Here is a 50,193-nt window from a genome sequence, read left to right as displayed (position 1 = left end):
ACGCCGCCGAACAATTTTTCCGGGAAAGCCCCGTGCCTTGTGGCACGGGGCTTTTCTGCGTTCTGAACGTCTAGGGTCGGACCATGCGCTACGAACTGGTCATCTTCGACAACGATGGTGTGCTCGTCGACAGTGAGCCGATCGCCAACACCATCCTCTCCGGCTACCTGACCGAACTGGGTCACCCCACCTCCTACGAGGAGTCGCTACGCGACTACATGGGGGCCGCCGTGCACCGGGTGCACGACCTGGTCGAGGAGAGGGGCGGGGAGAAGCTTCCCGCGGACTTCGAGGACGTCCTCCACGCCCGTACCTTCGCCGCCTTCCAGCAGGAGCTGGTGGCGCTGGCCGGGGTCGAGGAACTGCTCGGGCAGCTCGTCGCCGAGGGCGTGGACTACTGCGTCGCGTCGTCCGGAAGCCACGAGAAGATCAGGGTCGGGCACCGCAGGACCGGGCTCGACCAGTGGTTCGAGGAGGAGTGGATCTTCAGCTCGGAGGACGTCGGGCGGGGGAAGCCGGCGCCGGACCTGTTCCTGCACGCCGCCGAACGGATGGGCGTCGCGCCGGAGCGGTGCGTCGTCATCGAGGACAGCCCGCTCGGCGTCGAAGCGGCACGGGCGGCCGGGATGGATGTGTACGGCTTCACCTCGATGATGCCCGCGGACCGACTGACCGGAGTGAACGGGCACTTCTCGGACATGGCCCAACTTCCGGAACTCCTGGCCTGAACCGAAGCCTGAGCCGAAGCCCGTGCCCGAGCCCGCCCCCGGAGCCCGAAACGGCCTGAACCCCCAAACCGCCGCGCCGGTCGGCAGCCAGCTGTGCGCGGTGGTCCCGCCCGGGCTGCTGCCGTCGTCTCCCGGGGGAGCGGCCCGTGCCTTCCGGACGTGCTGGGCGGTACGTGGCGCTCTGCGCGGTGCGGGGAGCCCTCGGGGTGCCGAGGCCCGTCCGGTGGCCGTGGCGCCGGCGTCGCTCGCGTGTGCCCGCTCGTTCGGGCCGCAGCCCGCCCGATACGGTGGCGGGCATGAGCGGCCGCACACAGTTGATGTGGGATGACGCAGTTACGGGATACGACTTCGGGGCGAGCCACCCCATGGACCCGGTCCGGCTGGCCCTGACGATGGGGCTGGTACGGGCGTTCGGGGTCGACGGGGCGGTGGACCTGCGGTCGGCGAAGCCCGCCGGGGACTCGACGCTGCGGCTCGTGCACCGCGAGGACTACGTGGCGGCGGTACGTGCCGCCTCCGCGAATCCGCGGGCGGCCGACCAGGACTACGGGCTCGGGACCGTCGACGATCCGGCGTTCGCCGGGATGCACGAGGCGTCGGCGCTGATCGCCGGACTCTCGGTGGGGGCCGCCGAGGCGGTGTGGCGCGGGGAGAGCGAACACGCGGTCAACTTCACCGGAGGGCTGCACCATGCCATGCCCGGATCGGCCGCGGGATTCTGCGTCTACAACGACCCGGCCCTCGCCATCGCCCGGCTGCTGGAGCTGGGCGCCGAGCGGGTCGCGTACGTCGATGTGGACGTCCACCACGGGGACGGGGTGCAGGCCGCGTTCTGGGAGGACCCGCGGGTCCTGACGGTGTCGCTGCACGAGCACCCGAGGACCCTCTTCCCGCAGACCGGGTGGCCGGAGGAGACCGGGGCCGGGGCGGGCGAGGGCTCCGCGGTCAACGTGCCGCTGCCCGCGGGGACCGGGGACGCGGGGTGGCTCCGGGCCTTCCACGCGGTGGTGCCCGAGCTGCTGGCCGATTTCCGGCCGCAGGTGCTGGTGACCCAGCACGGGGCCGACACCCACTTCGAGGACCCGCTCGCCCACCTCGCGGTCTCGCTGGACGCGCAGCGGGCGGTCATGGAGTCCTGCCACGACCTGGCCCACCACTACGCGGAGGGCGGGCGCTGGGTGGCGTTGGGCGGCGGCGGGTACGCGGTGGTCGACGTGGTGCCGCGGTCGTGGACGCACCTGGTCGCGATCGCCGCGCACGCCCCGGTCGACCCGGAGTCGGTGGTGCCGGCGTCCTGGCGGGACCTCGTCTACGCCCGTACGCGGCAGCTGGGGCCGGGCCGGATGACGGACGGCCGCGCGCCCGCCTGGAAGTCGTGGGAGGACGGCTACGACCCGGCGGACCGGCTGGACCAGGCCGTGCTGGCCACCCGGAAGGCGGCGTTCCCCCTGCGGGGGCTGCTGGCCTGAACCCGCGGCGCGGCGGGCCGGGGCCCGGCGGGGCGACAGCGCGCCGGGGCATGATGCCGTGCGGTTACGCCAACGGTGGGTTGAAGACGGAATCGGGCCCGCGGAGGTCCGGCGGTGCGGGAGCATCCCAGGGTGTTGAGCACCGGGGCGCTGCGCGCCCATCTGCTGGCGGCCCGTCTGGCCGGGCCCGTCGCCACCCCGCGCGAGACCAGTCTGCGCAGCTACCGGCTGTTCGCGGCCGGGGACCCCCGGGTGATGCTGGGCCTGTCGCCCGAGCGGGCCTGGGGCGAGGGGGATCTGTTGCGGCTGATGGCGGACCGGTGCGGGGTCTCGTGTGATCCCGCTCACGTCACGGGGCCGGACGTGATCGATCCGGAGCGGACGGTGGCCGCGCTGGACGCGTTCGCCGAGCGCCTCGCGCGGGTGGCAGAGCGGCGGGCGCCGGTGCTGCTGGGGACCGGTCATCCGCACCGGCTGCTCGATTTCTACGCCGGCCTGGCAGACGCCCTGTCGGCGGCCGGCTGTCCTGTCCTCACCCCGGCGCAGGGGAGATGTGTCGACATGACGACCGGGTTTGGCGTACGCCCGTACATCCTCGACTACGTACGGGGTGTGGCTCTGGTACGTGAACCAGGGGGGCGGCCGACCGGTGGTGCGATCGGCGCGCACACCCATTCGCCGCTGCCGGTGCGGCTCGCGCTCCAGGACGCGGCGGAGCGTCTCGGCGTGCTGCCGGAGCTGGTGATCGGGGACCACGGCTGGGTCTGCGGCGCAGGTCAGCTGGGTATCGAGGCGATCGGACCGGCGGACACGGACGACCCCGCGCTGTTCGTGGGGGAGGCCGAGGGGCAGGTGTCCGTCGTCGTGCCGCTCGACGACGGGGTGCGAGCCTCGTTCTACCGTCCGTTGACCCGCTATGTGCTCCACCGCGCCTGCCTGTCACCGTAGTTGGCCCTCCGTCCCTCCTCTTCCCCACTCGCACCACCCGCCCCTAATCTGGGGAGTGAGCGCACAGCGACGAAGAGTCACCGGAGGGGAAGCCGGTGCGCGTCCGGTGCGGAAGGTTCAGGTGGGTCATGGATGCTGGCAGCGAGAGGCCTCTCAACGAGGTCAGGTTTCTGACGGTGGCGGAAGTCGCCTCGGTCATGCGAGTGTCGAAGATGACCGTGTACCGCTTGGTGCACAGCGGTCATCTGCCGGCGGTCCGGGTGGGCAGGTCCTTCCGGGTGCCGGAACAAGCGGTTCACGCGTATCTCCGTGACTCCTTCGTGGGGGTGGAATCAGCCTGAGTCCGCCGGCGGATTACGCCCCTCACGCGGTGGCGGGTAGGCTAGGCCGACGTAGGTCGTGTGGGCCCAGACGCCCCGCACCAGTGAAAATGAAGTGAGCGAGGGTAGTCGTGGGCTCTGTTATCAAGAAGCGGCGCAAGCGGATGGCCAAGAAGAAGCACCGCAAGCTGCTCAAGCGCACGCGCGTTCAGCGTCGCAACAAGAAGTAAGCGAACGCAGTTCGTGAGATCCGCAGCCCTCCCGCCGTCCTGGCGGGAGGGCTGCGGTGCTTTGTCCAGGGGCGCCGCGCGGGGTCGGGCCGAGGGCTTTTCCGGGCGGGCCAAGGCCTTGGCGCGTCAGGGGTCCCCCTTCCTTGGCGCCCACCCGCTACGGTGACGGCCTAGGAAGTCACCGCGGGAAGCAGGGCGAGCGCGGGAAGCGCGTCCGGCTTCCGGGAACGACGGAAGGCGCTGGTCGTGGGAAAGGTCGTCCTTGTCACGGGAGCGGCCCGGCAGCTGGGGGGCCGCTTCGTGCGGCGCGTCCAGCGTGAGCCGGGAGTGGACCGGGTGATCGCCGTCGACGCCGTCGCGCCCGCCCATGAGCTGGGCGACGCACGGTTCGTCCGCGTGGACATCCGGCAGTCCGCCATAGCGCGGGTCCTGGCCGAGCACTCCGTCGACACGGTCGTGCACCTGGACGTCTCCGGCAAGGCGCTCGGCGCGGGCGGCCGGACGGCGCTCAAGGAGACCAACGTCATCGGCACCATGCAGCTGCTCGGCGCCTGCCAGAAGTCCCCGACGGTCCAGCGGCTCGTGGTGAAGTCCAGTACGAGCGTCTACGGGTCGGACTCCCGCGACCCCGCGGTGTTCACCGAGACCACCCCGCCCAAGTCGCTGCCGAGCGGCGGTTTCGCGAAGGACGCGGTGGAGGTCGAGGGCTACGTACGGGGCTTCGCCCGCCGCCGGCCCGACGTGGCGGTGTGCGTGCTGCGGTTCGCCAACATCCTGGGGCCGCGCCCGGACTCGCCGCTCGCGGACTATCTGTCGCTGCCGGTGCTGCCGACCGTCTTCGGCTACGACCCGCGGCTCCAGTTCGTCCACGAGGACGATGTGATCGACGTCCTGGTGATCGCGGCGAGCGAGCCCCGGCGCGCCACCCTGAACAGCGGGACCTTCAACATCGCGGGTGACGGGGTGCTGCTGCTGTCGCAGTGCGCCCGGCGGCTGGGGCGGCCGACCGTGCCGGTGCTGCTGCCCGCGGTCACCTGGGTCGGCTCTGCGCTCCGGACGATCGGCATGACCGACTTCTCGCCGGAGCAGATCCGGCTGCTCACCCATGGCAGGGTGGTGTCGACCGTGCAGATGCGTGAGACCCTCGCTTTCCGGCCGAAGTTCACCACGGCTGAGACCTTCGCGGAGTTCGCGGCGAGCCGGGGGCCGGGGCTGCTGCCGCCCGAGAAGCTGGGCCGGGCGGTGGACCGGCTGGCCTCGCTGCCGGTCGCGGGAGGAGCCGGCCCGCCGGACCGCGGGGCCGGCGCGGTACAGACGACGCACGGCGCCAGGTAGAGGAGCGCACCGACGATGGCGGACGCCAAGGTCATTCCGTTCGACGACGACCGTTCGCGGTCCGGGGGCGCGTCGCGTCCGGCGCGGCGCCGGACCGGGGCCGGCGGCAGCGGCCGGGACGACGGCTCCCCGGCCCCGGTGAGCGCGCTGCCGGGGGCTGAGGCCGCAGAGCCCGCTGCCGGGGCCGACACGGCCGCGCAGGGCCGGGAGGGCGCGGCCGACGGCAGCTGGGAGCGCCGGATCGCGGGCGGCCTCGCCTTCCTGCGGCGGCGAATCACCGGTGACTACGAGGTCGACGCGTTCGGCTACGACCAGGAGCTCACCGACCAGGTCCTGATGTCGCTGCTGCGGCCGCTGGCCGACTCGTACTTCCGGGTCGAGGTCAAGGGCATCGAGAACATCCCGTCGGAGGGCGGGGCGCTCGTCGTGGCGAACCACTCCGGGACGCTGCCGTTGGACGGGCTGATGCTCCAGGTCGCGGTGCACGACCGCCATCCGGCCGAGCGGCGGCTGCGGCTGCTCGCCGCCGATCTGGTCTTCCACCTCCCCGTCGTCAACCAGCTGGCGCGCAAGGCCGGGCACACCCTGGCCTGTGCGGAGGACGCGCAGCGGCTGCTGGAGGCGGGGGAGATCGTCGGGGTGATGCCGGAGGGGTTCAAGGGCATCGGGAAGCCGTTCGGCGAGCGGTACAAGCTTCAGCGGTTCGGCCGGGGCGGCTTCGTGTCGACGGCGTTGCGGGCGGGGACGCCGATCGTTCCGTGCTCGATCGTGGGCGCGGAGGAGATCTACCCGATGATCGGCAACGCGAGGACGCTGGCCCGGCTGCTGGGCTTTCCGTATTTCCCGATCACGCCGACCTTTCCGTGGCTGGGGCCGCTGGGCGCGGTGCCGCTGCCGACGAAGTGGACGATCCAGTTCGGTGAGCCGATCCCGACGGACGGGTATCCGCCGGAGGCGGCGGAGGACCCGATGCTGATGTTCAACCTGACGGACCAGGTGCGTGAGCAGATCCAGCACACGCTGTACAAGCTGCTGGTGCAGCGGCGGTCGGTCTTCTTCTGACGGCGTTGCGTGCGGCCGACGGGCGAGGTGCGGGAGGGGGCCGGTACGCGGGTCGCGTACCGGCCCTCTCCCATGTCACGGCTTGAGGTTCTCGCCGTCGATGCCGAGCCCGGGGAGGAGCCCGGGGAGGAGCGGGGGCAGGGTGACGTCCGGTGCGGGCGGTGCGCTGGGCCGGCCCTCCGGGGTGGGCGGGGCGAGCCTGTCCGTGGGGAGTTCGTCGAGCAGGCCGTCCGCTCCGCCGTCGAGCAGGCCGCCTTCAGGGGTGGCGTCGTCGGAGCCGGAAGAGCCGGAGGGCTGGGGAGCGGCGCCGTCGTCGGTGGGGCTCTCGGACTGTTGGGGGGCCGCGGGGGTGGGGGCGCCGGGCCGGGGGGAGCGGGCGTCCGGCGGGGTGGCGTCGGAACGTCCGGCGTCCTCAGTCCCGCCCCCCGGGCGGGGCAGGAGCGCCTGGAGCGGGGCGACGTCGTCCTCCATGGCCTCGAAGACCGAGCTGACCTCGTTCCCGACGTCGGCGAGCTGGACGGGCAGCCGGTCGCGGAGACTGCTCCAGGTTTCCCGGTGCGAGCGGTTGAAGGAGTCCAGGGTCTGGATCGGGCCGATCGATCCGTCGCGCTGGTAGACGGTGTGGAGCAGCCGGTGGCCCTCGGAGGCGTCGTGGGACATGCCGTTGAGCGCGCGGCGGACCTCCCCGAGCGATTCGTGGTCCATGTCGCCGGCGCGGGCCCGCTCCATGAGCCGACGCGCCTCGTTGAGCCGGGTCGAGGCCTGGTCGAGGTAGGCCTCGCCGCGGTCGGCGTCGCCCTTGGTCATGCCGAGGCTGATGTCTTCCATCCCGCGCTTCAGCCCGTACAGCGAATCACCGGGCAGGGCGTCGGAGCTGGCGGCGGCGACGCCGCCGAACGCCCCCGCGGCCACGCCGACGGTGAGCCCGCCGGCGGTGAGCCCCTTCGCCCAGCGGGAGCGGGGGCGCAGTTTCCGCAGTGGTGAGGCCCGGTGGGCCCCCTTGCCCCGCTGTTCGGGCACCGATGGGCCGGTGGACGCGCCGCCCTCGGCGAACATGGTCTCCATGGCCGCGACGAGCTGGGCTCGCTGCACCACTTTGACCTCGGGGTCCAACTGCGGCTTCGGTAGCTCACCGAGGCCGTTCGCCAGGGCCAACAGCGGTCCGCGGTCGGCCTGGTCGGCCGGGTCCTCGGGCTGTACGGCCGCCGCACCCTGGGGGGTCTGCTCCTCCAGGGCCTGGGCGAAGGCGTTCGCCCGCCGGTGTGCCGAAACGTTTGCGATCACTGGCGGCACCTCCTCTCGTCATGACGGTCGACTCCCCTGGCGGTCCGGAAGGTTGCACCCCTTGAGCGTTTCCACTCGATGGAGTGAGTGGAAACGGACAGGGGGTGACGGCAGGGGGCCTGCAACCGGCACAACGAGCCGCGCGGCACTTGGGTTACGCGCGAAGGATGATCGGACCAGCGCGTGAGGGGACGGGCACTCGGAGGTCCGGCCATCGGCCGTCGTTCTTCTGTCAGCCGTTGTTTCGGTCGTCGGGTTCCGGCCGCCGGATTCCGCGGCGAAGCGGCGGGGGACCGCCGTTCCGTGCGGGCCGGCGCCCGTTCCGGTCAGCGGGCGTCGTCCGGCAGGAGCCGGGCGAGCGTCCGTACGGCGCGGTACTGGAGGGTCTTGATCGCTCCCTCGTTCTTGCCCATCACCCGGGCGGTCTCCGCGACCGTGAGGCCTTGGAGGAACCGCAGGGTGACGCACTCCTGCTGTTGGGGGTTGAGCCGCCGCACGGCCTGGAGCAGCGCGGCGTTGGAGAGGGACTCCAGGACGGAGTCCTCGGGGCTGCGCGCCACCTCGTTGGCGTCGAGCATCTCGCCGGTGGTCACTTCCAGTCGGAATCGACTGGATTTGAAGTGGTCGGCGACCAGGTTGCGCGCGATGGTGACCAGCCAGGCCCCGAAGTCGCGGCCCTGCCAGGTGAACGTGGAGATGCGGCGCAGCGCGCGGAGGAAGGTCTCACTGGTGAGGTCCTCCGCGGTCGCCTTGCCGCCCACGCGGTAGTAGATGTAGCGGTACACGGTGTCGCTGTACTGGTCGTACAGGCGGCCGAAGGCGTCCGCCTCTCCGGCCTGTGCGCGCTCGACGAGATCCATCATGCGGGCGCTGTCGCTGTCGGCGGTGGGACGGCGGACGGTCGACGTGGTCGAGGTGGTGCGGGTACTGCGTCTTCCGACCGCCGCACTGCGTTCGGCCAGGGCATAGCAGGGGCCGGCAGGTGCAGGGGTGGCGAAGGCGGGGACGGCGTACGCGGTGGGGACGAAGCCGCGCAAGCGGTCAATGACCGATGCACGCAGCGTAGCCAGGCCCGAGGCGTCAACCCCGACGTGTGGGTACACGGGACTCCCAGAGGCAGAGCTTCCATCACGAGCAGTTCGAAAAACGTCACTCGTCGTGGCGAGTGGCGGTCTCCGTGATGCGTCTGAGGAGAATAACGCTTCGTGCAGGCCGCGCTACACCCAGTTGTCTAAATCACCGGTTCCGTCGCTTCTGGTATCGCTAAGTGACATATCGAGTAGCACTTGGTGACCGTTTATTGATCGAATTGCTTCGTGTTCTGTCTGTGGCCGCGACGGGTTGTGGTCGGGCGGCGGGGGTCCGGCCGGTCGGGGCGGGCTGGGCCGGGAGGGGCGGCGGTTCGCGGCCGGCCGTACGTCTCCGGGCGTGGCCGGGTCCCGTGACCGGATGTGACCGGGCCCGGCGGCCGGTCAGCGGCGGCGGCGGTGCAGGGCGACGGCGGCGGCCGTGCCGCCCGCGAGCGCGCCGACCCCGGCGGCGGCCGGGATGCCGACCTTGGCGGCCTTGCGGCCGGTGCGGTAGTCGCGCAGCCGCCAGTCGCGGTCGCGCGCGTGCTTGCGGAGCTTGGTGTCCGGGTTGATCGCGTAGGGGTGGCCGACCAGCGAGAGCATCGGGATGTCGTTGTGCGAGTCGCTGTAGGCGGCGCAGCGCTCCAGCTCCAGGCCCTCGGCCGCGGCCAGCGCGCGGACCGCCTCGGCCTTCGCGGGGCCGTGCAGGGGTTCGCCGACGAGCCGGCCGGTGTAGACGCCGTCGACCGATTCGGCGACGGTGCCGAGCGCGCCGGTCAGGCCGAGGCGGCGGGCGATGATGGTGGCGGTCTCCACGGGGGCGGCGGTGACCAGCCAGACCTTCTGCCCGGCGTCCAGGTGGGCCTGGGCCAGGGCGCGGGTGCCGGGCCAGATGCGGTCGGCCATGTACTCGTCGTAGATCTCCTCGCCGATCGACATCAGCTCGGAGACGCGGTGTCCCTTGACGATGGACAGCGCGCTGTCGCGGGCGTCCTGCATGTGCTCAGGGTCCTCGACGCCGGCCAGCCGGAACCACGCCTGCTGCCAGGCGAAGCGGGTGAGCTCGCGGCGCTCGAAGAACTTCCGTTTGTACAGGCCCCGGCCGAAGTGGAAGATCGCGGCGCCCTGCATCACGGTGTTGTCGAGGTCGAAGAAGGCGGCGGCGCGGTCGTCCCCCGCGACCGGGAACACGGGCTCGTCGTCGGGGGGCGCGGTCAGGAGGGCGGACTCGTCTTCGGCGGCCGAGGTCCTGCGTGCGGCCTCCGCTGCCGCCTCGCCTGCCAGGACGCTCCGCGCGGTGGCGGAACGCCTACGGGGGGTGAGCCATCCGAGAGCGGCCATGCCGTGAGCATAGCCAGTCCGGCCGCGCCGGTCCGACCTGCCGTGATGCGGGGGTGTGAACGCTCGGGGTCCGTCCGGTGAATCGGGTGATTCCGGGCGGTCGGCCGGAGTGGCGCGGGGGCGCAGAATGAAGGCATGAGTGCTCTGCTGCGACGTACGAGGAAGAACCCGGCGGACCGGGTCGTCACTCTGGTGGGGAAGGCCGGGTGCCATCTGTGCGAGGACGCGCGGGCGGTGGTGAGCGCGGTGTGCGCGGAGACCGGGGCGGCCTGGGTGGAGAAGGACATCGCTGAGGACGAGGAGCTGTACAAGGAGTACTGGGAGCAGATTCCGGTGGTGCTGATCGATGAAGAACAGCACACGTTCTGGCGCGTGGACCCGGTGAGGCTGCGCAAGGCGCTGGGTGCCTGAGCGAAAGGCGGTTACCATCATGGGCGTTTTGAGTGGTCTCGGGGGCGTAGACATGAGGAGTGTGTTCCGCTTTGCCCTCTTCGAGGCTGCAACGGGCTGATGCGGTCCTTGGTTCCGGGATCGCGCGGGGAATGCGCGTGACCCCGGTCACTTTGACCGGACAAAACGGACACTATCTTTGTGCACGCGTTCACAAAGACATAGCCTTCATCCGACGGGGCGGTCTTGGGACATACGGCCGCCTGCAGCCCCGCTCATCCCGCAGGAGCACCGTGGCAACTGGCCGAACGCACCGACCGGCGACCCGCAGCCGAGGAATTCCCGAGGCCACCGTCGCCCGACTTCCGCTGTACCTGCGCGCCCTGACCGCGCTCTCCGAGCGATCGGTCCCCACGGTCTCCTCCGAGGAGCTGGCCACGGCGGCCGGCGTCAACTCGGCGAAGCTGCGCAAGGACTTCAGCTACCTGGGGTCCTACGGCACCCGCGGTGTCGGGTATGACGTCGAGTATCTCGTCTACCAGATCTCGCGCGAACTCGGGCTCACCCAGGACTGGCCGGTCGCCATCGTCGGCATCGGCAACCTCGGCGCGGCCCTCGCCAACTACGGCGGCTTCGCCTCCCGCGGCTTCCGGGTCGCCGCGCTGATCGACGCCGACCCCGCGATGGCCGGTACGCCGGTGGCCGGGATCGCCGTCCAGCACACCGACGACCTGGACCGGATCATCAGCGACAACGGGGTCTCCATCGGCGTGATCACCACTCCGCCCGGGGCCGCCCAGCAGGTCTGCGACCGGCTCGTCGCCGCGGGCGTGACCTCCATCCTGAACTTCGCGCCGACCGTGCTCTCGGTGCCCGAAGGCGTCGACGTGCGCAAGGTCGACCTCTCCATCGAGCTCCAGATCCTCGCGTTCCACGAGCAGCGCAAGGCCGGCGAGGACGCCGCCGCCGAGGACGAGGGCGCGCCCCCGATCCGCGCCACCCCCGCCAGCCGGAAGGGACCCGACGGGGACATGCCCGCCGTGATGCCGGCATGAGCCTCCTCGTCGTCGGGCTCAGCCACCGCAGCGCCCCCGTCTCCGTACTGGAACGGGCGTCGCTCGCCGCCGAGGCCCAGGCCAAGCTTCTCCAGGACACCCTCGCCGCGGAGCCCGCGACCGAGGCCGCCGTGCTGGCCACGTGCAACCGCATCGAGCTGTACGCGGACGTGGACAAGTTCCACGCGGGCGTCGCCGAGCTGTCCACGCTGCTCGCCCAGCACAGCGGCGTCACGCTGGAGGAGCTGACTCCGCACCTCTATGTGCACTACGAGGACCGGGCCGTCCACCACCTCTTCTCTGTGGCCTGCGGACTGGACTCGATGGTCGTCGGCGAGGGCCAGATCCTCGGCCAGATCAAGGACGCGCTCGCCCGCGGCCAGGAGTTGCACACCGCCGGGCGGCTGCTGAACGACCTCTTCCAGCAGGCCCTGCGGGTCGGCAAGCGCGCCCACAGCGAGACCGGCATCGACCGGGCCGGGCAGTCGCTCGTCACCTTCGGGCTCCAGCAGCTCGCCGCGGGCGCCGATCCCGCGCTCTGGGCCCGCGGCAAGCGCGCCCTGGTCATCGGCGCGGGCTCGATGTCCTCGCTGGCCGCCGCCACCCTCGCCCGGACCGGGGTCGCCGAGATCGTCGTCGCCAACCGGACCCGCTCCCGCGCGGAGCGCCTGGTGGAGATCCTCCAGCAGGGCGACGACACCGCGGTGCGCGCCCACGCGATCGAGATGTCGGCGGTCGGCGACGAACTGACACGTGCCGACGTGGTCGTCTCCTGCACCGGCGCCACCGGTCTCGTCCTCACCGCCGACGCCCTCGCGGACGCCCTGGGCACGACCGTGAGACCCGCGCCCAGGGCGCCCGCGGCGTCCGGCGCCGCCCCGGCCCCGGCCGACGTCGACCAGCACGCCGCCTGGGTGGAGAACGGTTCCGCCGCCTCCCCGGCGACCGCGGTGCGCCGGGCCACCGTGCCCGCCCAGCCCACCGGCCCGGTCCGGCTCGCCGTGCTCGACCTCGCCATGCCGCGCGACGTCGACGGAGCCGCCCACCGCGTCGAGGGGGTGCGTCTCGTCGACATCGAGTCGCTCGCCGAGGCGTCCGCCGACGCCCCGATGGCCGCCGACGTGGACCGGGTCCGCACGATCGTCTCCGACGAGGTGGCCGCCTTCGGCGCCGCCCAGCGCGCCGCGCACGTCGCCCCGACCGTGGTCGCCCTGCGCACCATGGCCGCCGACGTGGTCGCCGGCGAGATCGCCCGGCTGGACGGCCGCCTCCCCGACCTGGACGAGAAGCAGCGCGCCGAGATCACCCAGACCGTGCGCCGCGTCGTCGACAAGCTCCTGCACGCGCCCACCGTGCGGGTCAAGCAACTCGCCAGCGAGCCCGGCGGCGCCGGGTACGCGGACGCGCTGCGAGAACTCTTCGACCTCGACCCGCAGACGGTGGCCGCCGTCTCCCGGGCAGACCTGAACGACCCGAATAGAGGGCGGTCATGACCGACAACTCATCCCCGGGCGCGCGGAACTCCGCGCCGCTCCGGCTGGGCACCCGGCGCAGCAAGCTCGCCATGGCCCAGTCCGGCCTCGTCGCCGAGGCGGTCGGCGAGGTGACCGGGCGCGCCGTCGAGCTCGTCGAGATCACCACGTACGGGGACACCTCCCGCGAGCACCTGACGCAGATCGGCGGCACCGGTGTGTTCGTCGCCGCGCTGCGCGAGGCCCTGGTGCGGGGCGAGGTGGACTTCGCCGTCCACTCGCTCAAGGACCTGCCGACGAGCCAGCCCGACGAGCTGGTGCTGGCGGCCGTGCCGCAGCGCGAGGACCCGCGCGACGCGCTGGTCGCCCGGGACGGGCTGACGTTCGAGCAGCTGCCGTCCGGCTCGCGCATCGGCACCGGTTCGCCGCGCCGCATGGCGCAGCTCAACGCGTACGCCCGCTCCCACGGACTGCGGATCGAGACCGTCCCCATCCGGGGCAACGTCGACACGCGGATCGGCTTCGTACGCGACGGGGAGCTCGACGCGGTGGTCCTGGCCGCCGCGGGGCTCAGCCGTCTCGGCCGGTCCGGTGAGGTGACCGACTTCCTGTCGGTCGACACCGTCCTGCCCGCTCCCGGCCAGGGAGCACTGGCGATCGAGTGCGCCGCGTCCAGCGCCGACCTCGCCGCCGCACTCGCCGAGCTCGACGACCCGTACACCCGGGCCGCCGTGACCGCCGAGCGTGCCCTGCTCGCCGCCCTGGAGGCCGGCTGCTCCGCACCTGTGGGTGCGCTGGCCGACCTCCTGGTCGACGGACAGGTTGTCAACGAACTGCGCCTGCGCGGAGTCGTCGGTTCCATCGACGGTTCCTCGCTCGTGCAGCTGTCCACCACCGGTTCCGCCCCCACGTCGTACGACGACGCGGCGGCCCTCGGTCGCGAACTCGCCGCCGAGATGCTCGCCAAGGGTGCGGCCGGTCTTATGGGGGAGCGAGCACTTTGAGCCCCAACGGCCCCGCCGCATCCGATTTCCCGGCCCTGTCCGCCCAAGGGCAGGTCACCTTCCTCGGCGCCGGTCCCGGCGACCCGGGACTGCTGACACTGCGCGCCGTCGAGGCGCTGGCGAGCGCGGACGTCCTTGTCGCAGAGCCGGACGTGCTCGACGTCGTCCGCGGGCACGCGCGGGCAGGCGTGAGCACGCCTGAGCTGGCAGTGGTTGACGTCCCGTCAACCACCGCCGGGGTGCCCGTTCTCAGGGACGCGGCCAATCTTGTCATGGAGGCCGCGAAGGGCGGCAGGCGGGTGGTCCGTGCGGTCGCGGGCGACCCCGGCCTGGACGGGGACGCGGGCGCGGAGATGCTCGCCTGCGCCGCCGCGGGACTGCCCTTCGAGGTGGTCCCCGGGGTCGCGAACGCCGTCGGCGTGCCCGCGTACGCCGGCGTGCCGCTGCGCGACGCCCAGGGCGCGGACGTCCGCTTCGTCGACGCCCGTACCGCCTCCGACCGGTGCTGGAGCGAGGTCGGCGCGAGCGACGCGACCGCCGTCGTCTCCACCACCCTGGACGCGGTCGCCTCCGCCGCCGGGCAGCTGGTCTCCGCGGGCCGCAAGCCGGACACCCCGCTCACCGTGACGATCGGGGGCACCACCACGCGCCAGCGCACCTGGACGGCGACCCTCGGGACGGTCGCCCAGGTCCTCAAGCAGGCGAAGGTCCTTCCGTCGCCGGAGGGGCACCGGCCGGTCATAGCCGTGGTCGGAGAGCGCAGCTCCGCCGCCCAGCGCGACCAGCTCGCGTGGTTCGAGTCCAAGCCGATGTTCGGCTGGAAGGTGCTCGTCCCGCGCACGAAGGAGCAGGCCGCGTCGCTCTCCGACCAGCTGCGTTCCTACGGTGCTGTGCCGCACGAGGTCCCGACGATCGCCGTCGAGCCGCCGCGTACGCCCCAGCAGATGGAGCGCGCGGTCAAGGGCCTGGTCACCGGCCGCTACGAGTGGATCGCCTTCACCAGCGTCAACGCGGTCAAGGCGGTCCGGGAGAAGTTCGAGGAGTACGGGCTGGACGCCCGCGCCTTCGCCGGGATCAAGGTCGCGGCCGTCGGCGAGCAGACCGCCGCCGCTCTGATCGACTTCGGTGTGAAGCCCGACCTGGTGCCGTCCGGGGAGCAGTCCGCCGCCGGCCTGCTGGAGGACTGGCCGCCCTACGACCCGGTCTTCGACCCGATCGACCGGGTGTTCCTGCCGCGCGCCGACATCGCCACGGAGACCCTGGTGGCCGGGCTCATCGAGCTGGGCTGGGAGGTCGACGACGTGACCGCCTACCGCACGGTCCGCGCCTCGCCGCCGCCGGCCGAGACCCGCGAGGCGATCAAGGGCGGGGGTTTCGACGCGGTCCTGTTCACCTCGTCCTCGACGGTCCGCAACCTGGTGGGCATCGCCGGCAAGCCGCACAACGTGACGGTCATCGCGTGCATCGGCCCGGCCACGGCGAAGACCGCGGAGGAGCACGGCCTGCGGGTCGACGTGCTGTCCCCGGAGCCGTCGGTGCACAAGCTCGCCCAGGCGCTGGCGGACTTCGGCGCGCGGCGCCGGGACGCGGCGAAGGAGGCCGGCGACCCGGTGACCCGGCCGAGCGAGCGGCGTCCGGGAGCGCGCAGGCGTCGCACGACGACCTGAGCGGCACACGGACGAGGGGCCCGGTCGCTTCGGCGGCCGGGCCCCTGCCTTTACCGGTGCGGGTGTCGGTAAGACCGCGGCGCGCGCGGGTCTATCGTCGGAGGATGACTGCGTACGGAAACTTCCCCGGCTCCCGCCCCCGGCGGCTGCGGACGACCCCGGCGATGCGGCGGATGGTCGCCGAGACACGGCTCGACCCCGCGAACCTGATCCTCCCCGCCTTCGTACGGGAGGGCATCGACGCCCCGGTCGCCGTCTCGGCCATGCCCGGCGTGCACCAGCACACCCTGGACACCCTGAGGAAGGCGGCCGTCGAGGCGGTCGCGGCCGGGGTCTCGGGGATCATGCTCTTCGGGGTGCCGGAGGAGGCGAAGAAGGACGCCCGGGGCACGGCGGGCACCGACCCGGACGGCATCCTCCAGGCGGGTCTGCGCGCGGTGCGCGAGGAGGTCGGCGACGACCTCGTCGTCATGTCGGACCTGTGCCTGGACGAGTACACCGACCACGGGCACTGCGGCGTCCTCGACGGCGACGGGCGCGTGGACAACGACGCCACCCTGGAGCGGTACGCCGAGATGGCCCAGGTCCAGGCCGACGCCGGGGCCCATGTGGTGGGCCCCAGCGGCATGATGGACGGCCAGGTCGGGGTGGTCAGGGACGCGCTGGACCAGACGGGGCACGAGGACGTGTCGATCCTCGCCTACACCGCGAAGTACTCCTCCGCCTTCTACGGCCCCTTCCGCGAGGCCGTCGGCTCCTCGCTCACGGGCGACCGCAAGACCTACCAGCAGGACCCGGCCAACGCCCGCGAGTCGCTGCGGGAGCTGGCGCTGGACCTGGCGGAGGGCGCGGACATGGTCATGGTCAAGCCCGCCGGGCCGTATCTGGACATCCTCGCGAAGGTCGCGGACTCGGTGGACGTGCCCGTCGCGGCGTACCAGATCAGCGGGGAGTACGCGATGATCGAGGCCGCCGCCGAGAAGGGCTGGATCGACCGGGACAGGGCGATCCTGGAGAGTCTGACGGGCATCCGCCGGGCGGGGGCGCGGATGATCCTCACCTACTGGGCGACCGAGGCCGCGCAGTGGCTGGGGCGCGACGGGCGACGCTGAGCCGCCTCCCGGGGCCCCGGGCCGCTCAGCGGCCGCCGGCTCCGGTCAGGTGGAGCCGGGCGGCCTCCTCGATGGAGAAGCGGGCGCTGTCCCGTACGAGCGGGTCCTCGTCGGCCCGGGCGATGGCGTCCAGAGCCGCCGTGACGGCCGGGTCGGCGGTGTAGGGCGCGAGGGACATCGCGGCGTACTGGCGGACCAGGTCCTCGGCCGGGTCCCGCAGCGCGGTGAGCAGCGCGCGCCCGGCACGGTGGCGCAGGGCCGGGTCGGCCGGGGGCCACAGGCGCAGGACGGTGGCGCCCTCGACCCGGGCCAGGTCGTACTCCCGCGGGTCCGCGACGACCGAGACGAGGAACGGCAGCGCCTGGGCGTTGGCGTCCAGCTCGGTGATGATCTCGCGCTTGCGGTCGCTGTCCGGGGGCAGCGCGCGGTACTCGGCTATCAGGCGCTCGGCGGCTTCGGCCGCTGCCGCAGCCGCCGTGGTCGGGGGGTGTGTGTCGTTCATGGGGGTGGACACTTTCTGTCAGGGCCGGTCGACCAGTGCCATGAATGCTACGAAAGTGACCCACACGGTGGCAGGCGCGGTGAGCGCCGGCGCCCCCCGCCGTACGGCGTAGCGGGCCTGCCGCGGGGCCGGCGCCCGTATGAAGCACGGGTCTCGTCCGGCGTGCCGGCCCCGGCCCCGCCGCCGCTCCCCCCGAGGGGCGGTGGGGGTCAGTCCCACCAGAACGACCAGACCTCCTGGTCGAGCAGGTGCTTCTCCGCGTAGACGCCGAGGTCGTACGGCGGGGTCTGGTCGATGTTGTCCGGGCAGAACGCGTAGTGCTCGGCGGCCAGGGCGCGGGCCTCCTCCAGGGTGGTGGGCGGGCGGCCCACGGAGACGATCATCGTGTCGAGGCCGAGCACCACCACCCGCAGGTCGTAGCGGTCCTCCCAGGAACGGAGCACCGCACAGAGCCGGGCCACGTCGCCCTCGTGGTTCACCGGGCCCGACCAGCCGATCGCCGCCGGTATGTCCGCGCTGCGGCGGGCCGGGACGAGGGCCATCCGGGCCCCGGTGAGCCAGCTGTCCGGGTCGGCGGTGATGATGTCGGCGACCTCGGAGGCCACCGCGTCCGGGTCGTCCGGCGCCTCCCGCGCCGGGGCCGGGGCGAGGCCGGGCCAGGGGCCCCGTGCGCCGCCCGCTTCTTCCCGGCCTCCTTGGCCGCGGCCCCCTTCGCCGTCGTCCGCGTCGTCCTGGCCGGCCGCTCCGTCCGCGGTCCCCGTCCAGTACTCCGCGAGGACCTCTTCGGCATCGTGGTCGCCGGGATACGACGTCTCGTCCGGGCACAGGTCCCACTCCTCGGGCCAGTGGTCGCGCGGCCCGCCGCTGATCAGCACCGGCAGCAGCCCGAGCCGCCGCCCGGCCGAGCGCAGCGCCGACCAGTCCCGCGGGGCCGCCGGGGCGTTCGCGTACCAGAGCAACGGCTCGGGCCAGGAGCCGTCGAGCGTCGTGTCCACCAGGGAGCCGGGCGGGAGGTCCAGGCCGGAGGCGGACAGGGAGGGCAGAGGGTTCGGGAGAGTCGCCATGGTGGTGACCCTAAGCGGGGCCACTGACAACGGACGGTGGCGGACCCGGAGCGCCCACCGGTGCCGCAGGACCGCCGGAAAGCGTCCCGGGCAGGGTGACCCGACTCTCCCTCCGCCCCGGTCGGGACCGCCGGGACGGTCCGCCGCCGGGAGGCGAAGCCTCCGGCCGGGCGGGCCGCGGGCCCTGGGGGAGGCCTGGCATACGGGCGTCCGGGTGGCGCCGCCCGACGCGGAGACGTCGGCGTCCTGGGCGACCGGTTACGCGCACGTATGCTCGCGGCGCCTGATTCCGCTGACCTCGATGGGCGGCTCCATGAACAAGATCGTCTCGACCGTGTCGGTGTCCCTCGACGGGTTCTTCGAAGGCCCGGACCGGGACATCGACTGGCACACCGTCGACGAGGAGGTGCACCAGCACTTCAACGACTGCCTCCGGACGATGGGCGGCTTCGTCGAAGGGCGCGTCACCTACCAGCTGATGGAGGAGTTCTGGCCCACCGCCGATCAGGACCCCGCCGTCGAAGGGCCGATGGCCGAGTTCGCGGGCATCTGGCGGGACATGCCGAAGTTCGTCTTCTCACGGACGCTGGAGAGCGTGGGGCCGGGGGCGACCCTGCTGCACGAGGTCGACCCGGAGCAGGTGCGCGGTCTGCGGGACGCGGCGTCGGGGGACCTGGTGGTCGGCGGGGCGGACCTGCTGGAGTCGTTCCGGCGGTTCGACCTGATCGACGCGTACCGGATCTACGTCCATCCCGTCATCCTCGGCCGGGGCCGCCCGTTCTTCCGGGACACGGAGGAGCGGCAGGGGCTGCGGCTGCTGGAGACCCGGACCTTCGGCAACGGGGTCGTGCTGCTCCGTTACGAGACGGTCCGGGCGTGATCCGGGTGCGATGCCGTGGGGGCGAGGCGGGCTGTACGGCGCTGCGGTCAGGCGGTGGCGGCGTAGGCGGCGAACGCCGACCAGGCAGTGGGCGCGACGGTGAACGTCGGGCCCTCGATGTCCTTGGAGTCACGGACGTGGACGGCGGCGGGGTGGGCGGCGATCTCGACGCACTGCCCGCCTTCGTCGCCGCTGTAGCTCGACTTCCGCCAGTCGTAGGCGACTTCGAGGCATTGGCCGCCATCGCTGCCGCTGTAGCTCGACTTGAACCAGTTCAGTGCGGTGCTCATGTTTTCTCCCAGTAAACGGGCCAGCAGGCGCAGGGTCTCTTCTGGGGTGAGCGCCTGGGCTCGCAGCATCGCATATCTCTGGGCCAGGATGCTGACCTCATTCCGGTCGGTGATCAATTGGCTGCCACGTTGGGTCTCGGTGTAGGCGGCGTGCTGGTGGTCCGGGGTTTCCAAGAGGGTGAAGGAGCCATCGAGGCCCGCGTGGGCTGTGCTGCTCAGCGGGAGCACCTGGAGGCAGACGCCCGGCAGCCGGGCCATCTCGTACAGGTGGCGGAGCTGCTCCCGATGCTCCTCCTCCGATGTCAGCCTCATCATCAACACCGGTTCCCAGATCACGATGCTCGTGGTCGGCGGCTTGCTCCGGTACAACATCTGCTGACGCTGGAGTCGCGTCGCCGTCTGCGTCTCGATCTCTTCCGGGCTGTAGACCGGAATCCTGTTGCGGAACATCGCCTCCGCGTACGCCTTGGTCTGGAGCAGGCCCGGGATGACCTGGTTGTCGTACCAGGACAGCGTCAACGCGTCCTGTTCCATGTCGATGTAGTCCTCGGCCCACAGCGGGATCAGGTCGACTTCCGGCATGTTGTCGACCGCCGTCGACAGCGCGCCCTTGGTGCCCAGCAGGTCGTCCATTGTGTCCGCCAGGTCCGGGACGAGGGAGCGCCTGCCCTGCTCGATGGAGGCGATCGTGTCCTCCTGTACGCCTGCGGCTTGGGCGAGTTCGATTTGTGTCATGCCCGCTTCGAGCCGGAAGCGGGCCACGAGCTTGCCCACGAGCTTCATGGACGAGGCGTTCTTGCGCTGTCGCTTTCTGGGGTGCATACGCTTCCCCCTCCCACCCGGTGACCCACTTCACGCACGCGCGGCCCGTACAACAAATGTGTACGGGCCGCGCACAGTTACCGCATGTCAGGCGCTGGCCCGGACTGCCTCGTCCGCTCAGTACATCAGGGCGGTCTCGACGTCCGACTGCCAGTAGGTGACGAAGCCCAGGCCGTCCGTGTAGGTCTCCGCCGGGAGCTTCAGCGTGGACTCGTTCTTCGGCGCGTTGTTCCTGTCGACCATGGTGACGCCGAGGTTCTCGCTCTGGACCGGCTCGTTCTGACCGGGCTCTCCGAGGAGCGCGATGCCCGCGTACGCCTTCTCGCCGGGGGAGAGCACGACGACCGACTGCGGCCGGCTGTCGTCGTAGACCGGGTACACGGCCTGGGCGTCGTCGAAGCGGAGGAACGGCGCGTGGTACGCGGCGCAGTCGGCGGAACCGGTGTTCGTCACCGTGAGCAGCAGGTGGTTGATCGGGCGGCTCACCGGGGAGACGCCGACCGTGGAGTTCGTGGTCGTGCAGGCCGCGACCGACGCCGCGGCCTTCGCGTTCGGCGCGGTCTGCGGCTTCTTGCCGTCGGTGACGCCGTCGTCGCCCGCCTGCTTCCCCCCGGCGGGGACGGTCTGCGTGTCGGGCGTGCCGGCCTCCGGTGCGTCGGGCTGTGCCGTGCTGTCGTTGCTCGTTGCCGCGGGGGCCGCCGTCCCGGTCGTGGGGGCCGCCTTGGTCCCCATGGCCTTGTCCTCGCCGCCGCAGGCGGTGAGCGAGAGAGCGGCGGCGAGGGCGGTGGCTGCGAGGGCGGTGGTGCGGATGCGGTCGGTGCGCATGGCGGTGGTACTCCCCGTACTCGTTGGTGTGTGGGTCCGGTCGAACGGCCGGCCCGTGGTCCTGCTGTGGTCTGGTCCGAGCTTGTGGCACGGCGGATTCCGGCCGCAACGCCTGCTGAACCATTCGGGAAACCGGAACGTCTACGCGTACGGTGACCTGCGGGAATTCCGCGTCCCTGGAACGCCGTCACGGGACGCACGAGGGGGGAGACGCCGTCGTGGCGACGCCGGAGGCCGTGGAGTTCGCGGCTCTGCTGAAGGAACTGAAGGACCGTTCGGGGCGCAGCTACGGGTACCTCGCGGGCAGACTGCACGTCAGCACCTCGACCCTCCACCGGTACTGCAACGGGGACGCGGTGCCGGGCGAGTTCGCCCCTGCCGAGCGGCTCGCGCGGTTGTGCGGGGCGACGGGCGACGAACTGGTGGAAGTGCACCGCCGGTGGATCGTGGCCGACGCGGCCCGTCGGCGGCCGCCCACGGCGACGGACGCGCCGCGCGCCCCTGGACGGCCGGCGGCTCCCGTTGACGCCGATGCCGATGCCGATGCCGATGCGAGTGCCGGTGCCGGTGGGGGCGCCGGTGCCGACGCGAGTGCCGGCGCCGACGTGCGGGCCGTCGCAGCGGGGGCCCGGCCGGGCTCGCGGTGGTCCCGGCTTCCTTCGCGTACGCGGGCGCTGCTGGCCTCGGCCGGGGTCGTCGCGCTCCTCGTGCCGACCACGATCGTCGCCGCCGGCCTCACCGACGCGGGCGGTGACAGGGGCGCGGGCGGCCGGGTGGTCAGCGACGGCGGCGCGGGCGCTCCGGGGCGAACCGGGTCCGAGGGCGAGGCCCCCGTCGTGGCGCCGGGCGGCTCCCCCACCGGCACGCCCCGGTCCTCCGCGAGCCCCGCCGGCCCCTCCCCGAGCGCCCCGCCGCCCTCGGCCGCCTCTTCCGCCGCCTCGCGTACGGACCCGCCCCGGGGCGGGGGCGCCGTGGGCGGCGCTCCGCCGGCCGTCAGCATCTCCTCGTACAACTGGGACGAGCCCTGCGGGCAGCACTACCTCGTGGACCGGGCCCCCAACGAGGTGGACGCGCCGCCCCCGCCGCAGGACCGGCGGGGCTGGGCTGCCGCGTACGGCGGGATCGACGCGGGGAACATGCTGCTCCAGCTGACCGTGCAGGGGACCTCCCGCCAAGCGGTCGTCCTCAACGGCCTGCACGTGCGTGTGCTGTCCCGCGACGCTCCGCCGCCCTGGTCGGCCTACCTGATGGGGAACGGCTGCGGCAGCGGGATCACGCCCCAGTCCTTCGCCGCCGACCTCGATGCCGGGCACCCCTCCCTCGCCCCGGTCCCGGGCAGGCAGGGGGACAGCGTGGTCGCGGCCGCGGACTTCCCGTTCAAGGTCTCGTCCGAGGACGTGGAGGTCTTCAACCTCGATCTGAAGGCCGTGGACCACGACGTCACCTGGTATCTGGAGCTGGAGTGGAGCAGTGGCGGGAGCACGGGGACGCTGCGGATCGACGACCACGGGAAGCCGTTCCGTACGAGCGGCATGGAGGGGCGGCCGGAGTACGTGTACGGCAACCCCGAGGTCGGATGGGAGCCCGCCTGGCAGGACTGAGCCGGACCACGCGGTTCCCTCGCCGGGCGTGGAGGCCGACCCCATCCGCGTTCGCACAGGAGTACAGTCGCCGGGTCCGTCGCAGCTCCGCCGTCCTCGGCCGGACTGCCGCTCCGCCCCGTCCCCGCCAGGTGAAAGATGTCCGTTACCTCCGCAGCCTCCGAAGCCGCCGAAGCCTCTGATCCCACGGCCCTGGACGCCCGCACCTGCGAGGAGCGCTCCCTGCGGCTCAGACGCAGGCTGGAGCGGCTGATCGGCATCGCCGCGACCGAGGGGAACGCCCTCGTCCCGCTCCGCAACGGGGACGAGATCTTCGGCGCGATGCTGGAGGCCATCCGGGACGCGGAGCACACCGTGGACCTGATGACGTTCGTCTACTGGCGTGGTGACATCGCTCACCGGTTCGCCGAGGCGCTGGCCGAGCGCGCCCGTGCCGGTGTCCGGGTGCGGCTGATGCTCGACGGCTTCGGCTGCCGGCTCATAGAGAAGGACCAGCTGGCCCTGATGGCCGAGGCCGGGGTGACCGTGTCCTGGTTCCGCGAGCCGCTCTACCTCTCGCCGTTGAAGCAGAACCACCGCTGCCACCGCAAGGTCCTCGTCGTCGACGAGCGCACCGGTTTCACCGGCGGCGTCGGGATAGCCGAGGAGTGGTGCGGCGACGCCCGCGACGAGAGCGAGTGGCGCGACACCCACGTCAAGGTCACCGGCCCCGCGGTCGACGGCCTGGCCGCCGCCTTCGCCCAGAACTGGGCCGAGTGCCACGACGATCTGTTCGACGAGCGCGACCGGTTCGTCGTGGGCGACCACCAGGGCGACGCCGTCGTGCAGGTCGTCCGCGGCTCCGCCTCCTTCGGCTGGCAGGACATGCAGACCCTGCTCCGGGTCGTCCTGGAGTCCGCGGAGGAACGCGTCCGCCTCACCACCGCGTACTTCGCCCCCGACGCCTACTTCACCGGGCTGCTGTGCGACGCCGCCCGGCGCGGTGTGGAGGTCGAGATCCTGCTGCCGGGTCCGCACACCGACAAGCGGGTCTGCCGGCTGGCGGGCCAGCGCCACTACGAGGAGCTGACCGCCTGCGGCGTGAAGATCCACCAGTACCAGCCGACCATGCTGCACACCAAGGCCATCACCGTGGACCGGGTCGCGGCCCTCATCGGCTCCACCAACTTCAACCGGCGCTCGCTCGACCACGACGAGGAAGTCATGCTGGTCGTCCTCGACCAGGACTTCACGGCTGCCCTCGACGGCCACTTCGACGAGGACCTGGAGCGCAGCGAGCTGATCGACCGGGACCGGTGGAAGCGCCGGGGCCTCCTCCAGCGCGCCCGGGAGGCAGCGGTCCTGCCCATCCGCCGCTTCCTCTGAGGCCGGCCCGGGGGCGTGGCCCCGGTTTCGCCGGGCAGATGAGGGGGAGAGCCGTCGTCCGCCATGTGAAGGGAAGGGCCCATGAGCGCCACCGCCGCCGCCTCACCGGCACCGTCCGCCGCGATGATCACCGAGCCTCTGCCCGACCTCCAGCTCCAGCTGCTCATCCAGCTCCTCGACGAGGACCCACGCTCCAGCCTGCCCCTCACCCTCACGCACCCCGGCGGCCTGCTCCACGGGGACGCCATCGGGCACGAGCAGTGGAAGGCCGAGTGGGCCAGGAGCCTGCGCCAGGTCGAGGGCGAGGGGGCCGACCTGATCGCCGAGTTCCCCGAGACGGTCGACCAGGGCGTGCGGGAACTGCACGCTCACGAGGACGCGCGGACGGCCCGGCTGCCCCGCTGGATTCACCTGCGGGACGTGACACTCGTCGTCGGGTCCATGGCCGCTGTCTCCCTGCCGTTGTGGCGCGGACGCCTCTCCGACGTGTCGGGGTGGGCACTGGGCCGCCCGCAGTGACCTGACGGCGGCGACGCGGACGGGCCCCGGCGCCCTTGGGGCAGGGGTCCTCGCGACTCCCGCAGACCGAGGGTGTTGCGAGGGCCGTGAGAACCCGAGGGCTGCCGGGGCCCGTCCGCGTCCGTCCGCGCGGGGTCAGAGCCGCTCGGGCGTCCGGATGCCGAGCAGGGCCATCCCCCGGTGCAGGGTGCGGGCGGTCAGCTCGACCAGGAAGAGCCGGTTCTCGACGACCTCCGGGGCGTTGTCCGCGCTGAGCACCTGGCACTGGTCGTAGAACGTGGTCAGGTGGGACGCCAGCTGGTACAGATACGCGGCCAGCTTGTGCGGCTCGTAGCCCGCCGCGACCTCGAAGAGCACCTCTCCGAACTGGTCCAGGTGCAGGGCGAGCGCCCGCTCCGCCGGGGCCAGCTCCAGCTCCGGGTGGGCCGCGGGCACGGTGTCCCCGGCCTTGCGCAGGATCGACTGGATGCGGGCGTAGGCGTACTGGAGGTAGACCGACGTGTCGCCGTGCAGCGCCACCATCTGGTCCAGGTCGAACTTGTAGTCCCGCACGGCGGAGGTCGACAGGTCCGCGTACTTCACGGCGCCGATGCCGACGTACCGGCCGTTCTCGACGATCTCGTCCTCCGTCAGGCCCACCTTCTCGGCCTTCTCCCGGACGACGGCCGTGGCCCGCGTGACCGCCTCGTCGAGGAGGTCCTCCAGCCGGACGGTGGCGCCCTCACGGGTCTTGAACGGCTTGCCGTCCTTGCCGAGGACGGTGCCGAATGCGAGCTGGACGGCCTGCACGCCGTCGTTCAGCCAGCCCGCCCGGCGGGCCGTCTCGAAGACCATCCGGAAGTGCAGCGACTGCCGGGCGTCCACCACGTACAGCAGGGTGTCGGCCTTGAGGTCCCGCACCCGGTTCCGGATCGCGGAGAGGTCGGTGGCCGCGTAGCCGTAGCCGCCGTTCGTCTTCTTCACGATGAGCGGGACCTTGTTGCCGTCCGGGCCCAGCACGTCGTCGAAGAACACGCACAGCGCGCCCTCGGAGCGGACGGCGACGCCCGTCTCCTCCAGGATGCGGCAGGTCTCCTCCAGCATGTCGTTGTAGCCGGACTCACCGACGATGTCCGGGTCGCGGATCTCCATGTCGAGCTTGTCGAACACCGACTGGAAGTAGATCTTCGACTCGTCGACGAGGCCCTGCCACAGCTCCAGCGTCCGGGGGTCCCCGGCCTGGAGGGCCACCACCCGGTCCCGGGAGCGGGCCTTGAACTCCTCGTCCGCGTCGAACAGAGCCCGCGACTCCTTGTAGACCCGGTTCAGCGTCGACATCGCCGCCTCGCCGTCCGCCGCGTCGCCCTCGTGCTCCAGTGCGCCCGGGTGCTCGATCAGATACTGGATGAGCATGCCGAACTGGGTGCCCCAGTCGCCGATGTGGTGCCGCCGGACCACGTCCTCGCCGGTGAACTCCAGGATCTTGACCATCGCGTCGCCGATGACCGCCGACCGCAGGTGGCCGACGTGCATCTCCTTGGCCACGTTGGGCTGGGCGTAGTCGATGACGGTGGTCCCGGCCTCGGCCCGCACCGGCACGCCGAGCCGGCCGTCGGCGTCCGCCGACCGGGCGGCCAGCGTCTCGACGATCGCCCGGTCCGTGAGCGTGACGTTGAGGAAGCCGGGGCCGGAGACCTCGATGTCCTTGATCAGCCCGCCCGCCGGGAGGGCGGCGGTGACCTGGGCGGCCAGCTCGCGCGGGTTGCCCTTGAGCTTCTTGGCGAGCGCCAGGATGCCGTTGGCCTGGAAGTCGGCCCGGTCGCTTCGGCGCAGCAGCGGGTCCGCGGCGCCGGCGTCCGGCAGAGCTGCCGTCAGGGCGTCCGCCAGCTGCTGCTGGAGCGTGGAAGCGAGGGAGGGGACCGAGCCGTGCTCAGGCATGGGACGGGCTGCCGTTTCCGTAGGGGGGCAAGGGATCTTCCCAGTATCCCACGGGGTGCAAAGCCGTTTTCGCGCTGTGGGGGGTACCTGGGAGAATGGTTCCCGCCCCACTGGGACCTCATACGAGAGAAGGACGTGCCGACCGTGGCCGATAGTCAGACCAGCACCGAGACCGACTGGGTCTCCCGCTTCGCGGACGACGTCATCGCCGAGTCGGAGCGTCGTGCGCCTGGCAAACCGGTCGTCGTCGCCTCCGGTCTGTCCCCGTCGGGCCCGATCCACCTCGGCAACCTCCGCGAGGTCATGACCCCGCACCTGGTCGCCGACGAGATCCGCCGCCGCGGGCACACCGTGCGCCACCTGATCTCCTGGGACGACTACGACCGCTACCGGAAGGTCCCCAACGGGGTCCCGGGCGTGGACGCGTCCTGGGCCGACCACATCGGCAAGCCGCTGACCTCGGTGCCCGCCCCGGCCGGCTCCCCTCACCCGAACTGGGCCGAGCACTTCAAGGCCGCCATGACCCAGGCCCTGGAGGAGCTGGGCGTCGAGTACGACGGGATCAGCCAGACGGAGCAGTACACCGCCGGGGCCTACCGCGAGCAGATCCTGCACGCGATGAGGCACCGCGCCGACATCGACGCCGTCCTGGACCGCTACCGGACGAAGAAGGACCCGGCGGGCGGAGCCCCGGCCAAGGGCAGGAAGCCGCAGCAGCAGAAGAAGGCCGACGAGGCGGAGCTGGAGGCGGCGGAGGGCTCCGGCGCCGCCGACGAGGACGACGGCAGCGGCAACAGCGCCGGCTACTTCCCGTACAAGCCGTACTGCGGCAACTGCGAGAAGGACCTCACCGTCGTCACCTCCTACGACGACGACTCGACCGAGCTGAACTACACCTGCTCGGCCTGCGGCTTCGCCGAGACGGTCCGGCTCAGCGAGTTCAACCGCGGCAAGCTCGTCTGGAAGGTCGACTGGCCGATGCGCTGGGCGTACGAGGGCGTGATCTTCGAGCCCAGCGGCGTCGACCACTCCTCACCCGGCTCCTCCTTCGTCGTCGGCGGCCAGATCGTCCGCGAGATCTTCGACGGCGTCCAGCCCATCGGACCCATGTACGCCTTCGTCGGCATCTCCGGCATGGCCAAGATGTCCTCCAGCAAGGGCGGGGTGCCCACCCCGGCCGACGCGCTGAAGATCATGGAAGCGCCGCTGCTGCGCTGGCTCTACGCCCGCCGCAAGCCCAACCAGTCGTTCAAGATCGCCTTCGACCAGGAGATCCAGCGGCTCTACGACGAGTGGGACTCGCTGGGCCGCAAGGTCGCCGACGGCACGGTGCTGCCCGCCGACGCCGCCGCGCACTCCCGCGCCGTCCGCACGGCCGCGGGCGAGCTGCCCGCGACCCCGCGCCCGCTGCCGTACCGGACGCTCGCCTCGGTCGTCGACATCACCGCCGGCGCCGAGGACCAGACGCTGCGCATCCTCAGCGAACTGGACCCGGACAACCCGCTGACCTCGCTGGACGACGCCCGCCCGCGCCTCGACCGCGCCGAGAACTGGATCACCACCCAGATCCCGGCCGAGGCCCGCACCATCGTCCGCGACGAGCCCGACAAGGAGCTGCTGGGCTCGCTCGACGAGCAGGGCCGCGCCTCTCTGAGCCTCCTGCTGGAGGGCCTGGACACGCACTGGTCGCTGGACGGGCTCACCACGCTCGTCTACGGGGTGCCGAAGGTGCTGGCCGGGCTGGAGCCGGACGCCAAGCCGACGCCCGAGCTGAAGGCCGCCCAGCGGTCCTTCTTCGCGCTGCTCTACCGGCTGCTCGTCAGCCGCGACACCGGCCCGCGCCTGCCGACCCTGCTGCTCGCCGTGGGCGAGGACCGGGTGCGCAGGCTGCTCGGCTCGTGACACCGTAGGTGAAGCGAGGGCCGCCGCCCGCGACGTCCGGGCGGCGGCCCTTCGTCGTGCGCGCCGGGTTCCGGGCCGGCCGCGGGTCAGGCGCTCCGGTCGGCCATCGCCGACTCCTGGGCGTAGGCCTGCTCGAACTTCGGCATCAGGCTCAGGAGCAGCTCCGTGGAGCGGGGGTGGCGGGCATCGCGCGTCTCGACGAGACGGGCGTCCAGTTCCATCACGCTCGGATGGCGGCTCCGCCCCTCCGTGTAGGCGCTGAACTCCTCGAAAGCCGCCTGCGCGTAGTCCTGGTCCTCCTGGGACCACTCCTCCTGTTGCGGTGCGTCCTCGGGGAAGATCTCCGCGGGCTCCTTTGCCGCCGTCGCCCCGGTGGCCGGGGGCGGGCCCGCCTGCTCGGCACGGGGGCGCCCGGGGCCCGTGGGGATCGGGACCGGGGTGGGTTCGAAGCCCTCGACGTACTGCGGGTCGTACGCGCTCTCGTGGGCGTTGTCCGGCAGGTGCTGGGCGGCGAACCACGGGCTGTCGTGGGTGGGCGCGTAGGGCTGCTCGGCCGGTCCGGGCCGTTGGGGCTGTGCCTGGGGCTGGGGCTGGGGGAGCGGCTGGGCCTGGGCATGTGCCGCTGTTCGGGGCTGCTGCTGTTCCGGGGCCGGGGCCGGGGCCGCAGACTGGGGGAGCGGCTGTGCCTGCGGCAGGGGCTGGGGCTGTGCCTGGGACTGGGGGCGGGGCCGCTGGTCGTGCGGGGCGGCGGTGTGGGGGCCCTGCTCGGGGTGGGTCTGCTCGGGGCCGGCGTCCTGCTCGGGTCCGGGGCCGTGCGGGCGGCCGGAGTCGCTCTCGTGCGGCCGTTCCCGCTCGTGCTCCCGCTGCGGCGCGTAGTCCAGCTCCGGCTTCGGGCGGGCCGCCTCGACCGGAGGCAGCAGGACCGGCTCGATGCCCGCGGCGGCGAGCCCGGCCGGGGCGGTCTCGGCGAGCGGCACCCCGTACTTCGCCAGCCGCAGCGGCATCATGGACTCGACCGGGGCCTTGCGCCGCCAGTTGCGGCCGAAACGGGCCTGGAGCCGGGCCTGGTAGACCAGCCGGTCCTGTTCGAGCTTGATGACCTGCTCGTAACTGCGCAGCTCCCACAGCTTCATCCGCCGCCACAGCTTGAACGTCGGTACGGGAGAGAGCAGCCAGCGCGTGAGCCGGACGCCCTCCATGTGCTTGTCGGCCGTGATGTCCGCGATCCGGCCCACCGCGTGGCGGGCGGCCTCGACGGACACGACGAACAGGACGGGGATGACCGCGTGCATCGCGGTGCCGAGCGGGTCGGGCCAGGAGGCCGCGCCGTTGAAGGCGATCGTCGCGGCGGTCAGCAGCCACGCGGTCTGGCGCAGCAGCGGGAACGGGATGCGCATCCACGTGAGCAGCAGGTCCAGGGCGAGCAGGACGCAGATGCCCGCGTCGATGCCGATGGGGAAGACGAGGGAGAAGGAGCCGAAGCCCTTGTCCTCCGCGAGCTCGCGCACGGCGGCGTAGGACCCCGCGAAACCGATCGCGGCGATGAGCACCGCACCGGCGACGACGACACCGATGAGTATGCGGTGCGTGCGTGTCAGCTGCATCGCGGCCACCGCGATCCCCTCCCCGACTTCTGTTCCCGGGGTCTGTCTCCCCGACGCTGTTTCCGGCCGGGCTCGGAGGCCCGGCGATGGCACAGCCTGGCACATGTGTGCGAGTGCCGGTGTCGGGGGAGGGGTGAGGCCCGGCCTCCGGAGAGGGCCGGGCCTCGCAACGTGCTTGCGGCGCTTGTGCGTTGGGGAGCAGGCGGCTCGTCAGATCATGGCGCGCGCAGGGCCCTTCACGGTGTGCTCGTGGCCTTGGAGCTGTCCGCGGGGTCGCTCTTGGGGTCGGCCGTGTCCTTCGCGTCGTCCGTCGCGTCGCCCTTCTCCGTGGGGACGGCCGTCGACGCGGCCATGGCGTCGACCGCGGCGACGGCTTCCTTGGCGGCCTTCTCCGCGCCCTTGACGATGTCCTTCACGGCGGGCGTCTTCGCGCCCGCGTATCCCGCGCCGTTGTACGTCAGGCTGACGACGACGTTGCCCGTGCGTGCCACGACGGTGGCGTACGCGAAGTCCTCGTCCGTCTTGGTGAGGCCGTAGGTGACGACGGTCGCCTCTTCGCCGATGCCCGCGGTGGGCTCGGCGGTGACCTTCTCGGCGCCCTCGGCGGCCTTCGCCTTGGCGATCTGCTTCGCGTAGTCGCCGGCGGCACGCTCGGCACCGCTGCCCAGCGACTGGTCCGAGTCGAAGCGGGTGAAGCCGACGTCCAGCCAGCGGTACTGCGAGCCCTTGACCCCCTTGTCGTCCAGGCCGTTCCACGAGCAGCCGGCGCGCACCGACAGGTCGTTGGACCGGCCCGCGGTGCCGCCCTTCTTCTTGGCCTCCGGCACCAGGTCCTCGATGGTCTTCTTCCCGACCGAGGCGCACGGGTCGGGCAGGTCGGAGAACTTCGCCGGTTCGACCGTGGGCTCCGAGGGCGTGGCGCTGGGGGAGCCGGACGCGGAGGAGCCCGCGTTCTTCTCGCTGTCGGAGCCGGAGCCCGACGAGCAGCCGACGGCTACGAGCATCACCGGAACGGCGGCGGAGGCGAGGACGCGGGACAGGCGCGGTGCTGATCGGTGCATGGTTCCTTCACTCGGATGGCACGGAGCTCTCGGTGGCGGAGGCCTCGGGCGTGCGGTGTGCGGGCGGGCTCGGTGGCGGGGCGGGACGTCTTCCGGACAGCCACGGTACGACGGGCGGCGCCCCTCCCGCGCCGCCGTCCCGGCCCCCCGGCCGCCCGGTCACGGACGCCGGAAGCCGGTGGGAGCGGGCCTACGCGCTGAGCGTCTCGGCCAGCTTGCGGGCCAGTGCCTGGGCCTTCTCCTGCAGTTCCCCGCTGTCGGGCACCTTGGTGACGAGGGCCGGCTGCTCGGCGTACCGGACGGTCACGATCACGTTGGATGTGCGGAATACCACGCTCACCGTGCGGTGCTGTGCGGTGGAACCCGCCCGGGTGAGGAGATCGTCCAGGAACGCGGCGTCCCCGAGGCCTTCCAGGACCCGCGGCCGCAGAGCGTCGTCCGGCTCTGTGCCGCCCGCCCCGGAGGACGACGCGGAGGGGGACGCCGGAGCGGAGGCGTCCGAGGCGGCCTCCTGGCCCCCCTCGGTCCGAGCGGCCGGCCGGCCCGTGCCGTTCTCGGCCCCGCCCTCCTCCGTGCCGCCCTGCTCCCCGTCCGGTCCCGGCGTGGCCGCCGAGAGGCCGGCGGCCTTCTCCTTCTTCGCGTACACCGTGTCCGCGCGGTCGGCGTCGCTCACCGCGGGGTCGTACGACACGACGCGTTCCAGGTCGATCGAGAGGACCCGGGTGGAGTCCGGCGCGTCGGACTTCCAGCTGCACCCGACCTTGCGGTCGGTGTCGTAGGTGACGGACGCGGCTCCCCGGAACACCTTCTCCTGCTGCTCCGCGGGCAGCTGGGCGGCGCCGGGCAGCAGGTCCTTCAGCGTGCCCAGCGGCACGGCACGACAGGGGGCGGGCAGCGTCCGGTACTTCCCGGGGGGCGCGGAGGCAGCGGCCGGGCCGCCCGGCTTGCTGTCGGCGCCGTTCGCGTCGCCGTCGGAGCCGGCGCTACAGCCGGCGACGAGCGCTGCGAGAAGTGCGACGCCGGGTACGTACGCCATGTGTCGCACCGTCCCAGGCTCCCTTCGGTACGGAAAACGGGTTGCCGCTCGGAGGCGGCCGATGGACACAATGTGTATCGCACGCGCCGCTGTGCACGCCGGTCGGCCGAGGTCTTTGCCGCCCTTGGCGCCAGTTTTGCGCTTTCGCTTTTTTCGGGGGAATAGAGGGGTTATGTCGTATGTAGAGGTGCCCGGGGCGCAGGTTCCCATCCGGCTGTGGGCCGATCCCGCGTCGGTCGAGGACGGGGCGATGCAGCAGCTGCGGAACGTGGCCACGCTGCCGTGGATCAAGGGCCTCGCGGTCATGCCGGACGTCCACTACGGCAAGGGGGCCACGGTCGGATCGGTGATCGCGATGCACGGGGCGGTGTGCCCCGCGGCGGTGGGTGTGGACATCGGCTGTGGGATGTCGGCCGTCAAGACCTCCCTGACCGCGAACGACCTCCCCGGCGACCTGTCGCGGCTGCGCTCCAGGATCGAGCAGGCCATTCCGGTGGGCCGGGGCATGCACGGTGACGCCGTTGACCCGCGCAGGCTGCACGGGTTCCCGACGGCGGGTTGGGACGACTTCTGGGGGCGCTTCGACGGCATCGCCGATGCGGTCAGATTCCGCCAGGAACGTGCCATGAAGCAGATGGGAACGCTCGGATCGGGGAATCACTTCATTGAGTTCTGTCTCGATGAGACCGGCTCGGTCTGGCTGATGCTCCACTCCGGTTCGCGCAACATCGGCAAGGAGCTGGCCGAGTTCCACATCGGCCAGGCGCAGAAGCTGCCGCACAACCAGGGCCTGATCGACCGCGACCTGGCGGTGTTCGTGGCGGACACCCCGCAGATGGCCGCGTACCGCAACGACCTCTTCTGGGCGCAGGAGTACGCCGGGTTCAACCGGGCGATCATGATGGGGCTCTACCAGGACGTGGTCCGCAAGGAGTTCAAGAAGGCGCGGGTGTCCTTCGACCCGGTCATCTCCTGCCACCACAACTACGTGGCGGAGGAGCGGTACGAGGGCATGGACCTCCTGGTCACCCGCAAGGGCGCGATCCGGGCCGGCTCCGGCGACCACGGGATCATCCCGGGCTCCATGGGGACCGGGTCGTACATCGTCCAGGGCCTCGGGAACGAGAAGTCGTTCAACTCGGCCTCGCACGGCGCGGGGCGGCGGATGAGCCGGAACGCCGCCAAGAAGCGCTTCTCGACCAAGGACCTGGAGGAGCAGACGCGAGGGGTGGAGTGCCGCAAGGACGCCGGCGTCGTCGACGAGATCCCCGGTGCGTACAAGCCGATCGAGCAGGTCATCGACCAGCAGCGGGACCTCGTCCAGGTCGTCGCGAAGCTGAAGCAGGTCGTGTGCGTGAAGGGGTGAGCCCCGCGCGGCGACACGGGTGAGCTCCGGCCCCACGCGATGACGCGGGTGAGTCCCGCCCACGCCGCGTGCGGCCCGGGGCTCGTCCGTGTCGGGCCGGGCCCCTGCGCCGCCTCCGCCAGGTCCGCCTTTCCTCAGGGAGGCGACCAGGACCGTGCGCGGGTCCGGCTCGATGCCGTCCCGCGCACGGGGCGGCGAGCAGGAGGCGCCCGGCGGCGGTGGGGGCGTCCTCGACGGCCAGGCGGTCCAGCGGGGCCGCCCTGAGCCCGGCGGCGGCCAGGTACGGGTCGGGGTGCGGCTTCCCGCGCGCCGCCGCCCGGCCCCGACCCAGTCACGGCCGACCGGCCCCCGGGCCGGTCACGGGGTGCGGTGGACCTTGGAGTTGGAGGCCTGGGCGCGGGGGCGGACCACCAGGAGGTCGATGTTGACGTGGCTGGGCCGGGTGACGGCCCAGCCGATCGTGTCGGCCACGTCCTCTGCGGTGAGGGGGGCGTCGACGCCCGCGTAGACCTTGGCCGCCTTCTCGGCGTCGCCCCGGAAGCGGGTGGTGGCGAACTCCTCGGTCCTGACCATGCCGGGGGCCACCTCGATGACGCGGACCGGGGTGCCGACGATCTCCAGGCGCAGCGTCTCGGCCAGGACGTGTTCGCCGTGCTTGGCCGCCACGTAGCCGCCGCCGCCCTCGTACGTGGAGAGGCCGGCGGTCGAGGAGAGGATCACGACCGTGCCGTCGCCGCTCGCGGTGAGGGCCGGCAGCAGGGCCTGGGTGACGTTGAGGGTGCCGATCACGTTCGTCTCGTACATCTGCCGCCAGTCGGCGGGGTCGCCGGTCGCGACCGGATCGGCTCCCAACGCCCCGCCCGCGTTGTTGACGAGGACGGCGAGGGAGCGGAAGGCGGTGGCGAACTCGTCCACCGCCGCCCGGTCGGTGACGTCGAGGGGATAGGCCGTCGCCTGGTGACCGGCTTCGGTGATCTCGGCGGCGAGCGCCTCGATGCGGTCCTTGCGGCGGGCGGTGAGCACGACCCGGAAACCGGCGGCGGCCAGGGTCCGGGCGGTCGCGGCGCCGATGCCGCTGCTCGCGCCGGTGATGACGGCGATGGGGGTGGCGGCCATGGCGATCTCCTCGGAACAGCTGATCGGTTACGGGGAAAGGATAGGCAGGCCGGGACGCTCTCCCCCGGCGCGGGCGGCCGTGGGCTGTGCGGGTGGGGGAGGGCGCGTCATATCGGTACGTTCATCCGATCAATCGCCGCTCTCGGTACGTTCCGGGGCATGCTGACGCGTAGTAGAGGATTCCTCCTGCCCCTGTCCGCTGCCGTCGTGGCGGCGGTGATGGCCGTGCCGACGGCGGGCGCGGCCGACGCCCCGGCCCCGGACCCGGCCGGAACGACCGCCGCAGAGGTCCCGGCCGGGCGGACCGAACCGGCGCCGCGGACCGAACCGGCCGCGCAGGCCGAACCCGCACCGCAAGCCGTGCCGCTACCGGAGGCGGACGTCTCTCACCACGGGCACGTCGCGCTCAGGGACGACCGCCTCGCGGTCCGGTTCCGGACCGCGAACCGGGGGCCCGCCGACATCGCGGCCTCCACGGTGCGGCTGCGCTTCTCCGAGCCGCCTGCCGCACGGCAGCGGCTTCCCGAGGGGTGCCTGTGGGGCGGCGCGTCCGTGGTGCTGTGTGCCACGGGGGAACTGCGCTCCGGCGGGCGGGCCCGGTGGACCGCGCTGGACCTGCGGCTCGCGGGCCGTCCGGCAGAGGTGGTCGTGCGGGTCGACACCGTGTGGAACGGCGGGGTGCGCGACACGGACCCCCGGAACGACGCGCACACGGTGCTGGCACCCTCGACGGGGGACGCGTACGCCTTCTGAGCCGTAGCCGTAGCCGTAGCCGTAGCCGTAGCCGTCGCCGTAGCCGCGACCGGGGCGGCGGCGGGCAGCGGGCCGGGGCCCGGCGGCCCGGCTACGCCACCGCGCCGCCGAACTCGCGTACCGCGTCGGACACGATCGTCTCCAGGTGGCCGTGGTGCGCGCCGCGCCAGTACACCCGGCCGCACTCCGTGCACCGGGCGAACGCGTCGTACGCCTGCTGGGTGCCGTGCTCCAACTCGGCGCTCACGGAATCCTTGTCGGCCTCGGCCAGCACGCCGTTGCACGCGGTGCAGCGGCTCCAGGGGGCAAGGACGGGCGCGAAGCGTCCCAGGACGTCGCGGAGCTGTTCCTGCGGGCGGTCGCTGTAGACGTAGGCCCCGGCCCAGATCTCGCGGCGGCGCAGCAGCCCCCGGTCCCGCGAGAGCAGGACGCGCCGCTCGCGCGCCGACAGGGCGGCGAGTGCGGGGTCGCCGATGTCCTCGCTCTCGTAGGCCGCGTCGACGCCCAGCAGGCGCAACCGGCGGGCGAGGGTGCCGAGGTGGACGTCGAGGAGGAAGCGCAGCGGTGCTCCGGGCACCGGCTGGGGCCGCTCCACCGCCAGGACCTCGACATGCTCGCCGGGCCCCGGCACGTGCGAGCGGGCCACCGGGCCGCCGTTCACCAGCAGGGCACCGGCCTCGGTGAGCGGCACCCCGAGGGACTCGATGACGTGGCCGAGCGTCGAGGAGCCGTCCGTGGTGAGGGGCACGGCGCCGCGGCGGCGGTCATGGGGGACGAAGAGGCGGAGCTCGGGGGCCACTTCGACGGTGATCTCGGGTCCGTTCACCCCGTCAGGATGCCACCGGGGCGGGATCGGCGGCCAGGAACAACGTGCGTCGGGAATCCGGGCGGGGAGCATGTGCCCGGCGTGCGCCGGAGCGCTCCTGCCCCCGCGTACGACCCCGCGGACGCGCCGCGCCCGATCGGGGGGTGGGCCCCGGACGCGGGGCGGGCCCCGGGCGCGGGACGGCTCTGCGGGGTCAGGGCCACACCAGGCAGTACGCCTGGTGCCCCGCGTCGTGCAGCCGGTGCGAGAAGTCCTGCCACTCGTGGAGCAGCTGGTAGACGTTGTACGCGTCGCGCGGGCCGCCGCGGTCGGGGACCGTGGACCAGATGAAGGCCGCCGCGCCGACCGACTCCTCGCCGACGCCGCGCAGCGGGTCGACGACGGTCATCGGAAGTCTGACCACGGCGTAGTCGGGGTGGAGGACGACCAGTTCGAGCGGGGGGACCGCGTTCAGGGGTATGCCCTGGATGCCGGTCAGGACCATGGCGGCCACCGTCTCCGGCTTGATCTTGGTGAACATGCCGCCCATGCCCAGCTCATCACCGCCGAGCTCTTCCGGGCGCATCGAAATGGGCACCCGCGCGGCCGTCGCCCCGTCCGGGGCGCCGAAATACTTGTAGGTCACCCCCATTCCGCCACTGCTCCTGCTCCCGGGAATCGGAGTGCCCTCCATGCCCCTGCCCTGTACGCGCTCGGCCCTGCGCCGGTGCCGCCCTCGCCGGGCAGGCTCGGGCCCCAGGTCGCCCGTCCCTTCGCCCACTCCGCCACCGCGATGCATATCTCATCCACCCGACTACTACTTGGGAGGCACGGCCCCGGCCGTGCGACCCGATCATCGTGACAGTGACCTCCCCCGCGGACGTGCGGTGAAACACCTGCCCGCAAGACCGCCCGCGCCTCTGACACCATGGCATGTGTGAGCTTTCCCTATGAGGCCCCAGTTTCGCAGACGTGAGGGGGCTGAGGCCCTTTCGTGATACGAGGGGGGCGCGCTCCCTGCTCACCGGTGGCCGAAATTCTCAGGGATCTTCCGGCCCGGCCTCCCGACATCCGAATCGCAGATCAGGACCAAAGTGGCGTATTCATACGAAGCCCCAGTTTCGCAGTCGCTGTTCGACCGTGCGTCCGCCGTGACGCCCGGCGGCGTGAACTCTCCCGTGCGTGCCTTCCGGGCCGTGGGCGGTACGCCCAGGTTCATGGTGTCCGGGACCGGCCCGTACCTCACGGACGCCGACGGCCGTGAGTACGTCGACCTCGTGTGCTCATGGGGGCCGATGATTCTCGGCCACTCTCATCCCGAGGTCATCGCCGCCGTCCAGGAGGCGGTCTCCCGCGGCACCTCCTTCGGTACGCCGGGCGAGGGCGAGGTCGCGCTGGCCGAGGAGATCGTCGCCCGGGTCGCCCCGGTCGAGCAGGTGCGCCTGGTCTCCTCCGGCACCGAGGCGACGATGTCGGCGATCCGGCTGGCCCGCGGGTTCACCGGCCGGGCCAAGGTCGTCAAGTTCGCCGGCTGCTACCACGGGCACGTGGACGCGCTGCTCGCCGCCGCCGGCTCCGGCGTGGCCACCTTCGGGCTCCCCGACACCCCGGGGGTCACCGGCGCCACGGCCGGGGACACCGTCGTCCTGCCGTACAACGACCTGGATGCCGTGCGGGCCGCCTTCGCGGCGCACCCCGGGGAGATCGCCTGTGTGATCACGGAGGCCTCGCCCGGCAACATGGGCGTCGTGCCGCCGGCGGAGGGCTTCAACGCCGGGCTCAAGGAGCTGTGCGCGGCCAACGGCGCCCTGTACATCTCCGACGAGGTCATGACGGGCTTCCGCACGTCGAAGGCCGGCTGGTACGGCGTCGACGGCGTCCGGCCCGACCTGATGACCTTCGGCAAGGTGATGGGCGGCGGCTTCCCCGCCGCGGCCTTCGGCGGGCGTGCCGACGTGATGGCCCACCTCGCCCCGGCCGGCCCGGTCTACCAGGCGGGCACCCTCTCCGGGAACCCGGTCGCCACCGCTGCCGGGCTGGCCCAGCTGCGGCTGCTGGACGACGCGGCGTACGCGACGATCGACGCGGTCTCCGCCGAGCTGCGCACGCTGGTGGGCGACGCGCTCGCCAAGGAGGGCGTCGCGCACACCGTGTCCGCCGCGAGCAACATGTTCTCGGTCTTCTTCACCGACGAGCCGGTCCGCAACTACGACGGCGCGAAGAAGCAGGACGCGTTCCGCTTCACCGCGTTCTTCCACGCCATGCTGGAGCAGGGCGTCTACCTGCCGCCCTCCGCCTTCGAGTCCTGGTTCGTCTCCACCGCCCACGACGAGCGGGCCGTCGAGCGCGTCGCCGCCGCCCTGCCCGCCGCCGCCCGTGCCGCATCGGAGGCCACCGCATGAGCGGGGACGCGAGCCGCGAGGAGCTGACCGTGGTGCACGTGGTGCGGCACGGGGAGGTGCACAACCCGGACGGCGTGCTCTACGGGAGACGCCCCGGCTACCACCTCTCCGACCTCGGCCGGAAGATGGCCGACCGGGTCGCAGAGCACCTGGAGAAGCGCGACGTCACCCATGTCGTCGCCTCCCCGCTGGAGCGCGCCCAGGAGACCGCCGACCCGGTCGCCCGGGCGCACGGCCTGGACCTGGCCACCGACCCGCGGCTGATCGAGGCCGCCAACGTCTTCGAGGGCAAGACCTTCGGCGTCGGCGACGGGGCCCTGCGCAAGCCGGGCAACTGGAAGCACCTCACCAACCCGTTCGAGCCGTCCTGGGGCGAGCCGTACATCGAGCAGGTCGTCCGCATGATGGGCGCGCTCGACACGGCCCGGGACGCGGCGCGCGGGCACGAGGCGGTCTGCGTCAGCCACCAGCTGCCCATCTGGATCGTCCGCTCCTTCGTGGAGCGCCGCCGCCTGTGGCACGACCCGCGCAAGCGCCAGTGCACGCTGGCCTCGCTGACCAGCTTCACCTACCGCGGCGACACGATCGTCTCGGTCGGTTACACGGAGCCCGCCCGTGACCTGGTGCCCGCGCACCTGCTGGCCGGCGCCAAGCCGGTGAAGGGGAAGCCGGGGCAGTCCAAGGCGTTCGGCGCGTAACCGCCCGGCGGACGCGCCTCGCCCACGGGACCCGACGGGACCGGCTGCCGCTGTGGACGGCGACCGGTCCCGTCCCCTGTGCCGTCGCGGCCCCGCCCCGCCGGTGGGCGCTCGCCGGTCCGCGCCCGCGGGTCCGCGCCACCGGTGGGCGCCCGCCGTCGCGTACCCGAGAGCTCCGCGTACCCGAGAGCCGCGCGAGGTCCGCGCCCGCCGCCGTACGCCCGGGGGCCGGTCCCGCGCATGAGACGTCGGAGACGGGGAAGCCGTCCCCCCGGGCCGGGCCGTCGGCGCCGACCGCTCCTCGCGACGCGGCACGAGAGCACAGCGCAGCCTTCCACCGGGCCTGGACCGCCGGGCCTGGACCACCCGTCGCGGACCGCCGGGCCCGCGGCCCGGGCGCTTCGAGCCCGGGGTCCGACCGACAGGCGGGCCTCACGGGCGCGGCCCTGGAGCCCCGGCCGGCGGCATGGGCGAGGCCCCGGCCTCCGCAAGGTAAAACGTAAAGAAAGTCCCCGAATACACGGAACCCCCGTGTTGTCCCTCTCATCTCACTCTTTAGCAGTTTGTATGACCTTGAGATAGAACGACCGTAGATGGGGACGGTATGCGCGACATCAATCGAAGGGGACTGCTCGGGGCGGGGCTCGGCGCGGCGGCCGCGATCGGACTCGCCGGCTGCGGCGGCTCGGGCTCGTCCGGAAGCGGCGGGTCCGGCGGCGCGGGTGACGCGGGCGCGGGTGACGCGAGCACGGGCGGCAGCGGCAGTGGAAACGGGAGCGGAAACGGTTCGGCGAAGGACAAGGCCCGGCTGATCGGGGACGGCTCCACCGCCGACACCGGCAAGCAGCCCCACCAGCCCGCCGCGCCCGTTCCCCTCGAACCCGGCCAGAAGCCGCCGCAGTTCGTGATCTTTTCCTGGGACGGGGCGGGAGAAGTCGGCAACGGGCTCTTCCCACGCTTTCTGGAACTGGCCAGAGAGCACGACGCGGCGATGACCTTCTTCCTCTCCGGTCTCTATCTGCTGCCCGAGTCGAAGAAATCCCTCTACCGCCCGCCGAACAACCCCCGCGGCGCGTCCGACATCGGCTATCTGACCGACGGCCACGTCAAGGACACGCTGACGCATGTGCGCCAGGCCTGGCTCGACGGCCATGAGATCGGCACCCACTTCAACGGGCATTTCTGTGCCGGCTCCGGTTCCGTCGAGCGCTGGACGCCCGCCCAATGGCACAGCGAGATCAATCAGGCTGTGTCCTTCGTCACGGAATGGCGGACCAACACCGGCTGGGAGAACGAGGACCCCCTTCCGTTCGACTACCGCAAGGAACTGGTCGGCGGCCGCACCCCGTGCCTGCTCGGCCAGGACAACCTGCTGCCGACCGCGCGCAAGCTGGGCTGGCGCTACGACGCCAGCTCGCCCGGCGGCCGCCAGACCTGGCCGGTGAAGCGCGGCGGCGTCTGGGACCTCCCGCTCCAGGCGATGCCCTTCCCGGGCCACTCCTTCGAGGTCCTCTCGATGGACTACAACATCCTCGCCAACCAGTCGAAGAACTCGACCAAGGGCATGCCCTCGCGTTATCCGGGCTGGCGCGAGCAGGCCACCGGCGCCTATATGGCCGGTTTTCAACGCGCGTACGCGTCGAATCGTGCGCCGTTCTTCATCGGCAACCACTTCGAGGAGTGGAACGGCGGCATTTACATGGACGCCGTGGAAGAGGTGATCAAAAAGGTGGCGGACAAGGACGACGTGCGGCTCGTCTCGTTCCGGCAGTTCGTCGACTGGCTCGACGCACAGGACCCCGCCGTCCTCGCCAAGCTCCGGACGCTGGAGGTGGGGCAGTCGCCCGCCGGTGGCTGGAACTCTTTCCTTAAGCAGGTCTGACAAGGGGCTTTACGGGCACAGAGGGGGGCGGGGGAGATCCCCGGAACTGCCATGCGAAACTTTTCACATGAGCCCTGGCCGCCCGTCCCGACGCCGCTTGACCCTGCTCGCCGCCACCGCCCTGGCCGGTCTCCTGACGCTGTCCGCGTGCGGGGACGGGAACAAGGCCGGGGGCGGCGGCAACACCAACTTCGTCACCGGCAGCGGAGGCATCTCCACCGTCGCGAAGGCCGACCGGGTCGCGGCGCCGAAGCTCGACGGCAACGACCTGGAGGGCAAGCCGCTGGACCTCGCCGACTACCGGGGCAAGGTCGTGGTGCTCAACGTCTGGGGCTCCTGGTGCGGTCCCTGCCGCCTGGAGGCGAAGTACTTCGCGCAGGTCGCAAAGGAGACGGCCGACCAGGGCGTGCAGTTCGTGGGCATCAACACCCGGGACTCCCAGCGGGACGCCGCGGTGAACTTCGAGAAGGACTACGGGGTCACCTACCCGAGCTTCTTCGACCCGATCGGCAAGCTCATCCTGCGCTTCCCCAAGGGGACCCTGAACCCGCAGGCCATCCCGTCCACCGTGGTCATCGACCGGGAAGGGAAGATCGCGGCCCGCACGCTCCAGGCGCTCGACGCGGACGAGCTGCACAAGATGATCGACCCGATCATCGCGGAGAAGTGATCCGGTGACCACGCTCGCCGCGTACCACGAGGCCGTCACGCTCGCCGCGGGCGACGGGACGGTCACGCTCGCCGCGACCAACGAGACCGTCCTCACCAGCACGCTGCTGGTGTCCCTGCCCATCGCCCTGCTGGCCGGTCTCATCTCCTTCTTCTCCCCGTGCGTGCTCCCGCTCGTCCCCGGCTACCTGAGCTATGTCACCGGGGTCACAGGAACCGACCTGGCCCAGGCCCGGCGCGGCCGGGTCGTGACGGGGGCCTCGCTCTTCGTCCTCGGTTTCACCGTCGTCTTCGTGTCGGGCGGAGCGCTCTTCGGCTACTTCGGCCGGGAGCTCCAGATGCACGCCGAGGTGATCAACAAGGTCCTCGGCGTCCTCATGATCCTCATGGGGCTCTTCTTCATGGGGCGGCTGCCGGGGGTGACGCAGCGGGAGTTCCGCATCCACAAGCGGCCGGTGACCGGGCTGGCCGGAGCGCCGGTGCTGGGCGCCCTCTTCGGGATCGGCTGGACTCCCTGCATGGGCCCGACGTTCGCCGCGGTGAGCACCCTGGCGTTCAACGAGGGCACCGCGGGACGCGGCGCGATACTGACCGTCGCGTACTGCCTCGGCCTGGGCGTCCCGTTCGTCCTGGCCGCGATCGCCTTCCGCAAGGCCCTCGGCGCGTTCGGCTGGGTCAAGCAGCACTACGCGTGGGTCATGCGGATCGGCGGCGGAATGATGATCATCACCGGACTCCTGTTGCTGACCGGCGTGTGGGCCGCGCTGATGCAGCAGATGCAGGGCTGGACCAGCGGCTTCGTTGTGGGGATCTGACGGCATGAGCAACGCGAACAGCACGGACGAGCGGCAGCGCGCACAGGACGGCGGGCAGGACTCCGCCCACGGCGCGGCCGGCGAGCGGTTGACCACCGCGCCCCGCGAGGAACGGCCGGAGAGCGGCGCCTTCGTGCCCGGCATGGGCGTGATCGGCTGGGTCCGCTGGTTCTGGCGGCAGCTCACCTCGATGCGGGTCGCGCTGATCCTGCTCTTCCTGCTCTCCCTCGGCGCGATCCCGGGATCGCTGGTCCCGCAGACGAGCGTCGACGAGCTGAAGGTGCGGGACTTCAAGGACCAGCACACCACGCTCACCCCGATCTACGAGAAGCTCCAGCTCTTCGACGTCTACAGCTCGGTGTGGTTCTCCGCGATCTACATCCTGCTGTTCGTCTCGCTCATCGGCTGCATCGTGCCGCGCACCGGCCAGTTCGTCGGCCAGCTGCGCAGCCGCCCCCCGGGCGCCCCGAAGCGGCTGGACCGGCTGCCCGCGTACACCACCTGGCGTACCGACGCGGAGCCGGAGGCGGTCCGCGAAGCGGCCCTCGCGGCCCTGCGCGAACGGCGCTTCCGCTCGCACACGGTGGGCGACGCGGTCGCCGCGGAGAAGGGCTTCCTCCGCGAGGCCGGGAACCTCCTCTTCCACATCTCGCTGATCGTGATGCTGGTCGCCTTCGCCGTGGGCCAGCTCTTCAACTCCGAGGGCGGCAAGCTGATCGTCGAGGGCGACGGCTTCTCCAACACGCTCACCCAGTACGACGACTTCAAGTCAGGCTCGCTGTACGACTCGGAGACGCTGGCCCCCTTCAGCTTCGTGCTGGACGAGTTCGTGGGCACGTACGAGAAGAGCGGCCCGCAGCGCGGCACCCCACGGACCTTCGAGGCGCGGGTGCGGTACAGCGAGGGAGCCGACGGGCCCGAGCGCAAGAGCGTGATCCGGGTCAACGAGCCGCTCGTCGTGGACGGCACCAAGGTCTACCTGATCGCCCACGGCTACGCCCCCGTCGTCACCGTGCGCGACAGCCGCGGCGACGTCGTCTCGCGCACGGCGGTGCCGCTGCTGCCGATCGACGACAACGTCACCTCGTCCGGTGCGATCAAGGTGATGGACGGCTACCGGGACAAGGAGGGCAAGAAGACCCAGCTCGGCTTCAAGGCGTTCTTCGTGCCGACCTTCGCCGGCGAGGGCAAGGGCCAGATGTTCTCGCAGTTCCCCGGGCTGGAGTACCCGGTGCTGGCGCTCAGCGCCTACCACGGCTCCCTCGGCGTCGACTCCGGGCTGGCGCAGAACGTCTACCAGCTGGACACCTCCAAGATGAAGGAGTTCAAGGGCGAGGACGGGGAGCTGCTCAAGAAGCTGATGCGCCCCGGTGAGAAGCTGGACCTGCCCGACGGCGCCGGTTCTGTCACCTTCGAGGGCGTCGAGGAGTGGGCCAGCTTCCAGGTCTCGCAGCAGCCCGGCTCCGGCTGGGCGCTCGCCGGGTCCGTCGCCGCCATCGCCGGACTCGCCGGGTCCCTGTTCATCCAGCGCCGCCGGGTGTGGGTGCGGGCGGTCAGGGGCGCGGACGGTGTCACGGTCGTGGAGATGGCGGGCCTGGGCCGCGGCGAGTCGGCGAAGCTCCCCGAGGAACTGGGCGGCCTCGCGACCGCCCTCGTCACCACGGCGCCGGTCGCCGCCGCGGAGCCGGACACGCCCGAGACGCCGGACGGGCCGGACACGGCCGACGGGCCGGACACGGCCGATGCACCGAACGAGGCCGGGAGCCGGCCCGTACACCCTGCCGAAGCACCTGCCGAAGGGGCTGAGAAGTGAATCTCGCCACCGCTACCAACGAGAGCCTGGCGCACACCAGCAATGTGCTGATCTATTCGTCGATGGCCGTCTACACCCTGGCCTTCTTCGCGCACATCGCGGAGTGGGTGCTCGGCAGCCGCAGCAAGGTCGGCCGCACGGCCGCCGCGCTGTCCGGCGCCGGGGCCGCCGGGGCCGGGGGCGCTGTCTCCGCCGCCGCTCCGGCGAGGGCGCAGGCCGGCGGCACCGCCGTGCTGGAGCGGCCCGAGGTCGTCACCCGCTCCGTCGCGGGGACCCGCGACGTGCCCGACGGGCCGGGCGCGGCGGGCGGCACCTTCAAGGGCGACCTGTGGGGCCGCATCGCGGTCTCGCTGACCGTGGTGGCGTTCGCCGTCGAGGCGTGCGGCGTCGTCACCCGCGCCCTGTCGGTGCGGCGGGCCCCCTGGGGCAACATGTACGAGTTCTCGATCACCTTCTCCACGGTGGCGGTCGGCTCCTACCTGGTGCTGCTCCTGCTGAAGAAGAACGTCCGGTGGATCGGCCTTCCGCTGGTCACCACGGTCCTGCTGGACCTCGGCATCGCGACCACGACGCTCTACACCGACAGCGACCAGCTGGTGCCGGCGCTCCACTCGTACTGGCTGTGGATTCACGTCTCGACCGCCATCATCTGCGGAGCCGTCTTCTACCTCGGCGCGGTCGGCACGGTGCTCTACCTCTTCCGCGACAGCTACGAGAACAAGCTCGCGGACGGCGGCACGCCCGGGAGGTTCGCGACCTCGGTCATGGAGCGGCTGCCGTCGGCCGCGTCGCTGGACAGGTTCTCGTACCGGATCAACGCGGCGGTCTTCCCGCTGTGGACGTTCACGATCATCGCGGGCGCGATCTGGGCGGGCGAAGCCTGGGGCCGGTACTGGGGCTGGGACCCCAAGGAGGTCTGGTCCTTCATCACCTGGGTCGCCTACGCCGCCTACCTGCACGCCCGCGCCACCGCCGGCTGGAAGGGCCGCAAGGCCGCCTACCTGGCGCTCGCCGCCTTCGGCTGCTGGCTGTTCAACTACTACGGCGTGAACATCTTCGTCACCGGCCTGCACTCCTACGCGGGGGTCTGAGCCCGCTGCACGGCGCACGGCTCCCCGGGCGGACCTCCGCCCGGGGAGCCGTGCGTCCGGCTCAGGCGCTCAGCGGGGTGTCCAGGACCGCCTTGCGGTGGCTGAACGTCTCCAGCGAGTAGCGGCCGTGGTAGTTGCCCATGCCGCTCTCCCCGACCCCGCCGAACGGCAGGTCCGACACGGTCAGATGGGCCAGCGGGAGGCCGAAGCCGACCCCGCCCGACGATGTCTCGGCCAGCAGCCGCTCCCGTACGCCGGGGGACTCGGTGAACGCGTACAGCGCCAGCGGCTTGTCCCGCTCGTTGATGAACGCGATCGCCTCGTCCAGGCCGTCCACCGTCACCAGCGGCAGGATCGGGCCGAAGATCTCCTCGCCCATGACGGGAGCGTCCGGCGCGACGTCGGCCAGCACCGTCGGCGCGATGTACTTCGTCCCGCGGTCGTGGGCGCCGCCGGTCACGGTGCGGCCGGAGTCCAGCAGGGCGGTGAGCCGGTCGAAGTGCCGCTCGTTGACGATCCGCCCGTACTCCGGGTGGTCCGCCGGGTCCTGGCCGAACTGCCGCTCCACCGCCGCCGCCAGCGCCCGGGTGAGAGCCGGTGCGGTCTCCGGGTCCGTCAGGACGTAGTCGGGGGCCACGCAGGTCTGTCCGGCGTTGAGGAACTTCCCCTGGACGAGCCGCCCGGCCACCGCCTCCAGGTCCGTGCCCCGGTCGACGAAGGCGGGGGACTTGCCCCCGAGCTCCAGGGTGACCGGCGTCAGGTGCTTGGCCGCGGCCGTCATCACGATCCGGCCGACCGTGCCGTTGCCGGTGTAGAAGATGTGGTCGAAGTGCTGCTCCAGCAGGGCGGTCGTCTCCTCGACCGCCCCCTCCACGACGCCCACCGCTTCCGTGTCCAGATACCTGGGCAGCAGCCGGGCCACGGCGGCGGAGGTCGCGGGGGCCAGCTCGCTGGGCTTGGCCACCACGCAGTTCCCCGCCGCCAGAGCCCCGACGACGGGGGCGAGCAGCAGCTGCACCGGGTAGTTCCAGGGCGCGATGACCAGGACGACGCCGAGCGGGTCCAGCACGGTGCGGGCCTGCGCGCCGGTGGGGGCGAGATGCGGCGGTACGGGGGCGGGCTCGGGACGCAGCCAGTCGGCCAGGTGCTCCAGGGTGTGGTCGATCTCCCGGACCGTGAAGTCGATCTCGGTGCGGTACGCCTCCTTGCGGCTCTTGCCCAGGTCGGCGCGGAGGGCGTCCGCGAGGTCGTCGCCGTGCTCGGTGAGCAGGGCCCGCAGCCGCTCCAGCTGGCCGGTCCGCCAGGCGAGGTCCTTGGTGCGGCCGGTGCGGAAGGCGGCGCGGAGCCGGGCGACGAGCGCGGCGGGGGTTTCGGAGGAGGCCACGGCGGGGGTGGTGGACATGGGGGGCTCCTAAGGGGTCACGCGTGCGGTGCCTGGGTGCGTTACCCCTTCGAGGATGGCCGAAGCGGCCCCCGTGACGCGCTCACCGCGCCGGTCGGAAAGATCACCCCGACCGGCGGGAATAGCCGGCCGGGGAGCGGGAACGGCCGGTCAGCCGGTCACGGGCGGGGTCGCGTCGTCCGGGCCGGTGCTGCGCTCGCGGCGCTTGGGCTCCTCCTCGCGGAGCGGGTCCGCCTCCCGGTCCGTGGGGGACGGCGCCTGCCCGTCCTTCTCCGCCCCGCTGTCCGCCGCCGCGCCCGCCGGGTCCCGCTTCTCCGGGGCGGCCACGGTCTCTTCCCCGTCCGCGCCCCTGACATCGCTCTTGAGGGACTTCAGGAAGTCGGGGTTGTCGTCGGGAGCGACCCACTGGGTCCGCCGGCCGCGCTGCCACGAGGCGGCCATGCCGCCCCCCGACGCCCCGCGCCGCTTCTTGCCGGCCACGATCCAGCCGATCGCGCCGACCACCCAGAACAGCAGGATGATGAAGACCCAGGCCAGCTTCGGCAGGTGCTTCGTCTCCTCTTCCGGGGTGTTCAGGCAGTCGATGAAGGCGTAGATCATCAGCGCCATCGGCACGAGGATCATCAGGGCTCTCATGGTGCGTCCCCCAGGAGGTGGCGGCGGGGCGTGATGGTTCCCCGGTGTCGCGGCCAGGGTACCGGCTCGGCGCCGGGGCGCCGGGGCCCGGAGCGGGACTTTCCGGGCGCGTGGGCGGACTTTCCGGGCGGCTGTCCGGGGGAGCCCCGGCGGGCCGTGCGGGCGGGGATGACAAACTGGCTCCCATGGCTTACGACGATCTTCGCTCCCTGCTCCGGGCTCTTGAGCGCGATGGTGATCTCAAGCGCGTCAAGGTCGAGGTCGACCCCCACCTGGAGGTCGGCGAGATCGTCGACCGGGTCAACAAGGCAGGCGGCCCCGCGCTGCTGTTCGAGAACGTCAAGGGCTCCTCGATGCCCCTGGCCATGAACGTCTTCGGTACCGACCGTCGCCTCCTCAAGGCGCTCGGCCTGACGTCGTACGCCGATATCAGCGACAAGATCGGCGGGCTGCTCAAGCCGGAGCTGCCGCAGGGATTCGTCGGGGTGCGGGAGGCCTTCGGGAAGCTCGGCTCGATGGTGCACGTCCCGCCGAAGAAGGTGAAGTCCGCAGACGCGCCCGTCCAGGAAGTGGTGCTGACCGGCGACGACGTCGACCTGGACAAGCTGCCCGCGCTGTTCACCTGGCCCGAGGACGGCGGATCGTTCTTCAACCTGGGTCTGACCCACACCAAGCACCCCGAGAACGGCGTGCGCAACCTCGGCCTCTACCGGCTCCAGCGGCACGACAAGCGCACCATCGGCATGCACTGGCAGATCCACAAGGACAGCGCCAACCACTACCAGGTCGCCGCCCGGCGCGGGGAGCGGCTGCCCGTCGCCATCGCCTTCGGCGCGCCGCCCGCCGTCACCTACGCCTCCACCGCGCCGCTGCCCGGGGACATCGACGAGTACCTCTTCGCCGGGTTCATCCAGGGCAAGCGGATCGAGATGGTCGACTGCAAGACCGTGCCGCTCCAGGTCCCCGCGCACGCGGAGGTCGTCATCGAGGGCTGGCTGGAGCCGGGCGAGATGCTGCCGGAGGGCCCGTTCGGGGATCACACCGGCTTCTACACCCCGCAGGAACCGTTCCCCGCACTGACGATCGACTGCATCACCCAGCGCAGGCGGCCGCTGCTCCAGTCGATCGTGGTGGGCCGCCCGCCGACCGAGGACGGCCCGCTGGGCCGGGCCACGGAGCGGTTCTTCCTGCCGCTGCTGAAGATCATCGTGCCGGACATCGTGGACTACCACCTGCCGGAGTCGGGCGGCTTCCACAACTGCGCGATCGTCTCGATCGACAAGAAGTACCCGAAGCACGCCCAGAAGGTGATGAGCGCCGTCTGGGGGGCGCACATGATGTCCCTGACCAAGCTCATCGTCGTGGTGGACGCCGACTGCGACGTCCACGATCTGCACGAGGTCGCCTGGCGGGCGCTCGGCAACACCGACTACTCCCGCGACCTGACCGTCGTCGAGGGGCCGGTCGACCACCTTGACCACGCCTCCTACCAGCAGTTCTGGGGCGGCAAGGCGGGCATCGACGCCACCAGGAAGCTGCCGGAGGAGGGCTACACCCGGGACGGGGGCTGGCCGGAGATGGTCGAGTCCGACCCGGGGACGGCGGCGAAGGTCGACCGCCGCTGGAAGGAATACGGGCTGTGAGCGGTACGACGGAGACGACGTCCCAACCCGGCCCCGCGCCCTCGGACAGCAAGGTCAGGGCGTTCCTGCGACTGGTGATGATCGAGCACTCGGTCTTCGCGCTGCCGTTCGCGTACATCGCCGCGCTGACCGCGATGTTCCGGCTGGACGGTTCCGTCCACTGGGGCACGCTGCTGCTCGTCACGCTCGCGATGGTGGGCCTGCGGACCTTCGCGATGGCCGCGAACCGGATCATCGACCGGGAGATCGACGCCCGCAACCCGCGCACGGCCGGCCGCGAGCTGGTGACCGGCGCGGTGTCGGTGAAGTCGGCGTGGACGGGGGCGCTGGTGGCGCTCGTCGTCTTCCTCGGGGCGGCCGCGCTGCTCAACCCGCTGTGCCTGGTGCTCGCGCCGGTGGCCGTCGTGCCGATGGTGGTCTACCCCTACGGCAAGCGGTTCACGAACTACCCGCACGCCATCCTGGGCCTGGCGCAGGCCATCGGGCCGATCGGCGCGTGGCTCGCGGTGACCGGCAGCTGGTCGTGGGACGCGGTGATCCTCGGGCTCGCCGTCGGGATCTGGATCGGCGGCTTCGACCTGATCTTCGCCTGCCAGGACGTGCGGGCGGACCGGGCGCACGGGGTGCTCTCCTTCCCGGCGCGCTTCGGGATTCCGGCCGCGCTGTGGGGGGCGCGGGTCTGCCACGCGGTGACGACCGGGCTGCTGGTCTGGTTCGGTCTGGCCACGGACGCCGAGGTCTTCTACTGGATCGGCATGGCAGTCGTCGCGGCGGCGTTCGTCTACGAGCACCGGGTGGTGCGGCCGCACGACCTGTCCCGGCTGAACCGCGCCTTCTTCTCGGTGAACGGCTTCATCGGCATGGCGCTCTTCGCCTGCGCGCTGCTCGACCTGCTGCTGCGCGGCCTCACACCCTGAGGACCGGAGCCCGCCCCGGGCGCCCGCTCCGGGCCGGGGTCAGACCGTGACCAGGGTCTGGGGCGGCCGACGCGGGCGGCGGAAGAAGAAGGCCGCCGCCACGCCGCCCATCAGGCCGAACAGGTGGCCCTGCCAGCTGACGCCCGAGTCGGTCGGCAGGACGCCCCAGAGCAGCGAGCCGTAGGCCAGGGCGACGCCGACGCCGATCAGCACGTCCCAGGGGCGGCGGTCCACGAAGCCGCGGACCAGGAGATAGCCGAGCAGCCCGAAGACGACGCCGGACGCGCCGAGCGTCACCGTGTTCGACGGG

The 50,193-nt window shown here is 72.1% G+C and carries 46 protein-coding genes and 1 pseudogene (1 of these 47 cut by a window edge); 29 read left to right on the top strand and 18 right to left on the bottom strand.

What is annotated here, in order from left to right; all coding sequences use genetic code 11:
* Positions 1 to 83 precede the first annotated feature (83 nt).
* The 7 genes from V9U70_RS01420 to V9U70_RS01390 all read left to right on the top strand — a co-directional run bounded on the left by V9U70_RS01420 (position 84) and on the right by V9U70_RS01390 (position 6,092).
* The gene (locus tag V9U70_RS01420; protein WP_336672545.1) at positions 84 to 728 is read left to right on the top strand and encodes an HAD family hydrolase; all 645 of its coding nucleotides are present in this window, start codon (positions 84 to 86) and stop codon (positions 726 to 728) included.
* 296 nt (positions 729 to 1,024) lie between these two features.
* Positions 1,025 to 2,197, top strand: a complete 1,173-nt coding sequence (locus V9U70_RS01415) for an acetoin utilization protein AcuC (protein ID WP_336672544.1) — start codon at positions 1,025 to 1,027, stop codon at positions 2,195 to 2,197.
* Positions 2,198 to 2,329: 132 nt separating this feature from the next.
* Complete coding sequence (locus V9U70_RS01410) at positions 2,330 to 3,145, top strand: phosphatase (RefSeq protein ID WP_336672543.1); 816 nt, start codon at positions 2,330 to 2,332, stop codon at positions 3,143 to 3,145.
* Positions 3,146 to 3,273: 128 nt separating this feature from the next.
* Positions 3,274 to 3,486 (top strand): helix-turn-helix domain-containing protein, encoded by a 213-nt coding sequence (locus V9U70_RS01405; RefSeq protein ID WP_336672542.1) that lies wholly within the window; start codon positions 3,274 to 3,276, stop codon positions 3,484 to 3,486.
* A gap of 110 nt (positions 3,487 to 3,596) precedes the next feature.
* The gene (locus V9U70_RS01400) at positions 3,597 to 3,695 is read left to right on the top strand and encodes a 30S ribosomal protein bS22 (RefSeq protein ID WP_003948845.1); all 99 of its coding nucleotides are present in this window, start codon (positions 3,597 to 3,599) and stop codon (positions 3,693 to 3,695) included.
* 246 nt (positions 3,696 to 3,941) lie between these two features.
* Positions 3,942 to 5,030 (top strand): NAD-dependent epimerase/dehydratase family protein, encoded by a 1,089-nt coding sequence (locus V9U70_RS01395; protein WP_336672541.1) that lies wholly within the window; start codon positions 3,942 to 3,944, stop codon positions 5,028 to 5,030.
* Between the two features lie 15 nt (positions 5,031 to 5,045).
* Positions 5,046 to 6,092 carry a lysophospholipid acyltransferase family protein gene (locus tag V9U70_RS01390; protein ID WP_336672540.1) on the top strand — a complete coding sequence of 349 codons (1,047 nt, stop codon included), beginning with the start codon at positions 5,046 to 5,048 and terminating at the stop codon, positions 6,090 to 6,092.
* 75 nt (positions 6,093 to 6,167) lie between these two features.
* Here the strand turns inward: V9U70_RS01390 and V9U70_RS01385 are convergent, their stop codons facing one another.
* The 3 genes from V9U70_RS01385 to V9U70_RS01375 all read right to left on the bottom strand — a co-directional run bounded on the left by V9U70_RS01385 (position 6,168) and on the right by V9U70_RS01375 (position 9,787).
* On the bottom strand, positions 6,168 to 7,376 hold the full coding sequence (locus tag V9U70_RS01385) for a DUF5667 domain-containing protein (RefSeq protein ID WP_336672539.1): 1,209 nt from the start codon (positions 7,374 to 7,376) through the stop codon (positions 6,168 to 6,170).
* Positions 7,377 to 7,702: 326 nt separating this feature from the next.
* On the bottom strand, positions 7,703 to 8,479 hold the full coding sequence (locus tag V9U70_RS01380; RefSeq protein WP_336672538.1) for an ECF subfamily RNA polymerase sigma factor, BldN family: 777 nt from the start codon (positions 8,477 to 8,479) through the stop codon (positions 7,703 to 7,705).
* A gap of 369 nt (positions 8,480 to 8,848) precedes the next feature.
* Positions 8,849 to 9,787, bottom strand: coding sequence for an HAD family hydrolase (locus V9U70_RS01375; RefSeq protein WP_336672537.1), 939 nt, complete (start codon positions 9,785 to 9,787; stop codon positions 8,849 to 8,851).
* 135 nt (positions 9,788 to 9,922) lie between these two features.
* Between V9U70_RS01375 and V9U70_RS01370 the strand changes: the two genes are divergently transcribed.
* From V9U70_RS01370 to hemB, 6 genes are all read left to right on the top strand, one after another.
* On the top strand, positions 9,923 to 10,198 hold the full coding sequence (locus V9U70_RS01370; protein WP_336672536.1) for a glutaredoxin family protein: 276 nt from the start codon (positions 9,923 to 9,925) through the stop codon (positions 10,196 to 10,198).
* Positions 10,199 to 10,470: 272 nt separating this feature from the next.
* Entirely contained in the window at positions 10,471 to 11,232 is a 762-nt protein-coding gene (locus V9U70_RS01365; protein WP_336672535.1) for a redox-sensing transcriptional repressor Rex, read from the top strand.
* A complete protein-coding gene (locus tag V9U70_RS01360) occupies positions 11,229 to 12,725 on the top strand; it encodes a glutamyl-tRNA reductase (protein WP_336672534.1) in 1,497 nt (498 codons plus the stop codon). The genes V9U70_RS01365 and V9U70_RS01360 overlap by 4 nt, the downstream gene beginning before the upstream one ends.
* Entirely contained in the window at positions 12,722 to 13,708 is a 987-nt protein-coding gene (gene hemC, locus V9U70_RS01355) for a hydroxymethylbilane synthase (protein WP_336672533.1), read from the top strand. The genes V9U70_RS01360 and hemC overlap by 4 nt, the downstream gene beginning before the upstream one ends.
* A complete protein-coding gene (locus V9U70_RS01350) occupies positions 13,705 to 15,375 on the top strand; it encodes a bifunctional uroporphyrinogen-III C-methyltransferase/uroporphyrinogen-III synthase (RefSeq protein WP_336672532.1) in 1,671 nt (556 codons plus the stop codon). Before hemC ends, V9U70_RS01350 begins: the two co-directional genes overlap by 4 nt.
* A gap of 104 nt (positions 15,376 to 15,479) precedes the next feature.
* Complete coding sequence (gene hemB / locus V9U70_RS01345) at positions 15,480 to 16,487, top strand: porphobilinogen synthase (RefSeq protein ID WP_336672531.1); 1,008 nt, start codon at positions 15,480 to 15,482, stop codon at positions 16,485 to 16,487.
* Positions 16,488 to 16,512: 25 nt separating this feature from the next.
* On the opposite strand, the gene V9U70_RS01340 is transcribed toward hemB, so the two are convergent.
* Both V9U70_RS01340 and V9U70_RS01335 read right to left on the bottom strand, forming a co-directional pair.
* On the bottom strand, positions 16,513 to 16,989 hold the full coding sequence (locus V9U70_RS01340; protein ID WP_336672530.1) for a hypothetical protein: 477 nt from the start codon (positions 16,987 to 16,989) through the stop codon (positions 16,513 to 16,515).
* Between the two features lie 209 nt (positions 16,990 to 17,198).
* Entirely contained in the window at positions 17,199 to 18,053 is an 855-nt protein-coding gene (locus V9U70_RS01335) for a DUF4253 domain-containing protein (RefSeq protein ID WP_336672529.1), read from the bottom strand.
* Positions 18,054 to 18,366: 313 nt separating this feature from the next.
* Here V9U70_RS01335 and V9U70_RS01330 point away from each other — a divergent pair, with 313 nt between their 5' ends.
* Positions 18,367 to 18,933: a dihydrofolate reductase family protein gene (locus tag V9U70_RS01330; RefSeq protein ID WP_336672559.1), complete on the top strand. Its 567-nt coding sequence runs from the start codon at positions 18,367 to 18,369 to the stop codon at positions 18,931 to 18,933.
* Positions 18,934 to 18,980: 47 nt separating this feature from the next.
* Here V9U70_RS01330 and V9U70_RS01325 read toward each other — a convergent pair whose 3' ends face one another.
* From V9U70_RS01325 to V9U70_RS01315, 3 genes and pseudogenes are all read right to left on the bottom strand, one after another.
* Positions 18,981 to 19,223: a DUF397 domain-containing protein gene (locus V9U70_RS01325; RefSeq protein ID WP_336672558.1), complete on the bottom strand. Its 243-nt coding sequence runs from the start codon at positions 19,221 to 19,223 to the stop codon at positions 18,981 to 18,983.
* A gap of 3 nt (positions 19,224 to 19,226) precedes the next feature.
* Positions 19,227 to 20,006 (bottom strand): annotated as a pseudogene (locus V9U70_RS01320) (helix-turn-helix domain-containing protein); the annotation flags it as partial.
* Between the two features lie 156 nt (positions 20,007 to 20,162).
* Positions 20,163 to 20,870: a DUF4232 domain-containing protein gene (locus V9U70_RS01315; protein WP_336672528.1), complete on the bottom strand. Its 708-nt coding sequence runs from the start codon at positions 20,868 to 20,870 to the stop codon at positions 20,163 to 20,165.
* Between the two features lie 218 nt (positions 20,871 to 21,088).
* Between V9U70_RS01315 and V9U70_RS01310 the strand changes: the two genes are divergently transcribed.
* From V9U70_RS01310 to V9U70_RS01300, 3 genes are all read left to right on the top strand, one after another.
* Positions 21,089 to 22,471 (top strand): helix-turn-helix domain-containing protein, encoded by a 1,383-nt coding sequence (locus V9U70_RS01310; protein ID WP_336672527.1) that lies wholly within the window; start codon positions 21,089 to 21,091, stop codon positions 22,469 to 22,471.
* Positions 22,472 to 22,609: 138 nt separating this feature from the next.
* Positions 22,610 to 23,836 carry a phospholipase D-like domain-containing protein gene (locus tag V9U70_RS01305; protein ID WP_336672526.1) on the top strand — a complete coding sequence of 409 codons (1,227 nt, stop codon included), beginning with the start codon at positions 22,610 to 22,612 and terminating at the stop codon, positions 23,834 to 23,836.
* Positions 23,837 to 23,917: 81 nt separating this feature from the next.
* Positions 23,918 to 24,355 (top strand): hypothetical protein, encoded by a 438-nt coding sequence (locus tag V9U70_RS01300; protein ID WP_336672525.1) that lies wholly within the window; start codon positions 23,918 to 23,920, stop codon positions 24,353 to 24,355.
* Between the two features lie 135 nt (positions 24,356 to 24,490).
* Here the strand turns inward: V9U70_RS01300 and argS are convergent, their stop codons facing one another.
* The gene (gene argS / locus V9U70_RS01295) at positions 24,491 to 26,272 is read right to left on the bottom strand and encodes an arginine--tRNA ligase (RefSeq protein ID WP_336672524.1); all 1,782 of its coding nucleotides are present in this window, start codon (positions 26,270 to 26,272) and stop codon (positions 24,491 to 24,493) included.
* A 135-nt stretch (positions 26,273 to 26,407) separates the two neighbouring features.
* Here argS and lysS point away from each other — a divergent pair, with 135 nt between their 5' ends.
* A complete protein-coding gene (gene lysS / locus V9U70_RS01290; protein ID WP_336672523.1) occupies positions 26,408 to 28,174 on the top strand; it encodes a lysine--tRNA ligase in 1,767 nt (588 codons plus the stop codon).
* Positions 28,175 to 28,260: 86 nt separating this feature from the next.
* Here lysS and V9U70_RS01285 read toward each other — a convergent pair whose 3' ends face one another.
* The 3 genes from V9U70_RS01285 to V9U70_RS01275 form a co-directional block, all read right to left on the bottom strand.
* A complete protein-coding gene (locus V9U70_RS01285; RefSeq protein WP_336672522.1) occupies positions 28,261 to 29,787 on the bottom strand; it encodes a DUF2637 domain-containing protein in 1,527 nt (508 codons plus the stop codon).
* Positions 29,788 to 30,014: 227 nt separating this feature from the next.
* Positions 30,015 to 30,839 carry a DUF3558 domain-containing protein gene (locus tag V9U70_RS01280; RefSeq protein WP_336672521.1) on the bottom strand — a complete coding sequence of 275 codons (825 nt, stop codon included), beginning with the start codon at positions 30,837 to 30,839 and terminating at the stop codon, positions 30,015 to 30,017.
* A 190-nt stretch (positions 30,840 to 31,029) separates the two neighbouring features.
* Entirely contained in the window at positions 31,030 to 31,875 is an 846-nt protein-coding gene (locus tag V9U70_RS01275; protein WP_336672520.1) for a DUF3558 domain-containing protein, read from the bottom strand.
* A gap of 172 nt (positions 31,876 to 32,047) precedes the next feature.
* On the opposite strand from V9U70_RS01275, the gene V9U70_RS01270 reads away from it, so the two are divergent.
* Positions 32,048 to 33,241: an RtcB family protein gene (locus V9U70_RS01270; protein WP_336672519.1), complete on the top strand. Its 1,194-nt coding sequence runs from the start codon at positions 32,048 to 32,050 to the stop codon at positions 33,239 to 33,241.
* A gap of 357 nt (positions 33,242 to 33,598) precedes the next feature.
* Here the strand turns inward: V9U70_RS01270 and V9U70_RS01265 are convergent, their stop codons facing one another.
* Complete coding sequence (locus V9U70_RS01265) at positions 33,599 to 34,357, bottom strand: SDR family oxidoreductase (protein WP_336672518.1); 759 nt, start codon at positions 34,355 to 34,357, stop codon at positions 33,599 to 33,601.
* A 159-nt stretch (positions 34,358 to 34,516) separates the two neighbouring features.
* On the opposite strand from V9U70_RS01265, the gene V9U70_RS01260 reads away from it, so the two are divergent.
* Positions 34,517 to 35,110, top strand: coding sequence for a hypothetical protein (locus V9U70_RS01260; protein WP_336672517.1), 594 nt, complete (start codon positions 34,517 to 34,519; stop codon positions 35,108 to 35,110).
* 91 nt (positions 35,111 to 35,201) lie between these two features.
* Here V9U70_RS01260 and V9U70_RS01255 read toward each other — a convergent pair whose 3' ends face one another.
* Both V9U70_RS01255 and V9U70_RS01250 read right to left on the bottom strand, forming a co-directional pair.
* Complete coding sequence (locus V9U70_RS01255) at positions 35,202 to 35,936, bottom strand: Mut7-C RNAse domain-containing protein (RefSeq protein WP_336672516.1); 735 nt, start codon at positions 35,934 to 35,936, stop codon at positions 35,202 to 35,204.
* A gap of 193 nt (positions 35,937 to 36,129) precedes the next feature.
* Positions 36,130 to 36,567: a hypothetical protein gene (locus tag V9U70_RS01250; RefSeq protein WP_336672515.1), complete on the bottom strand. Its 438-nt coding sequence runs from the start codon at positions 36,565 to 36,567 to the stop codon at positions 36,130 to 36,132.
* A gap of 478 nt (positions 36,568 to 37,045) precedes the next feature.
* Between V9U70_RS01250 and hemL the strand changes: the two genes are divergently transcribed.
* The 7 genes from hemL to ccsB all read left to right on the top strand — a co-directional run bounded on the left by hemL (position 37,046) and on the right by ccsB (position 45,285).
* Positions 37,046 to 38,317 carry a glutamate-1-semialdehyde 2,1-aminomutase gene (gene hemL, locus V9U70_RS01245; RefSeq protein WP_336672557.1) on the top strand — a complete coding sequence of 424 codons (1,272 nt, stop codon included), beginning with the start codon at positions 37,046 to 37,048 and terminating at the stop codon, positions 38,315 to 38,317.
* Complete coding sequence (locus tag V9U70_RS01240) at positions 38,314 to 39,015, top strand: histidine phosphatase family protein (RefSeq protein ID WP_336672514.1); 702 nt, start codon at positions 38,314 to 38,316, stop codon at positions 39,013 to 39,015. Before hemL ends, V9U70_RS01240 begins: the two co-directional genes overlap by 4 nt.
* 604 nt (positions 39,016 to 39,619) lie before the next feature.
* Positions 39,620 to 40,897 carry a polysaccharide deacetylase family protein gene (locus V9U70_RS01235; RefSeq protein WP_336672513.1) on the top strand — a complete coding sequence of 426 codons (1,278 nt, stop codon included), beginning with the start codon at positions 39,620 to 39,622 and terminating at the stop codon, positions 40,895 to 40,897.
* A gap of 67 nt (positions 40,898 to 40,964) precedes the next feature.
* Positions 40,965 to 41,567, top strand: coding sequence for a TlpA family protein disulfide reductase (locus V9U70_RS01230; protein ID WP_336672512.1), 603 nt, complete (start codon positions 40,965 to 40,967; stop codon positions 41,565 to 41,567).
* Positions 41,568 to 41,571: 4 nt separating this feature from the next.
* On the top strand, positions 41,572 to 42,381 hold the full coding sequence (locus V9U70_RS01225) for a cytochrome c biogenesis CcdA family protein (protein WP_419723910.1): 810 nt from the start codon (positions 41,572 to 41,574) through the stop codon (positions 42,379 to 42,381).
* Positions 42,382 to 42,385: 4 nt separating this feature from the next.
* Positions 42,386 to 44,194, top strand: coding sequence for a cytochrome c biogenesis protein ResB (resB, locus tag V9U70_RS01220; protein WP_336672511.1), 1,809 nt, complete (start codon positions 42,386 to 42,388; stop codon positions 44,192 to 44,194).
* Positions 44,191 to 45,285 (top strand): c-type cytochrome biogenesis protein CcsB, encoded by a 1,095-nt coding sequence (gene ccsB / locus V9U70_RS01215; protein ID WP_336672510.1) that lies wholly within the window; start codon positions 44,191 to 44,193, stop codon positions 45,283 to 45,285. The genes resB and ccsB overlap by 4 nt, the downstream gene beginning before the upstream one ends.
* Positions 45,286 to 45,346: 61 nt before the next feature.
* Here the strand turns inward: ccsB and V9U70_RS01210 are convergent, their stop codons facing one another.
* Together V9U70_RS01210 and V9U70_RS01205 are read right to left on the bottom strand one after the other, a co-directional pair.
* Positions 45,347 to 46,687 (bottom strand): aldehyde dehydrogenase family protein, encoded by a 1,341-nt coding sequence (locus V9U70_RS01210; protein WP_336672509.1) that lies wholly within the window; start codon positions 46,685 to 46,687, stop codon positions 45,347 to 45,349.
* A gap of 150 nt (positions 46,688 to 46,837) precedes the next feature.
* Positions 46,838 to 47,323, bottom strand: a complete 486-nt coding sequence (locus tag V9U70_RS01205) for a PLD nuclease N-terminal domain-containing protein (protein ID WP_336672508.1) — start codon at positions 47,321 to 47,323, stop codon at positions 46,838 to 46,840.
* A gap of 185 nt (positions 47,324 to 47,508) precedes the next feature.
* On the opposite strand from V9U70_RS01205, the gene V9U70_RS01200 reads away from it, so the two are divergent.
* Together V9U70_RS01200 and mqnP are read left to right on the top strand one after the other, a co-directional pair.
* The gene (locus V9U70_RS01200; protein ID WP_336672507.1) at positions 47,509 to 48,966 is read left to right on the top strand and encodes a menaquinone biosynthesis decarboxylase; all 1,458 of its coding nucleotides are present in this window, start codon (positions 47,509 to 47,511) and stop codon (positions 48,964 to 48,966) included.
* A gap of 77 nt (positions 48,967 to 49,043) precedes the next feature.
* Positions 49,044 to 49,883 (top strand): menaquinone biosynthesis prenyltransferase MqnP, encoded by an 840-nt coding sequence (gene mqnP, locus V9U70_RS01195; protein ID WP_419723915.1) that lies wholly within the window; start codon positions 49,044 to 49,046, stop codon positions 49,881 to 49,883.
* A gap of 39 nt (positions 49,884 to 49,922) precedes the next feature.
* Here mqnP and V9U70_RS01190 read toward each other — a convergent pair whose 3' ends face one another.
* Positions 49,923 to 50,193, bottom strand: partial view of a rhomboid family intramembrane serine protease gene (locus tag V9U70_RS01190; RefSeq protein ID WP_336672505.1) — the end only. Its footprint extends 356 nt past the window's final position; only the last 271 of its 627 coding nucleotides appear in the window; its start codon lies off the right edge, out of view; the stop codon is at positions 49,923 to 49,925.

It is taken from the genome of Streptomyces pratensis (assembly GCF_037137275.1).
GTDB classification, from domain to species: domain Bacteria; phylum Actinomycetota; class Actinomycetes; order Streptomycetales; family Streptomycetaceae; genus Streptomyces; species Streptomyces pratensis_B.
The sequence above is the reverse complement of the archived record's forward strand: the minus strand, read 5'-3'. Positions and strand labels throughout refer to the sequence as shown.

Excerpts from the sequence above, each read along its gene's own strand:
- V9U70_RS01420 (WP_336672545.1), top strand. The coding sequence starts at position 84 with ATGCGCTACGAACTGGTCATCTTCGACAACGATGGTGTGCTCGTCGAC.
- V9U70_RS01415 (WP_336672544.1), top strand. The coding sequence starts at position 1,025 with ATGAGCGGCCGCACACAGTTGATGTGGGATGACGCAGTTACGGGATAC.
- V9U70_RS01405 (WP_336672542.1), top strand. The coding sequence starts at position 3,274 with ATGGATGCTGGCAGCGAGAGGCCTCTCAACGAGGTCAGGTTTCTGACG.
- V9U70_RS01390 (WP_336672540.1), top strand. The coding sequence starts at position 5,046 with ATGGCGGACGCCAAGGTCATTCCGTTCGACGACGACCGTTCGCGGTCC.
- V9U70_RS01375 (WP_336672537.1), bottom strand. The coding sequence starts at position 9,787 with ATGGCCGCTCTCGGATGGCTCACCCCCCGTAGGCGTTCCGCCACCGCG.
- V9U70_RS01370 (WP_336672536.1), top strand. The coding sequence starts at position 9,923 with ATGAGTGCTCTGCTGCGACGTACGAGGAAGAACCCGGCGGACCGGGTC.
- V9U70_RS01360 (WP_336672534.1), top strand. The coding sequence starts at position 11,229 with ATGAGCCTCCTCGTCGTCGGGCTCAGCCACCGCAGCGCCCCCGTCTCC.
- hemC (WP_336672533.1), top strand. The coding sequence starts at position 12,722 with ATGACCGACAACTCATCCCCGGGCGCGCGGAACTCCGCGCCGCTCCGG.
- hemB (WP_336672531.1), top strand. The coding sequence starts at position 15,480 with ATGACTGCGTACGGAAACTTCCCCGGCTCCCGCCCCCGGCGGCTGCGG.
- V9U70_RS01340 (WP_336672530.1), bottom strand. The coding sequence starts at position 16,989 with ATGAACGACACACACCCCCCGACCACGGCGGCTGCGGCAGCGGCCGAA.
- V9U70_RS01335 (WP_336672529.1), bottom strand. The coding sequence starts at position 18,053 with ATGGCGACTCTCCCGAACCCTCTGCCCTCCCTGTCCGCCTCCGGCCTG.
- V9U70_RS01330 (WP_336672559.1), top strand. The coding sequence starts at position 18,367 with ATGAACAAGATCGTCTCGACCGTGTCGGTGTCCCTCGACGGGTTCTTC.
- V9U70_RS01325 (WP_336672558.1), bottom strand. The coding sequence starts at position 19,223 with ATGAGCACCGCACTGAACTGGTTCAAGTCGAGCTACAGCGGCAGCGAT.
- V9U70_RS01315 (WP_336672528.1), bottom strand. The coding sequence starts at position 20,870 with ATGCGCACCGACCGCATCCGCACCACCGCCCTCGCAGCCACCGCCCTC.
- V9U70_RS01305 (WP_336672526.1), top strand. The coding sequence starts at position 22,610 with ATGTCCGTTACCTCCGCAGCCTCCGAAGCCGCCGAAGCCTCTGATCCC.
- V9U70_RS01300 (WP_336672525.1), top strand. The coding sequence starts at position 23,918 with ATGAGCGCCACCGCCGCCGCCTCACCGGCACCGTCCGCCGCGATGATC.
- argS (WP_336672524.1), bottom strand. The coding sequence starts at position 26,272 with ATGCCTGAGCACGGCTCGGTCCCCTCCCTCGCTTCCACGCTCCAGCAG.
- V9U70_RS01280 (WP_336672521.1), bottom strand. The coding sequence starts at position 30,839 with ATGCACCGATCAGCACCGCGCCTGTCCCGCGTCCTCGCCTCCGCCGCC.
- V9U70_RS01275 (WP_336672520.1), bottom strand. The coding sequence starts at position 31,875 with ATGGCGTACGTACCCGGCGTCGCACTTCTCGCAGCGCTCGTCGCCGGC.
- V9U70_RS01270 (WP_336672519.1), top strand. The coding sequence starts at position 32,048 with ATGTCGTATGTAGAGGTGCCCGGGGCGCAGGTTCCCATCCGGCTGTGG.
- V9U70_RS01265 (WP_336672518.1), bottom strand. The coding sequence starts at position 34,357 with ATGGCCGCCACCCCCATCGCCGTCATCACCGGCGCGAGCAGCGGCATC.
- V9U70_RS01260 (WP_336672517.1), top strand. The coding sequence starts at position 34,517 with ATGCTGACGCGTAGTAGAGGATTCCTCCTGCCCCTGTCCGCTGCCGTC.
- V9U70_RS01250 (WP_336672515.1), bottom strand. The coding sequence starts at position 36,567 with ATGGGGGTGACCTACAAGTATTTCGGCGCCCCGGACGGGGCGACGGCC.
- V9U70_RS01240 (WP_336672514.1), top strand. The coding sequence starts at position 38,314 with ATGAGCGGGGACGCGAGCCGCGAGGAGCTGACCGTGGTGCACGTGGTG.
- V9U70_RS01235 (WP_336672513.1), top strand. The coding sequence starts at position 39,620 with ATGCGCGACATCAATCGAAGGGGACTGCTCGGGGCGGGGCTCGGCGCG.
- V9U70_RS01230 (WP_336672512.1), top strand. The coding sequence starts at position 40,965 with ATGAGCCCTGGCCGCCCGTCCCGACGCCGCTTGACCCTGCTCGCCGCC.
- resB (WP_336672511.1), top strand. The coding sequence starts at position 42,386 with ATGAGCAACGCGAACAGCACGGACGAGCGGCAGCGCGCACAGGACGGC.
- V9U70_RS01210 (WP_336672509.1), bottom strand. The coding sequence starts at position 46,687 with ATGTCCACCACCCCCGCCGTGGCCTCCTCCGAAACCCCCGCCGCGCTC.
- V9U70_RS01205 (WP_336672508.1), bottom strand. The coding sequence starts at position 47,323 with ATGAGAGCCCTGATGATCCTCGTGCCGATGGCGCTGATGATCTACGCC.
- V9U70_RS01200 (WP_336672507.1), top strand. The coding sequence starts at position 47,509 with ATGGCTTACGACGATCTTCGCTCCCTGCTCCGGGCTCTTGAGCGCGAT.
- mqnP (WP_419723915.1), top strand. The coding sequence starts at position 49,044 with ATGATCGAGCACTCGGTCTTCGCGCTGCCGTTCGCGTACATCGCCGCG.